The organism is Variovorax sp. ISS6 (genome assembly GCF_056523145.1).
In genome coordinates this window covers 283585-341255 of the sequence record NZ_JAWRZC010000002.1, presented here as the reverse complement: position 1 = coordinate 341255, position 57671 = coordinate 283585, and the positions used below count along the sequence as shown (strand labels likewise).

Annotated in this window: 40 protein-coding genes and 1 riboswitch (2 of these 41 only partly in view); of the genes, 18 read left to right on the top strand and 22 right to left on the bottom strand. The window is 69.8% G+C overall.

Annotated elements, in window-relative coordinates; genetic code table 11:
• The 8 genes from AC1HIL_RS33235 to AC1HIL_RS33200 form a co-directional block, all read left to right on the top strand.
• On the top strand, positions 1-27 hold the final stretch of the coding sequence (locus AC1HIL_RS33235) for a Bug family tripartite tricarboxylate transporter substrate binding protein (RefSeq protein WP_479669070.1). Its footprint begins 936 nt before the window's first position; 27 of the gene's 963 nt are visible here — the last part of the coding sequence; the start codon falls outside the window, past its left edge; it ends in the stop codon at positions 25-27.
• A gap of 21 nt (positions 28-48) precedes the next feature.
• Positions 49-1839 carry a CocE/NonD family hydrolase gene (locus AC1HIL_RS33230; RefSeq protein ID WP_479669071.1) on the top strand — a complete coding sequence of 597 codons (1791 nt, stop codon included), beginning with the start codon at positions 49-51 and terminating at the stop codon, positions 1837-1839.
• A gap of 31 nt (positions 1840-1870) precedes the next feature.
• Complete coding sequence (locus tag AC1HIL_RS33225) at positions 1871-2677, top strand: helix-turn-helix transcriptional regulator (protein ID WP_479669072.1); 807 nt, start codon at positions 1871-1873, stop codon at positions 2675-2677.
• 82 nt (positions 2678-2759) lie between these two features.
• Complete coding sequence (locus AC1HIL_RS33220) at positions 2760-3929, top strand: acyl-CoA dehydrogenase family protein (protein WP_057592642.1); 1170 nt, start codon at positions 2760-2762, stop codon at positions 3927-3929.
• An 11-nt stretch (positions 3930-3940) separates the two neighbouring features.
• Positions 3941-5272 carry an MFS transporter gene (locus AC1HIL_RS33215; protein ID WP_479669073.1) on the top strand — a complete coding sequence of 444 codons (1332 nt, stop codon included), beginning with the start codon at positions 3941-3943 and terminating at the stop codon, positions 5270-5272.
• A 21-nt stretch (positions 5273-5293) separates the two neighbouring features.
• Positions 5294-7024, top strand: coding sequence for an IlvD/Edd family dehydratase (locus tag AC1HIL_RS33210; RefSeq protein WP_479669075.1), 1731 nt, complete (start codon positions 5294-5296; stop codon positions 7022-7024).
• A 26-nt stretch (positions 7025-7050) separates the two neighbouring features.
• Positions 7051-10542 (top strand): indolepyruvate ferredoxin oxidoreductase family protein, encoded by a 3492-nt coding sequence (locus AC1HIL_RS33205; protein ID WP_479669076.1) that lies wholly within the window; start codon positions 7051-7053, stop codon positions 10540-10542.
• Between the two features lie 95 nt (positions 10543-10637).
• Positions 10638-10808: riboswitch (yybP-ykoY riboswitch) on the top strand.
• A 10-nt stretch (positions 10809-10818) separates the two neighbouring features.
• Positions 10819-11391, top strand: coding sequence for a TMEM165/GDT1 family protein (locus AC1HIL_RS33200; protein ID WP_479669077.1), 573 nt, complete (start codon positions 10819-10821; stop codon positions 11389-11391).
• An 18-nt stretch (positions 11392-11409) separates the two neighbouring features.
• Here AC1HIL_RS33200 and AC1HIL_RS33195 read toward each other — a convergent pair whose 3' ends face one another.
• Both AC1HIL_RS33195 and AC1HIL_RS33190 read right to left on the bottom strand, forming a co-directional pair.
• Complete coding sequence (locus tag AC1HIL_RS33195) at positions 11410-12399, bottom strand: tripartite tricarboxylate transporter substrate-binding protein (protein WP_093345906.1); 990 nt, start codon at positions 12397-12399, stop codon at positions 11410-11412.
• A 76-nt stretch (positions 12400-12475) separates the two neighbouring features.
• Complete coding sequence (locus AC1HIL_RS33190; RefSeq protein WP_479669078.1) at positions 12476-13969, bottom strand: alpha/beta hydrolase; 1494 nt, start codon at positions 13967-13969, stop codon at positions 12476-12478.
• Positions 13970-14166: 197 nt separating this feature from the next.
• Between AC1HIL_RS33190 and AC1HIL_RS33185 the strand changes: the two genes are divergently transcribed.
• The gene (locus tag AC1HIL_RS33185) at positions 14167-14970 is read left to right on the top strand and encodes an IclR family transcriptional regulator (RefSeq protein ID WP_479669079.1); all 804 of its coding nucleotides are present in this window, start codon (positions 14167-14169) and stop codon (positions 14968-14970) included.
• Positions 14971-14995: 25 nt separating this feature from the next.
• Here the strand turns inward: AC1HIL_RS33185 and AC1HIL_RS33180 are convergent, their stop codons facing one another.
• A complete protein-coding gene (locus AC1HIL_RS33180; protein ID WP_479672802.1) occupies positions 14996-15877 on the bottom strand; it encodes an AraC family transcriptional regulator in 882 nt (293 codons plus the stop codon).
• Positions 15878-16024: 147 nt separating this feature from the next.
• Between AC1HIL_RS33180 and AC1HIL_RS33175 the strand changes: the two genes are divergently transcribed.
• Together AC1HIL_RS33175 and AC1HIL_RS33170 are read left to right on the top strand one after the other, a co-directional pair.
• Positions 16025-16777, top strand: a complete 753-nt coding sequence (locus AC1HIL_RS33175; protein WP_479669081.1) for an SDR family NAD(P)-dependent oxidoreductase — start codon at positions 16025-16027, stop codon at positions 16775-16777.
• Between the two features lie 13 nt (positions 16778-16790).
• Positions 16791-17195, top strand: coding sequence for a VOC family protein (locus tag AC1HIL_RS33170; RefSeq protein ID WP_479669082.1), 405 nt, complete (start codon positions 16791-16793; stop codon positions 17193-17195).
• A gap of 5 nt (positions 17196-17200) precedes the next feature.
• Here AC1HIL_RS33170 and AC1HIL_RS33165 read toward each other — a convergent pair whose 3' ends face one another.
• The 3 genes from AC1HIL_RS33165 to AC1HIL_RS33155 all read right to left on the bottom strand — a co-directional run bounded on the left by AC1HIL_RS33165 (position 17201) and on the right by AC1HIL_RS33155 (position 19014).
• Entirely contained in the window at positions 17201-18133 is a 933-nt protein-coding gene (locus AC1HIL_RS33165; RefSeq protein WP_479669083.1) for an alpha/beta hydrolase, read from the bottom strand.
• 84 nt (positions 18134-18217) lie between these two features.
• Positions 18218-18601: a MerR family transcriptional regulator gene (locus AC1HIL_RS33160; RefSeq protein ID WP_479669084.1), complete on the bottom strand. Its 384-nt coding sequence runs from the start codon at positions 18599-18601 to the stop codon at positions 18218-18220.
• 35 nt (positions 18602-18636) lie between these two features.
• On the bottom strand, positions 18637-19014 hold the full coding sequence (locus AC1HIL_RS33155; protein WP_057592652.1) for a tautomerase family protein: 378 nt from the start codon (positions 19012-19014) through the stop codon (positions 18637-18639).
• 88 nt (positions 19015-19102) lie between these two features.
• Between AC1HIL_RS33155 and AC1HIL_RS33150 the strand changes: the two genes are divergently transcribed.
• Positions 19103-19960: a LysR family transcriptional regulator gene (locus tag AC1HIL_RS33150; protein WP_422099220.1), complete on the top strand. Its 858-nt coding sequence runs from the start codon at positions 19103-19105 to the stop codon at positions 19958-19960.
• Between the two features lies 1 nt (position 19961).
• Here AC1HIL_RS33150 and AC1HIL_RS33145 read toward each other — a convergent pair whose 3' ends face one another.
• The 7 genes from AC1HIL_RS33145 to AC1HIL_RS33115 form a co-directional block, all read right to left on the bottom strand.
• A complete protein-coding gene (locus AC1HIL_RS33145; RefSeq protein WP_261210569.1) occupies positions 19962-21845 on the bottom strand; it encodes a TRAP transporter large permease in 1884 nt (627 codons plus the stop codon).
• A complete protein-coding gene (locus AC1HIL_RS33140) occupies positions 21842-22855 on the bottom strand; it encodes a TRAP transporter substrate-binding protein (RefSeq protein WP_261210570.1) in 1014 nt (337 codons plus the stop codon). Before AC1HIL_RS33140 ends, AC1HIL_RS33145 begins: the two co-directional genes overlap by 4 nt.
• Before the next feature lie 69 nt (positions 22856-22924).
• Positions 22925-24514, bottom strand: a complete 1590-nt coding sequence (locus AC1HIL_RS33135) for an acyl-CoA synthetase (RefSeq protein ID WP_479669085.1) — start codon at positions 24512-24514, stop codon at positions 22925-22927.
• Entirely contained in the window at positions 24511-25683 is a 1173-nt protein-coding gene (locus AC1HIL_RS33130) for an acetyl-CoA acetyltransferase (RefSeq protein WP_057591867.1), read from the bottom strand. Before AC1HIL_RS33130 ends, AC1HIL_RS33135 begins: the two co-directional genes overlap by 4 nt.
• Before the next feature lie 14 nt (positions 25684-25697).
• A complete protein-coding gene (locus AC1HIL_RS33125; protein WP_057591868.1) occupies positions 25698-26516 on the bottom strand; it encodes an SDR family NAD(P)-dependent oxidoreductase in 819 nt (272 codons plus the stop codon).
• Between the two features lie 22 nt (positions 26517-26538).
• Positions 26539-26940, bottom strand: coding sequence for a PPC domain-containing DNA-binding protein (locus AC1HIL_RS33120; protein ID WP_057591869.1), 402 nt, complete (start codon positions 26938-26940; stop codon positions 26539-26541).
• Positions 26933-27403, bottom strand: a complete 471-nt coding sequence (locus AC1HIL_RS33115) for a PPC domain-containing DNA-binding protein (RefSeq protein WP_479669086.1) — start codon at positions 27401-27403, stop codon at positions 26933-26935. Before AC1HIL_RS33115 ends, AC1HIL_RS33120 begins: the two co-directional genes overlap by 8 nt.
• Positions 27404-27603: 200 nt before the next feature.
• On the opposite strand from AC1HIL_RS33115, the gene AC1HIL_RS33110 reads away from it, so the two are divergent.
• Together AC1HIL_RS33110 and AC1HIL_RS33105 are read left to right on the top strand one after the other, a co-directional pair.
• Entirely contained in the window at positions 27604-28485 is an 882-nt protein-coding gene (locus AC1HIL_RS33110; protein ID WP_479669087.1) for a LysR substrate-binding domain-containing protein, read from the top strand.
• A gap of 289 nt (positions 28486-28774) precedes the next feature.
• Positions 28775-32698, top strand: a complete 3924-nt coding sequence (locus AC1HIL_RS33105; protein ID WP_479669088.1) for an amidase family protein — start codon at positions 28775-28777, stop codon at positions 32696-32698.
• 17 nt (positions 32699-32715) lie between these two features.
• Here AC1HIL_RS33105 and AC1HIL_RS33100 read toward each other — a convergent pair whose 3' ends face one another.
• Together AC1HIL_RS33100 and AC1HIL_RS33095 are read right to left on the bottom strand one after the other, a co-directional pair.
• Entirely contained in the window at positions 32716-32898 is a 183-nt protein-coding gene (locus AC1HIL_RS33100; protein WP_057591873.1) for a hypothetical protein, read from the bottom strand.
• A gap of 322 nt (positions 32899-33220) precedes the next feature.
• Positions 33221-33973, bottom strand: coding sequence for an SDR family oxidoreductase (locus AC1HIL_RS33095; protein WP_479669089.1), 753 nt, complete (start codon positions 33971-33973; stop codon positions 33221-33223).
• 101 nt (positions 33974-34074) lie between these two features.
• Between AC1HIL_RS33095 and AC1HIL_RS33090 the strand changes: the two genes are divergently transcribed.
• Positions 34075-35001 (top strand): AraC family transcriptional regulator, encoded by a 927-nt coding sequence (locus AC1HIL_RS33090; RefSeq protein WP_479669090.1) that lies wholly within the window; start codon positions 34075-34077, stop codon positions 34999-35001.
• Positions 35002-35010: 9 nt separating this feature from the next.
• Here AC1HIL_RS33090 and AC1HIL_RS33085 read toward each other — a convergent pair whose 3' ends face one another.
• From AC1HIL_RS33085 to AC1HIL_RS33055, 7 genes are read right to left on the bottom strand one after another with little or no spacing between them, the layout of a single operon-like run.
• Positions 35011-36147 (bottom strand): PrpF domain-containing protein, encoded by a 1137-nt coding sequence (locus AC1HIL_RS33085; protein ID WP_479669091.1) that lies wholly within the window; start codon positions 36145-36147, stop codon positions 35011-35013.
• A 3-nt stretch (positions 36148-36150) separates the two neighbouring features.
• Entirely contained in the window at positions 36151-37149 is a 999-nt protein-coding gene (locus tag AC1HIL_RS33080) for a Bug family tripartite tricarboxylate transporter substrate binding protein (protein WP_422099208.1), read from the bottom strand.
• Between the two features lie 41 nt (positions 37150-37190).
• On the bottom strand, positions 37191-38372 hold the full coding sequence (locus AC1HIL_RS33075) for a PrpF domain-containing protein (RefSeq protein ID WP_479669092.1): 1182 nt from the start codon (positions 38370-38372) through the stop codon (positions 37191-37193).
• 4 nt (positions 38373-38376) lie between these two features.
• Positions 38377-39360: a Bug family tripartite tricarboxylate transporter substrate binding protein gene (locus AC1HIL_RS33070; RefSeq protein ID WP_057591879.1), complete on the bottom strand. Its 984-nt coding sequence runs from the start codon at positions 39358-39360 to the stop codon at positions 38377-38379.
• 19 nt (positions 39361-39379) lie between these two features.
• The gene (gene leuD, locus AC1HIL_RS33065; RefSeq protein ID WP_479669093.1) at positions 39380-40006 is read right to left on the bottom strand and encodes a 3-isopropylmalate dehydratase small subunit; all 627 of its coding nucleotides are present in this window, start codon (positions 40004-40006) and stop codon (positions 39380-39382) included.
• Between the two features lie 2 nt (positions 40007-40008).
• Positions 40009-41427: a 3-isopropylmalate dehydratase large subunit gene (gene leuC / locus AC1HIL_RS33060; protein WP_479669094.1), complete on the bottom strand. Its 1419-nt coding sequence runs from the start codon at positions 41425-41427 to the stop codon at positions 40009-40011.
• A gap of 5 nt (positions 41428-41432) precedes the next feature.
• Positions 41433-42296 carry an isocitrate lyase/PEP mutase family protein gene (locus AC1HIL_RS33055; RefSeq protein WP_261210584.1) on the bottom strand — a complete coding sequence of 288 codons (864 nt, stop codon included), beginning with the start codon at positions 42294-42296 and terminating at the stop codon, positions 41433-41435.
• A 135-nt stretch (positions 42297-42431) separates the two neighbouring features.
• Between AC1HIL_RS33055 and AC1HIL_RS33050 the strand changes: the two genes are divergently transcribed.
• The 3 genes from AC1HIL_RS33050 to AC1HIL_RS33040 form a co-directional block, all read left to right on the top strand.
• On the top strand, positions 42432-43235 hold the full coding sequence (locus tag AC1HIL_RS33050) for a GntR family transcriptional regulator (protein WP_296735709.1): 804 nt from the start codon (positions 42432-42434) through the stop codon (positions 43233-43235).
• Between the two features lie 453 nt (positions 43236-43688).
• Positions 43689-43850, top strand: coding sequence for a hypothetical protein (locus AC1HIL_RS33045; RefSeq protein ID WP_479669095.1), 162 nt, complete (start codon positions 43689-43691; stop codon positions 43848-43850).
• Positions 43851-43953: 103 nt separating this feature from the next.
• Positions 43954-57671: the beginning of an Ig-like domain-containing protein gene (locus AC1HIL_RS33040; protein ID WP_479669096.1), read on the top strand. 35011 nt of this gene lie beyond the right edge of the window; the window shows 13718 of its 48729 coding nt (coding positions 1-13718); it begins with the start codon at positions 43954-43956; the stop codon falls past the right edge of the window.

Here is a 57671-nt window from a genome sequence, read left to right as displayed (position 1 = left end):
CCGCCGCTGGGCATCCAGATCAGTTGAGTTTCAGAAGGAAAGATCACCATGAACCAAGCGAACCCGAACCGCGCCGACGGCGCGCTCTCCAACGACATGCCCGAGGCCGTCCATGCCGACGGCATGCGCATCCTCTGGGATGTGCCGATTCCGATGAGCGATGGCGTCGTGCTGCGCGCCGACGTCTTCCTCCCGCAGGAGTCCGGCCGTCATGCGGCGCTGATCTCCTACGGCGCCTATGGCAAGGGCGTGCCCATGCAGGTGGGCTACAAGAGCGCGTACGACCGCATGGTGCGCGACTTCCCCGACATCGCCGAAGGTTCGTCGAACAAGTACATGAACTGGGAGGTCGTCGATCCCGAGAAGTGGGTGCCGGACGGCTTCATCTGCATCCGCGTCGACAGCCGCGGCGCGGGCCGCTCGCCGGGCGTGCTCGACCCGACCTCGGAACAGGAGACGAAGGACATCTACGAATGCATCGAATGGGCGGCGGCACAGCCGTGGAGCAACGGCAAGATCGGGATGAACGGCATCTCCTACTACGCGAGCAACCAGTGGTACGTGGCCGCGCTGCGGCCTCCGCACCTCGCCGCCATCTGCGTGTGGGAAGGCTTCGTCGACCGCTATCGCGACGCGGCGCGGCACGGCGGCATCTACTCGCAGTTCGGCGAAGGCTGGTATGAGCGCCAGGTGCTGCGCATTCAGCACGGCTATGGCGAGCGCGGCGCGCGCAATCCGAACAACGGCGAGCTGGTCTGCGGCCCGCAAACGCTGTCGGACGAGGAACTGGCGGCCAACCGTGCGCCGAAGATGTCCAACGAGTCGTTGAACCGCCCGCTCGACGACGCGTTCTATTCCTCGCGCAAGCCCGACGTGAGCCGCATCGAGGTGCCCCTGCTGTCGGCCGCGAACTGGGGTGGCATGGGCGTGCATCCGCGCGGCAATTTCGAAGGCTATCTCGATGCGGGCTCGAGTCAGAAATGGCTGGAGGTGCATGGCAACAGCCACTTCAGCCCCTTCTATCGCGCCGAGGGCGTTGAGTTGCAGAAGCGCTTTCTCGCCCACTTCCTGCAGGGCAAGGACACGGGCTGGGACCGCCAGCCGCCGGTGCAACTGCAGATTCGCCGGCCGGGCGAGCACTTCACGATCCGCGACGAGCAGGAATGGCCGCTGGCCCGCACGCAGTGGACGAAGTACTACCTCGAGCCCGCCGGCCGCACCCTGGGCACCACGCCGGCCACCGGCGCCAGCATTGCCTACCAGGCGATGGGCGAAGGGCTCATGTTCAAGCTGCCGCCGGCCAGGGAGGAGATCGAGATCACCGGCCCGATCGCGGCGCGGCTCGTGGTGTCTTCCAGGACGGCGGATGCCGATCTCTTCCTGGCGCTGCGCCTTTACGCACCGGACGGCAAGGAGGTGTTGTTCGTCGGCTCCAACGATCCGCGCGTGCCGATCGCGCTGGGATGGCTGCGCGCCTCGCACCGCAAGCTCGATGCGGCGAAGTCGCTGCCCTACCGCCCATACCACACGCACGACGAACTGCAGCCGCTCGTACCGGGCGAGCCGGTCGTGCTCGACATCGAGATCCTGCCGACCTCCATCGTGATTCCGCCGGGCTACACGCTGGCCCTCAACGTTCGAGGCTGCGACTACGACCACGGACTCGGCGACGCCGGCTTCTCGGACCAGCCCTATCCGATGACGGGCGTCGGTCCGTTCCGCCACGCGAATCCGCAGGACCGGCCGCCCGAGGTCTTCGGCGGCGAGAACACGCTGCACTTCGACCAGGGCAACGAGCCCTTCATCCTGTTGCCCATCATTCCCGCCAAGGGTGCTTGAGCCCGCTGGATCGCAAGAGCGCGGACGCGACATGACGGATGCCGACGACGCCTTCGTTCCCGGGCGCTGCACCAGCGCCGACCGCGTCATGTGGATCACGAAGGACCGCCTCTTCTATGCCGGCCTTCTCGGCGCCCGAAGCCTGCACACGCAAGGGGCCCTCGTCGCGTACGTCGCGATCGATGGCCGACTGCGCGTGCGGCTCGACGGGGGCGAATGGCAAGCGACCGAAGTCGCGATCGTCCAGCCTTACGTGCCCTACGAGATCGCCTGCGAGGGCCGCAACGTGCTCATCGTGCTGATCGAGCCCGAGACGGTCGACGCGAGCCGGCTGCCGCCGCTCTTGCGCCTGTGCGGCGCGGTGCACGCACCCGACTTCGCGACGCATGTGCGCGAGGTCCATCGCCGGCTTGCTTCGCAAGACGGCGCGCTCGACCTGCACCCGTGCGATTTCGACCGGAGCTTCTTCGGCGCGGCGTTGCCCGCGCGCGCGCTCGACCAGCGCATCGCGAGCGTGCTGGAGCGCATCAAGGCCGATCCGACCGGTGCCGTCGCCTCCGACGAATGCGCTTCGCGCGTGAACCTGTCGATCTCGCGCTTCCGGCATCTGTTCAAGGAAGAGGTGGGTATTCCGTTTCGCAACGTGCGTGCGTGGAAGCGGGCCCGCAGCCTGCTGCACCATGTGCACACGGACGCCAGCCTGGTCGACGTCGCGCTCGACATCGGCTATCCCGATTCGACGCATTTCAGCCATTCGATCCGCCAGGTCTACGGGCTCAAGCCCCGGGACATCATCGCGGGATCGCGCAAGCTGCGCATCATTGCGCAGGCGCTCTAGCCATCGGCCTTCGACCTGGCGTCGAACACGCCAGCCGTTCGGCGCAAGACGGCCATCTCTCACCGCAAGAAGATGGGGCACGATGATCGAAACACGCCCACTCCCTCACTACTTCAGCGCCGAGCATGAAGTCTTCCGATCGACGCTGCGCGAATTCGTCGACCGGGAGATCGTCCCCTTCGCGAACGACTGGGACGAGGCCGAAACCTTTCCTCGCGAGCTCTATCGCAAGTTCGGTGCCTTGGGTGCCCTCGGCATCGGCTACGACGAAGCGCTCGGCGGCACGGCGGCCGACATCTTCCATTACCTCGTCGCGATCGAGGAGGTGGCGCGCGCGGGCTGCGGCGGCGTGCAGGCTTCGCTGCTGTCGCACACCATCGGCCTGCCACCCGTGGCCGCGCATGGCAGCGAAGCACTCAAGCGGCGCGTGGTGCCGCCGGTGCTCGCCGGCGACAAGATCGCCGCGCTGGCGGTCACCGAGCCCGGCGGCGGTTCCGACGTTGCATCGCTCAAATGCGCCGCGCGGCGCGAGGGCGAGCACTATGTGCTGAACGGCGAGAAGACCTTCATCACCTCCGGCATGCGCGCCGACTTCATCACCGTGGCCGTGCGCACCGATGCGGGCTCGAAGGGCGCCGCGGGCGTGTCGGCCCTGCTGGTCGATGCCGATTCGACCGGACTCACGCGCACGCCGCTCAAGAAGATGGGCTGGTGGTGCTCCGACACCGCGCATCTGCATTTCGACGACGTGCGCGTGCCGGTCGGCCATCTGCTGGGCACCGAGCACCAGGGCTTTAAGGTCTTCATGACCAACTTCAACAGCGAGCGGCTGTCGATGTCGGCCGCCGCCTGCGCCTTCGCGCAGGCCTGTCTCGACGAGGCCCTGGCCTGGGCGCGCGACCGCGTGACCTTCGGGCAACCGCTCGCGCAGCGGCAGGTCATTCGCCACAAGCTCGTGGACATGGCGCTGAAGATCGACGCCGCCCGCGCGCTCGTCTACGAGCTGGCTTGGCGGCTCGAGCACCGGCATGGCGATCCCGAGCAGCTCGTGGCGCGCGCCTGCATGGCGAAGATCCTTTCGACGCAGGCCATGCAGTTCTGCGCCGATCAGGCGGTGCAGATCCTCGGCGGCATGGGGTACATGCGCGGCACCCGCTCCGAACGCATCTATCGCGAAGCCAAGGTGATGATGATCGGCGGCGGCTCCGAGGAAATCCTCAAGGACCTGGCGGCCCGGCAGCTGGGCATCTGAAGCGCCCCGCCATGAATGACAGGATCGACCTCGGCGGCCTGCTGGACGCCTCGCCCGTGCGGCGCGGCCACGTGCTCACCGTGGCCACGCTGTTCCTCGTGCTGCTGATCGACGGCTACGACCTGGCGGTGACCGGCCAGATGCTGCCCGCCATCGCATCGACGCTCGGCGTGCCGACCGCCAGCCTGACCGGCGCCTTCGCGTTGCAGCCCATGGGGCAGGCGATCGGTGGCCTGCTGCTGTCGCCGCTGGCCGATCACTTCGGCCGCAAGCGCATGCTGATCGCACTGCTGGCACTGTTCTCGGTCGCCACCTTGCAGAGCGTGTTCGCCGGCTCGATCGCCACCTTCGGGGCAACGCGCTTCATCGCCGGCATGCTGGGCGGCGGCCTGCTGCCTGCCGCTGCCAGCCTGGTGGCCGACATCTCGTCCGTCAAGCGTCGCTCGACCATGGTGGGCATCGTCTATGCCGGCGTGGCCATCGGCGCCGTGGGCGCCAGCGGGCTCGTGGCCCTCGCGCTCGATCGCATCGGCTGGCAGGGCATGTACCTGATCGGCGCATTGGCGCCGCTGCTGATGATCGTGCCGATCGTGCTGTGGATGCCGGAGTCGCCGCTGCATCTGGCGCGCACCGGCGCACAGCCGACCGACATCTTCAAGGCGCTGCGCAAGCTGGGCATCGCCGTGGATGCCGGCACCAGGCTTCGCGGACCGCAGCGGCGAACCGGCGCGCGCATCTCGATCGTCGAGATCTTCGGCGACCGCCGCGCGCTCTTCACCGCGGTGCTCTGGTTCTCCTGCATCTGCGGGCAGATCGCCGTGAACCTGTTCGGCATCGGCGCGGCCTTCTTCCATGAATTCGGGGGCGTGCCGGTCGCCAGCTATGCGGCCTACGCATCGATGGCCGGGCTGGCATCCATCGCCGCCGGCCTGTCCACAGGCCTCGTGATCGACCGCTTCGGGCGCTATCCCGTGACCGCCGTGTATGCGCTGCTGGGCGCGCTGTCGCTGGCCGGGCTCGGCCTGTTCCCTTTCGGCAGCGGGGGCTTCATTGCCACGATCGTCAGCGCCGGCTTCTTCGTCGTCGGCACCTACCAGTCGCTCAACATCATCACGCCCATCGTCTATCCGGCCACGCTGCGCAGCGCCGCGGTCGGCTGGAAGGGGGCGGTCTCGCGCTTCGGCAGCAGTGCCGCGCCGCTGATCGCCGCGGCGCTGCTGGCGCAACAGATGGGCGTGAAGGTCGCCATGTGCGCCGCCGCGGCACCGTTGCTGGTCGTGGTGCTGCTGGCACCGGTGCTGGCCGTGCTGGAGCGCCGGATGCGATCTGCCCACTCCTTGTGATAGCGATAGGAAAACAAGCGTATGTCCGATGAAGAAAAGCGCAGGCTGCGGTCGCAGGCCTGGTTCGAAGGCCGGGGCGCGAGGAATTTCGCGAACCGGGGCTGGGTTCGCAGCCGCGGCGTGCCGATGGATCACTTCGACGGGCGGCCCGTGATCGGCATTTGCAACACCTGGTCCGAGCTCACGCCGTGCAACTCGCACTTCCGCGACCTGGCCCTGCATGTGCGCGAAGGCATCCTCGAAGCGGGCGGCGTACCGATGGAGTTCCCGGTCATCTCGCCCGGCGAGATGCTGACCCGGCCCACCGCCATGCTGTTGCGCAACCTCTGCAGCATGGACGTGGAGGAAACGCTGCGCGCCAATCCGCTCGACGGCGTGGTGCTGCTGATGGGTTGCGACAAGACGACGCCCGCGCTGCTGATGGGCGCCGCGAGCGTCAACCTGCCGACCATCGGCGTGTCCGGCGGGCCCATGCTCAACGGCAGCTTTCGCGGCAAGTCCTTCGGCGTCAAGGATGCATGGAACCTGGCGGCGGACCTGCGCGCCGGCCGTGCCGTCAACGAGGACTTCGAGGAGGCCGAGGGCTGCCTCACCCGCTCGGTGGGCGTGTGCAACGTGATGGGAACGGCATCGACGATGGCGTCGATGGTCGAGGCGCTCGGCGTGGGGCTGCCCGACAACGCATCGATTCCCGCCGTGGATGCCCGGCGCCGCGTGCTCGCGCGCATGGCGGGCCGCCGCATCGTCGACATGGTGCGCGAGGACCTCCGGCTCGACAAGGTGCTGACCCGCGAGGCCTTCGAGAACGCCATCGCGGTCAACGCGGCCATCGGCGGATCGACCAATGCCGTCATCCACCTGACGGCGGTGGCGCGGCGCATGGAAGTCCCGCTCGACATCGAGGACTGGCACCGGGTCGGACGCGATGTGCCCACGCTGCTCAACCTCCAGCCCTCGGGCCGCTATCTGATGCAGGACTTCCATGAAGCCGGCGGGCTGCCCGTGATCCTGCGCAACCTGTGCGAGTCGGGCCTGTTGCATGGCGATGCGCTGACCGTCACCGGCAGGACGCTGGCCGAGAACAACGTCGGCGCCGTCTGCTGGAACCCGGACGTGATCCACAGCGTGGCCAAGCCCTTCATGGCGACCTCGGGCGTGGCCATCCTGCGCGGCAACCTGTGTCCGAACGGTGCCGTCATCAAGCCTTCGGCCGCCGAGCCGCGCCTGCTCAAGCACAGGGGGCGCGCCGTGGTGTTCGAGAACCAGGACGACCTCGGCCGGCGTGTCGACGATCCCGATCTCGAGATCGATGCGGACTCGGTCATGGTCCTGCGCAACTGCGGCCCCAAGGGCTTTCCGGGCATGCCGGAACTGGGGATGCTGCCCATTCCCGCCAAGCTGCTGAAGCAGGGCGTGACGGACATGGTCCGCATTTCGGACGCGCGCATGAGCGGTACCTCGTTCGGGGCCGTGGTGCTGCATGTGTCGCCCGAGGCGGCCGTGGGCGGCGCCCTGGCCGTGGTGCGCGACGGCGACCTGATCGAGCTCGACGTCGAGGCCCGGCGGCTCGAGCTGCTCGTCTCCGAGCAGGAGTTGCAGCAGCGGCTGGCCGCGTGGACACCGCCCGCCGCCGCGGCCACCCGGGGCTACGTCAGGCTGTACGTCGACACCGTCAACCAGGCCCATGACGGCTGCGACCTGCAATTCCTGGCGGGCCGCAGCGGCAGCGACGTGCCGGCCGCCCAGCACTGAAACCCCACAGGAGACGGATCTTGAACATGGCATTGGTACGTGATGCCGCGGCGCTCGAAGACCGCTATGGCGTCGATGACGGCTGGGTCTACATGACCGGCATCCAGGCGCTGGTGCGCCTGCCGCTGCAGCAGCGCGCGCGCGATGCCGCGGCCGGATGGAACACGGGCGGCTACATCTCGGGCTATCGCGGTTCGCCGCTGGGCCGCTACGACATGGAGCTGTGGGCCGCCGAGAAGCAGCTGAAGGCGGCCAACGTGGTGTTCCGTTCCGGCTTGAACGAGGACCTGGCCGCGACCGCCATCTGGGGCTCGCAGTACGTGGGGACTTTTCCGGGCGCTCGCGTGGATGGCGTGTTCGGCATCTGGTACGGCAAGGGCCCGGGCGTGGATCGTTCGGGCGATGTGCTTCGGCACGCCAACCAGGCCGGCACCTCGCCCAAGGGCGGGGTGCTGTGCCTGGCGGGCGACGATCACGGTGCGAAGAGTTCCTCGGTCGCCAACTTCTCCGATCCGATCCTCATGGCGGTCGGCATGCCGGTGCTCTATCCCTCCAACACGCAGGAGCTGCTGGACTACGGCCTGCACGGCATCGCCATGAGCCGCTTCTCGGGCTGCTGGGTGGGCATGAAGGTCGTGACCGACGTCGTCGAGGGCGGGGGCTCGGTCTACGTGGGGACGGATGCTCCCCTCATCACCGTGCCCGAGGCACCGAGCCGGCCGGTGGACCCGTTCGGCGCGGGCTACAACATCCGGGGCTTCGACATGCCGCTGCCGCAAGAGGACCGGCTCTACAACCACAAGCATGCCGCGGTGCTCACCTATGCCCGGGCGAACCGGCTCAACCGCATCGTCGCGGACCCGGCCGGGGCGGGTGTCGGCGTCATCGCGGCGGGCAAGGCCTGGCAGGACGTGCTGCAGGCCCTGGGGCGCGAGGATGAAGCAGTTGGGGGCGGGCTCGCCGACCTGAAGCTGCTGAAGATCGGACTGGTCTGGCCGCTCGATCCGGAGATCGTGCGCGAGTTCGCACAAGGGTTGCACACCATCGTGGTGGTCGAAGAAAAGCGGCCCGTTCTCGAAGACCAGGTGCGCACCATTCTTTACGGCCGCGCGAATGCGCCGCGCCTGGTGGGCAAGCTGTTCGAAGGCGGGCTCTTCGAATCGGGACCCGCCGACGTCGCCTTTCCGAACGCCAGCGAGATCTCGCCGGTACGGGTGACCGAAGTGTTGGCGCGCGTGCTGGGCCGTGAGATGCCCGCGCCCTGCGCGAGCTCACCCGTGAAGCTGCCGGGGCCGAACCGCGTGCCCGGCTTCTGCTCGGGCTGCCCGCACAACCGCTCGACCAAGGTGCCCGAAGGCAGCCGCGCGCTGGCCGGCATCGGCTGCCACAGCATGGCGCTGCTGGTGAACCCACAGCAGACCACCACCTGGTCGCACATGGGCGCCGAAGGCGTGATGTGGCTCGGCCAGCAACCCTTCACCGCCGAGCGCCATGTGTTCGCCAACATCGGCGACGGCACGCTGGCGCACTCGGGCCATCTGGCGATTCGGCAGGCCGTCGCGGCGCAGGTGCCCATCACCTACAAGGTGCTCTACAACGGCTTCGTGTCGATGACGGGCGGACAGCCGGTCGAGGGAAACCTGAGCCCGCCGCAGATCCTCGCGGGCTTCGCGGCGGAGGGCATCCGCAAGATGGCGGTCGTGACGGATGAGCCGCAGCGCTATGCCGACGTGACCCTGCCCGAGGGTGTGGCTGTGCACCACCGTACCGCCCTCGACGCCGTGCAGCGCGAGTTCCGCGAATACCCCGGCGTTTCGGTGATCCTCTACGACCAGGCCTGTGCCGCGGAGAGACGCCGGCTGCGCAAGCGCGGCAAGGTGCCCGATCCCGACCGGCGCCTGTTCATCAACCCGGCCGTGTGCGAGGGCTGCGGCGATTGCGGCGTGGCCTCGAACTGCATGTCAATCGAGCCGCTGGAGACCGAGCTCGGCCGCAAGCGCCGCATCAACCAGGGGAGCTGCAACAAGGACTATTCGTGCGTGGAGGGCTTCTGCCCCAGCTTCGTCAGCGTCGAGGGCGCAAAGCCACGCCGTGCCGCGGCGCGCGTCGAGGCCCAGGCGGCATCGCCGCGCCCGTACACGCAGGCGCTGCCCGAGCCCGACATCGCACCGCTGCAACGCGCCTGCAGCGTGCTGATCTCCGGCATCGGCGGCACGGGCGTGGTGACCATCGGCCAGACCCTGGCCGTGGCCGCCCATCTGGAGGGCCGCTACAGCTCCAACCTCGATGTCACCGGGTTCTCGCAGAAGTACGGCGCCGTGACCTCGCATGTGCGGTTCGCGCCCGAGCCGGGGATGCTGCATGCCACGCGCATCGCCGAGGGCGAAGCCGATGCATTGATCGGTTGCGACCTCGTCGTCGCGGCCTCGGACGAATCGCTGACACGGCTGCCGGCCGGTCGCGGCCGCGCGGTGGTGAGCACCGGCCTCGTGCCGACCAGCGACTTCGCGCGCAATCCCGACTGGCAGCTCGACCCGAAGATGCTGATCGAGCGCATCGAGGCCGCGGCGGGCACGGCCGATCTCGTGCTGATCGATGGCGAGCGCATGGCCACCGCGCTGGTCGGCGATCCGATCGGCATCAACATGTTCATGCTGGGCCTGGCCTGGCAGCGCGGCTTCGTTCCCCTGGGACGAGCCGCGATCGAGCGGGCCATCGAGCTCAACGGCGTGGCCGTGGCCATGAACAAGGAAGCGTTCCTCTGGGGGCGACGCGTCGCCCACGACCGACCGGCGGTGGAGCGCCACCTGAAGGCCGAACAGCCGACGCAGGTCATCACCTTCATGCCGCGGCAGACCCGGGGACTCGACCAGACCGTCGCGCATCGCATCGAACACCTGCGCGCGCACAGCGGCGAACTGCATGTGCAGCGCTACAGGGCGTTGGTGGAGAAGGCGCGTCGGTTGGAAGCAGCGCTCCATGCGGGAGATGCCCTGGCCAGGGCCGTGGCGCACAACTACCACCGGCTGCTGGCGACCAAGGACGAGTGGGAGGTCGCCCGCCTGTTCACGCACCCCGACTTTCGATCGGCACTGGCGCAGGAGTTCGAGGGCCCGATCCGGCTGCGCTTCCACCTCGGGGTCTGGCCCTTCGCGCGGAAGGACGTCCACAGCGGCAAGCCCGTCAAGGGCGACGCGGGACCCTGGGTGCTGCTGGCGATGAAATGCATGGCGCGGATGCGCGGCCTCCGGGGAAGTTGGCTCGATCCGTTCCGCAACGCGGCGGAACGCACACTCGACCGCCGGCTGTTGGCGCAGTACGAAGACGACATGCGCGTGGCCCTGTCCGACTTGCGTGCCGAGACCTTGCCCATCGTGACGAAGCTGGCCTCGCTGCCCCAGTCGATCCGGGGATACGGCCATGTGCGCGAGGCGCAGGCCGAGAAGGCGGCTGCGACGCGGCAAGCGCTGTTGCGGGAACTGGCGCTGGCCGGCGAGCAACAGGCGCGTGCCGCATGACGCCTCGAAACCGTCGCGGTAATGCAACTCGCTCTCGACAAGGGGACATTCATCGAAAAGGCGCGGGCGATTCGCTGCCCACGACTAAGATCGCGCCCTCAGTCATTGGGGAGTAGCTGACCTGCGCAACGCAGGAGCCCGCGTCAACACACTTGGCCTTTCGGCCATGGCGCGAGCAGCTTCAGAGCCTGGCAAGACCTTTGACCACGTCACCTCGGTATGGGCCGGGAAGTGGCGTGGTCTTCGCGTCGCTGGCCCAGGAGTTCTCTTTTCATCATGGAAGCCTTACTCGTATCCACGGGCGTGGTCGCGCTCGGGGAAATGGGCGACAAGACCCAATTGCTCGCGATCATCCTGGCCGCGACCTTTCGCAAACCCTGGCAGATCGTCGCGGGCATCTTCACCGCCACCGTCGTCAACCATGCCGCAGCGGGCGCGCTCGGCGGCTGGGTGGGCCAGGCCATGGGGCCGAACATCCTGCGCTGGGTGATCGGCGCCTCGTTCCTGGCCATGGCCGCGTGGATGCTGATCCCCGACAAGATCGACGACGATGCCGCGAAGACGAAGAGCCGCTTCGGTGCCTTCGGCACCACGGTCGTCACCTTCTTCCTCGCGGAGATGGGCGACAAGACGCAGATCGCGACCGTGGCGCTGGCCGCGCGCTATCCCGACGTGGTGCAGGTCGTGATCGGCACCACGCTGGGCATGATGCTGGCCGATGCGCCCGCGGTCTTCCTCGGCGAGAAGATCGCCGCCAAGGTCTCGATGCGGCTGGTGCACGGCGTGGCCGCCGTCATCTTCGGCGTGCTGGGGCTGCTGACGCTGTTCAACGTCGGCAACCTGTTCTGAGCCCCGGCGGGCGGTCGCCTATTTCGCGGCGGCCGCCGTGCCCAGGCCCAGCTTGTCGATCACGGCCTTTTCGGTCTTCATGGTGCGCACCGCGTACTGCTTGTAGGCCGCGCTGTCCATGTAGAAGGTCTCCATGTCGAACTTGGCGAGCGACTCCTGGTAGTTGGGCATCTCCATCGCCTTCTTGAAGGCGTCGTGCAGGATCGCGACCACCTTCGGGTTCGCGCCCTTGGGCAGCACCAGACCGAAGGGCGAGGCCTGCACCATGTCGATGCCCGACTCCTTGAGCGTGGGCGCATTCGGATACTTCTTCGAGCGCTGCTCGCCCCAGGTCGACAGCAGCCGCAGCTTGCCCTGGTCGACATAGGGGCCCCAGCCCGGCGTGTCGGCCACCGACATCACGTGGCCGCCGAGCACCGCCTGCAGCGATTCGGAGTTGCCCTTGTAGGGCACGTGATTGAACTCCACGCCGGCCTGGATCGCGATCGCTTCCATCGTCAGGTGCAGCGTGGTGAGCGCGCCCGGCGTGCCGTAGCTCAGGCGGCCCGGGTTGGCCTTGGCATAGGCGAGGTACTCGCGCATCGACTTGATCGGCGAATCGGCGGGCACCACCAGGCCGAACGAATAGCCGGCGAGGCCGATCACGTAGCTCAGGTCGTTGGCCGGGTCCCAGTTGAGCTTGGTGGTGTAGGGCAGGCGGAACACCGGCAGCGGCACCTGCGCGAGCGTGTAGCCGTCGGGCGCGGTGGCCTGCATGGTTTGCGCTGGCAGCACGCCGCCCGCGCCGGGCTTGTTCTCGATGATCACCGGCTGGCCGAGGATCTTCGAGGCGTTCTCGGCCAGCACGCGGAAGGGCACGTCGGTCGAGCCGCCGGCGGTGAAGCCGATCAGCACGCGGATCGGCCGCACCGGAAAGGCATCGGACTGCGCGAAGGCGGGAGCGGCGGCGAGGCCGGCGGCCAGCAGCAGGGCGTGCAGCGCACGGCGGGTGAGGGTGGGTTGTTTCATGGCAGGACGTGCGAACGAAGAAAACGGGAAGGGCGGTGCGGCCGCCCCGCGAACGGGACGGGCCGCGCCGGCGCCGTCAGGGCGCGGGACAGCCGCCGCGGCTGGCCGAGGAGAACTTGCAGCCGTAGTCGGCGCGCGCCACGGTCGCGGCATCGAGCACCTCGTCGCCGGCCGGCTTCACGCCGTTCTGCTCCCAGTTCGTCATCGCGTCGAAGGCCTGGGTCTGTTCCTCGGTCGTGAAGTCGCAGTGGCTGATGCCGCGGATCGCGCGCTGCACGAGCCACTTCGAGGTGCCCAGCGCATCGGCGCGGCGCTTGTAGATCTGCTCCATGCTGAACGGCACGTAGACGTCGCCCAGCGTGTGGATGGTGACCACCGGCACGTCGATGCGTGCATTGGACTTGGGGAACCAGCGCAGGCCGTCGCGCCGCAGCCGGTTGGACTCGGGGTCGGCATGCAGCCGGTAGGCGCCCTGGTTGAAGGTGATCTCCTCGGCGTTCTGCGCCGGGTCGTTGTCGAGCTGGTAGACGATGCCGGTGGTGTCGTAGCCGTCGCGGTTGAGGATGCCGTTGATGGTGCCGTCGCGGCCGAAGGTGCCCCACACGGTGGCGTTCATGCTGCCCGCGAAGCCGGCGTCGAACATCGGGCGCTCGCCGCCCGTGAGGTTCTTGACGATGGCCTTGTACTTCTCGCCCTGCGCGGTCGTCGCGCTCGGGAAGCGCGTGAACAGCGCGTTGCGCACCACGGGCAGCAGGTCGTTCCAGTTGCTCACAGGCCAACCGGTGACGGGCAGGCCGGCCAGCTGCTGCGCCGCGATCTGCGAGGCGCCGAAGTAGTTGTAGAGCTCGATGTCGCCGAGCACGCCGCACATCGGCACCGCGCCGGCATAGCGCACCTTGTGGTTGGCCGTCTCCAGCGCCTCGGCGTCGACCGCGGCCGCGGCCACGTGGCCGCCGAGCGACTGGCCGACGATGTAGGTCTTGCGCGGTGCATCGAGCGTGCGGCCGTTCTGCGAGGCGATGCGCTGGAAGGCCAGCGCGAGCGCGTTGGTGTCCTCGACGCCGGCGCGCACGTCGTAGTAGTTCTTGGTGTAGCTCGACGCGGCCCAGGCGTAGCCCTGGGCGATCAGGTGCGCGCGGATGGTGGGATCGCTGACGCTCACCACCGGGCCCGTGCCGCCGTAGCCGTGCGCGTACATCACGAGCATGCCGTTCCAGTTCTTCGGCACTTCCACGCGGTAGCCGGCGCCCTCGAGCACGCCCCACCAGCGGTCGGTGTCGGGCGCGCCCGAGAGTGCGGCGAACGGCAGCTTGGTCTCGTCGACCGTGAACTGGCGGCTGTCCTGCGCGCGCGTTTCCTCGGGCTGGGGCGCCGCCGGGGGCGGCGGTGCCGGGGGATTGCCGGCGCCCGCACCGCCCGCACCGGCCTGTTGCGCGGCGATGGCGGCGGCCAGCGCCGCGGCGCTGGCGCCCGACGAATCGCCGCCACCGCCGCCGCATGCGGCCAGCGTCGCGGCGGCGATGAGCGAGAGAACGGTGGCGCGGCGGCCCGGATGGCGATGGAACTTCACGAGATGTCTCCTGCGTGTTGGATGGGTTCCGCGTGAATCCTTTAATTTCGTTCAGCGGAATTAGATTTATGGAATGTTCTTTCGAACGACGGCGAGTATCTTTCCGCTCGCGCTTCTCTCGTATAGGGAATTCCATGAACCGTTTCCAAGCGCTGAAAATATAATTCCGTCCAACGAAATTAAATTTACAAATCAACATGGGCCGCACCAAGCAGATCGACTTCGAGGAGGGCGCCGACAGTCCGCGCTTCGTGACCGCGCTGGCGCGCGGGCTGGACATCCTGGCCGCCTGGGGCCCCGACGAGAAATGGCTCACCAGCACCGAGATCGCACGCCGCACCGGCCTGCCCAAGCCCACCGTCGCGCGGCTTGCCTACACCCTCGTCGTGGCGGGCTACCTGCGCCACTCGCGCGAGACCGGCAAGTACGCGCATGGCGACGGCCTGGTCGCGCTCGGCATCACGATGGTGTCGAACCTCAAGCTGCGGCGCATCGCGCGGCCCTACATGCAGGACCTGGCCGACCGCTACGACGCCTCGGTGTCGCTCGGCATACGCAACGGGCTGTCGATGCTCTACGTGGAGAACTGCCGTTCGAGCGCGCCGCTGTCGCTGGGCCTGGACATCGGCTCACGGCTGCCCGTGGCGCGCTCGGCGATGGGTCATGCCTACCTCTGCGCGCTCGATGCGAAGGAGCGCGAGCGGCTGCTGGGCGAGATCCGCCTGGCCGACCGCGAGCGCTGGCCGCAGACGCAGCAGGCCATCGAGACCTCGCTCGCGCACTGGCGCGAACGCGGCTTCACGATGGTCGTGCGCGGCTGGGAGAGCGACATCAGCGGCGTGGGCGCGGCCATCCGGCAGGCCGACGGCAACGTCGTGACCTTCAACGTCGGCGGCTCGGCCAGCCGCTTCGGCCGCGAGCTGCTCGAGCAGGACATCGGCCCGCAGCTCGCGCGCATGGTCAAGGTGCTCGAGTCCTTCGTGCGCGCGGACGACCACTGACAAGGTGTGAGCCCGCGGTGCGCGCTCAGGCGTGCCCGGCCAGTATCCGTTCCGCGTCGCGCCCCGGCGGCAGCCCGAAGGCGCGCGCATATTCGCGGCTGAACTGCGTGGCGCTCTCGTAGCCGACCTCGAAGGCGGCCGAGCTCACGCTCTGGCCATGCGCCACCAGCAGCGTGCGCGCCTGCAAGAGGCGGATGCGCTTCTGGTACTGCACCGGGCTCAGCGAGGTCGCGGCCTTGAAATGCCGATGGAAAGCCGACGCGCTCATCGCGGCCTGCCGCGCCAGCGCCTCGACGCGCAGCGGCTGCGCGAAGTCGCGCCGGATCCGCTGGATCGCGCGGCTCACGCGCGAGAGGGCGCTGTCGGGCATGGCGATGCCGCGCAGCATCGCGCCCTGCGGCCCCTGCAGCACGCGATAGAGGATCTCGCGCTCGTAGACCGGCGCCAGCGCCGGGATGTCGGCGGGCCGCCGCATCAGCCGCAGCATGCGCACCCAGGCGTCCATCAGGTCCGGCGTGACGGCGGCCACCGAGAAGCCGGCCTCGGGCTTCTGCGCGAGCGCGATCGGCGGCAGGTCGGCGATCAGCGCCGCGATCACCGCCGGCTGCAGGCTCAGGGCCACCGCGAGATAGGGCTCGCCGCCCGGCGCGGGCCGTACCGTGCCGGCCGCGGGCAGCTCGATGGACATCACGAAATAGGTGGCCGGGCCGTAGTCCAGCGTGCGCTCGCCCACTGTCATCGACTTGCCGCCCTGCAGCACCAGGTTGACCATCGGGTCGTAGACCGCGTTGAGCTCGTGCTCGGGGATCTTCCCCTGCACCATGGCCACGCGCGGAATGCCGGTCTCCGTGAGGCGGTTGCGCGCATGGGCGGCCAGGTCGCGGAGTTCCACCAGTTGTTCTTCCATGGCCTGCATCAGATCGCACCGCCCCGTGCGCCGCAAGTGCCCGCGTGCCGGCGCGGCAGTTCTGGGCAGGCCCGGGGCAGGAATGGGCAGGCCGCGATGCGGGCCGCCACCTATCGTCGATGCATCACCGATTCAACGAAAGCACGCATGAACATCGTCATCATCACCGGCGCGAGCCGCGGCCTCGGCGCCAGCACGGCCCTGCAGGCCGCCAGGCGCGGCATGGGCGTGATCCTCACCTACAACAGCCACGCGGCCGGCGCCGAGGCGCTCTTGCGAACGATCGAAGCCGAGGGTGGCAAGGCCGCGGCGCTCGCGCTCGACGTGGGCAAGGTCGCGTCGTTCGCCGGCTTTCGCGACCGGGTTGCGGCAACGCTCGAAGCGACATGGCAGCGCAACAGCTTCGATGCGCTGGTCAACAACGCGGGCTACGGCCTCTTCAATCCCATCGCCTCGGTCAGCGAGGCCGAGTTCGACGGCCTGCTCGACGTGCATCTCAAGGGCCCGTTCTTCCTGACCCAGGCGCTGCTGCCGCTGATGGCCGACGGCGGCCACATCGTCAACCTCACCAGCGCGACCACGCGTGTCGCGACACCGGGCGTTGCGCCCTATGCGGCCTTCAAGGGCGGGCTGGAGGTGCTCACGCGCTACATGGCCAAGGAGTTCGGCGCGCGCGGCATCCGCGCCAATGCCGTGTCGCCGGGCGCCATCCGAACCGACATGACCAGCGAGGCGCTCGACCAGAGCCCCGAGTTCGAGACCCTGCTCGCCGCGCAGACCGCGCTCGGCCGCATCGGCGCGCCCGACGACGTCGGCCGCGTCATCGCGGGACTGCTGTCCGCCGACAATGCCTGGATCAACGCGCAGACCATCGAGGTGGCCGGCGGCTACAACATCTGATACGGCGCCGCCCATGCTCGACCACATCTTCCTGTCCGTCAGCGACCTGCAACGCTCCATCGACTTCTATGCCGCCGCGCTCGCGCCACTGGGCATCGCCCACCAGCACGACTACGCGGGCAAGGACGGCCCGCCCGGCCATCCCGACCTGAAGGGCTTCGGCGCCCGGGGGCGCGTGTTCTTCTGGCTGCGGCAGGGCCCGGTGAACGGCGAGGCGGTGCACGTGGGCTTCGTCGCCGCGAGCCATGCCGAAGTCGACGCGGCCCATTCCGCGGCCATGGCCGCCGGCGCCCGCGACAACGGCGCACCCGGGGCGCGCCTGCACTACGACCCGCGCTACTACGCGGCCAACGTGCTCGACCCCGACGGCCACAGCCTCGAGTTCGTCCACAAGAGCTGGCAGCATCCGCCGCGCTAAGGCCGCTATGCCGCGAACAGCGTGGGCCGCAGTGCCCGCGCGGCATCGGCCAGCGCCTCGCGCGTGGCGTCGAAGGGCCAGCGCATGAACTCGTGGATCATGCCGTCGTAGCGCTTCACGCTGACCGGCACGCCGGCCTCGCGCAGCCGCTCGCCATAGGCTTCGCCCTCGTCGCGCAGCGCATCGAACTCGGCCGTGACGATATGGGCCGGCGGCAGTCCGCGCAGGTCCCCGGCCACCAGGGGCGAGACCAGCGCATGGGTCTTCAGTGCCGCGTCGCCGAGGTAGTGATCCATGAACCAGTGCTGCATCTCGCGGCCGATGTTGCCGTACTGCCCCGCATACGCCTGGATCGAGGTGTTGATGCGGCGGAAATCGACATCGGGATAGATCAGCAGCTGGTGCGCGATCCGCGGTCCCGCGGCATCGCGCGCCTTCAGCGCGACCACCGCCGCGAGGTTGCCGCCGGCGCTGTCGCCCGCGACCGCGAGCCGATGCCCGTCGGCCCCGAGCTGCGCCGCATGCTCGGCCACCCAGGCGGCGGCCGCGAAGGCCGCGTCGACGCCGGCCGGGAACTTGTGCTCGGGCGCCAGCGGATAGGCCACCGAGACCACGACCGTCTGCGTCGCCACGGCGAGCGCGCGCGCGAGGCCGTCGTGCGTGTCGAGGTCGCCGAGCACGAAGCCGCCGCCGTGGAAGAACACGATGACCGGCAGCACCTGCTGCGGCGACGGGTGGTAGATGCGCACGTCGAGCGGCCCCACCGCGCTGTCGATGCGCCGGTCGGCGACCGAGGCCACCGGCGCGCCGGGCGGCAGCGCCGCGAGCATGCGGCGCATGCCCTGCCGGATCGCGTCGGGCGCGAGCGTGTGCATGTCGGAGAAGCGGGTGGCTGCGAGGCGATCCAGATGCGCCTGGGCCTGGGGATGAAGCGGCATGTCCTGTCTTCCGGTGGTGAAGGGGACAGCCAATCTACGACTTGAACTTCGGTTCAAGTCAAGCGCTTCTTCGAAGTTTTCTTGCTAACGCACCAGATCGCGGAAGTTGGCCTTGAACTTCGGGCATTCGACCAGCGAGGCATGCGTGCACACGGCCGCGTGCTTCAGGCTGTCGCGCATGGTCTGCAGCCGCTCGATCTCGTGGTCGAGCTCGGTGGCGCGCTTGGCCATGCTGCGACGCAGCTCGACGTCCTTGGGCGTGGACGCGAGGAAACGCCCGATCTGCGCGAGCGAGAAGCCGGCCGACTTCGCGCAGTGGATCAGCGCCAGCCGCGCGACCACCTCGGGCCGGTAGGCGCGCCGCAGGCCGGTGCGGCCCGCGGATTCGATCAGTCCGCGCCGTTCATAGAAGCGCAGCGCCGAAGGCGCCAGGCCTGCGCGCTGCGCGACCTCTGCAATATCGAGCATGGGATGTCTCCATCGTGGATCTCGTCGGCCGGGCCTCAGGCGAACTGCGCGAGGCCATGGCCCACCGACCAATTCTCCTTCGGCGAGTCGACGATGTTCACGAACAGGTCTTCGCCGCGCAGGCCGGGGCTTTCGGCCAGCAGCTCCGCGAGCCGCCGGAACAGCGCCTGCTTCTGCGCGGCGCTGCGGCTGTCGAACACCGTGATCCGGATGTAGACCACGTCGTCGCTGCGCGTCACGCCGTAGGCATTGCCGTGGCGGAAGTTCGCGGGCTCGTGCTCGCTGAGCGTCATGAAGCGGTTGTCCTCGGACACGCCGAGCGCGTCGCTGAGCGCGCGGCCGAGGCCGTCGAGGATCGCCGTTCGATAGGCCTCGGGCTTGCCGGCACGCAGGAAGACATGGCTGATGGGCATCGTGATTCCTTCAAGGGGGTGGTGATGTCGGACGATGCTAGTCATACGAAATTGCTATGGATATTTATATCAACGACAATTTCTTGAAATGATTGCACGCCCTCTCGATCTCGATGCCGTCCTGGCCTTCATCCGCATCGTCGAGCTCGGCAGCTTCACGCTCGCGGCCGAGGCGCTGCAGACCACGCAGGCCGGCATCAGCCTCAAGCTCAAGCGGCTCGAGGAGCGGCTCGGCTGCCGGCTGGTGGAGCGCACACCGCGGCACGTGGAGCTGTCGGCCAAGGGCGCGGCCTTTCTTGAGCACGCGCGCGAGCTGCTGGCGGTGCACGACCGCGCGCTCGGCGCCTTCGCGCAGGCGCGCCAGCGGCTCACCATCGGCATCAGCGACCACGTGGCGGGCCCCGAGCTGCCCGCGCTGATCGCGCGCATGAACGCGCAGGACCCGCAGCTGCTGATCGAGATCCGCATCGGCTCCTCGGGCGAGCTCCTGCAGAGCTTCGACCGGCGCGAACTCGACACCGTGATCGTGCGCCTGCATGCGGGCCGCAACGACGGCGAACTGCTGGCCGAAGAACGGTTCGGCTGGTTCGCGGCGCCGACCTGGCAGCACCGCGCGGGCGAGCCGTTGCCGCTGGCCACCATGGCCGAGCCCTGCGGCGTGCGCGCGCTGGCCGCGCGACTGCTCGACGAGGCGCGCATGCCCTGGACCGAGGTCTTCGTCGGCGGTGGCGTCGCCGCCGTCACGGCCGCGGTCATGGCCGGCCTCGGCGTGGCCGCGCTGGCGCCGCGCATGCTGCCCTTCGGCGCGGTCGACGTGGGCGCGCGGCTCGGGCTGCCCGAGTTGCCGCGCCTGCCGGTGCTGCTGCACACGCGCGTGGGGGAAGGGCGGCCGCGCGCGGCGCTCGAGGCGCTGTCGGTGGCCTTTCGCAGCGTGGTGCGAAGCTAGTTCAGAGGAAGCCGATCGACAGCCACGGAACTGCCGCCACCACGATCGTCCCGGCGAGCAGCGCCAGCATGTACCCCACGATCGGCCCGATCCCCGCATCGGGCTGCACGCGCCCGATCGCGCAGGCCGCGTAGTAGCCCACGCCCAGCGGCGGCGCGAACAGGCCCAGGCCCATCGACAGCACCACCACCATCGCGTAGTGCACCTCGTGGATGCCGAGCTGGCGCGCGATGGGAAACAGCAGCGGGCCGAACAGCACGATCGCCGGGATGCCCTCGAGCACCGAGCCCAGGATCACGAAGATCACCAGCGACACGGCCAGGAACATCCCGGCGCCGCCCGGCAGGTTTGCCATCAGCTCGGCGAGCCAGCGCGAGAAACCCGACTGCGTGAGGCCCCAGGCCATCGCGGTGGCGGTGCCGATGATCAGCAGGATCGCGCCCGACAGCGAGGCGGTGGCCACCAGCATCGGCCCGAGCCGGCGCCAGTCGAACTGCCGGTAGATCGCGATCCCGGCCACCACCGCGTAGACGATGCCGAGGGTCGAGACCTCGGTGGCGGTGGCCACGCCTTCCACCACGGCGGCGCGGATCACGAAGGGCAGGGCGAGCGCGGGCAGCGCGACCAGCGCGAGCCGCAGCACCTGCGACCAGGGCGAGCGCTCGACCCGGCTCAGGTCCTCGTGGCGGCTGCGGAAATGCACCACCACGCACAGCATCAGGCCGAGGATCACGGCTGGCAGCAGCCCGCCGGTGAACAGCGCCGCGATCGACACGCCGGTGACCGAGCCGATGGTGATCAGCACCAGGCTCGGCGGCACGGTCTCGGTCTGCGCGCCCGTGGCCGCCAGCAGCGCGACCAGTTCGCCGTCGCTGGCGCCGCGCTTCTGCATCTCGGGAAACAGCGCCGGCGCGACCGCCGCCATGTCGGCCGCCTTCGATCCCGAGATGCCAGACACCAGGTACATCGCACCCACCAGCACGTAAGAGAGCCCGCCCTTCACGTGGCCGAGCAGGCTCGCGAGGAAGGCCACCATCGCCTTGGCCATGCCGGTCATCTCGATCAAGAGGCCGAGGAAGACGAACAGCGGCACCGCGAGCAGGATCAGGTGCGACATGCCCTCGTCCATGCGCCCGACGATCACGGGCAGCGCGGTGTCGGTGGTCAGCGCGAGGTAGCCGAAGGTGCCGAGGCCGAAGGCGAAGGCGATCGGGATGCCGCCGAGCACGCAGGCCAGCACCACGCCAACGAAGAAGACCAGCAGGTTGAGCCGGCCCAGGTCCTCGAACACGGCACGCCCGAAGCCGAAGGCCGCGACCACGATCGCCACCACGCAGACGGCCTTGGTGGTGGTCTTCCAGTCGAAGTCGCGGAACAGCCGCAGCACCGCGAACAGCGCCATCAGCGCCACGCCCGCGGGCAGGGCGGCGGCGCGCCAGGCGTTCGAGATGTCGAGCGCGGGCGTGGTGATGAAGCGTTCCTCCGCGGCGTATTCCCAGGCCGGCCACGCGATCATCGCGAGGAAGGCGAGGGCCGCGCACAGCGCGAGCGCCTCGGCCAGCTGCCGGCGTTCGGGCGCGAGGCCCGACACCAGCGCCGTCATGCGCATGTGCTCGCCGCGCCGCAGCGCGACCACCGCGCCCAGCATCGCCAGCCAGATGAAGAGCATCGAGGCCAGCTCGTCCGACCAGATCAGCGGCTGGTGCAGCACGAAGCGCGCGACCACGCCCGCGAGCAGCACCGCCACGTCGGCCAGCACCAGCGCGCCGGCCGCGACGCTCACCGCGGCGCCGAGCGCCTGCTCGATGCGCGCCGCGAGCGGGTTCGACCCCGCCGCATCGAAAGCCAGCGCGGCCCCGTGGCCATGCCCCAGCGCGGCGCTCATGCCAGCTTGCCCACGCTGCGCTCGAGCAGCGCCCAGGCCTCGTCGCCGTACTTGGCCTTCCACTCGGCATAGAAGCCGGCCTTGCGCAGCTGGTCGCGGAAGGCGGCCGGGTCGGGCTGGTTGATCTGCATGCCCTTGGCGGCCAGTTCCTTCTGCAGCCCGGTATTGAGCTCGGCCACGTCGGCGCGCTCCTTCATCGCGGCGGCGTTGACGTGCCGCGCCACGATGGCCTGCAGCTCGGGCGGCAGGCGATCCCAGGCGCGCTTGTTGGCGAGGAACCAGAAGCCGTCCCACATGTGGTTGCTCATCGAACAGTACTTCTGCACCTCGTAGAGCTTGGCGGTCGAGATGATCGCGAGCGGGTTCTCCTGGCCGTCGACGATCTTCGTCTGCAGCGCCGAATACACCTCGGCGAAGTTGATCGAGGTCGGCGCGGCCTCGAGCGCCTTGAACATCGAGGTCCACAGCGGCGAGACCGGCACGCGCACCTTGAAGCCCTTCAGGTCGGCCGGCGCCGCGATGGGCTTGCTCGAGGACGTGATCTGGCGGAAGCCGTTGTCCCAGATGCGGTCCATCGCGAGGATGTTGGCCTTGGCGATCTGCTGGCGGATGTGGGCGCCGAGCTCGCCGTCCATCGCCTTCCAGACGCTGGCGTAGTCGGGGAACGCGAAGCCCACGCCGCTGATGGAGGCCGCGGGCACCAGGGTGGCGAGGATCAGGCCCGACAGCGTGAAGAACTCGACCCCGCCCGAGCGCAGCTGGCTCAGCATGTCGGTGTCCGAGCCGAGCTGGTTGTTCGGAAAGATCTGGATGTCGACCTGGCCCTGGGTCTCGGCACGGATCGCGTCGGCCATCTCCTTGGCCCGGATGTTCATCGGGTGCGTGACCGGCAGGTTGTTCGCGTACTTGTAGCTGTAGGGCTTCTTCTGCGCGAAGGCGTGGCGCAGCGGCAGGGCCAGCGTGGATGCGGCGGCGGCGGTGCGCAGCACGGTGCGGCGTTGGATGTTCATGGCGCTTGTCTCCTGTGATGTGGGTTTTCTGGGGATCTGTCGAACGCTGTGGGGGAAGGGGACGGGACTTCAGGCGATGGCGGCCTCCGCGATCTCGCCGCGCTCGGCCAGCAGCCGGCGGATGTCGTTCTTCGCGACCTTGCCGTAGCCCGACTTGGGCAGCGCGGGCCAGAACAGCACGTGGCGTGGCCAGCGGTACTTGGCGCAGCGGCCGTCGAGATGGCGCAGGATCGCCTCGGCGTCGATGTCGTCGCGCTCGCACACCAGCACGGCCACGCCGACCTCGCCCCACTTGGCGTCGGGCCAGCCGAGCACCGCGGCCTCGCGCACCGCCGGATGGGTCAGCAGGATCTCCTCGACCTCGCGCGGATAGACGTTCGAACCGCCCGAGATGTACATGTCGGACTCGCGGCCCGTGATGTAGAGCAGCCCGCGCTCGTCCATGCGCCCGAGGTCGCCGGTGTGGAACCAGCCGCCGCGCAGCGCCTTGGCCGTGGCCTCGGGGTTGTCGAAGTAGCCCGCGAACACGGCGGGGCCGCGGCAGCAGATCTCGCCGACGGCACCGGCCGGCAGGCGCTGCATCTGCGCATCGAGGATCGCGACCTCCATGCCGGTGCGCGGCCGGCCGCAGGAGCCGAGGTTCGCATCGGGATCGGCATCGTCGGCCGAATGCATCGAGGGCGGCAGCACCGTGATGCAGCCCGTGACCTCGCCGAGGCCGAAGTACTGCACCAGCACCGGCCCGAGCTTGTGCAGCGCGCGCTTCTGGTCGGCGCGGTACATGGGCGCGCCGGCATAGACCAGGTAGCGCAGCGAGCCGTGGTCGAAGGCATCGACCGACGGGTCTTCCACCAGCATCTTGACGATGGTGGGCACGGTGAAGAGGTTGCTGACCCGGTGCCGCTCGACCAGCGCCCAGATGGCGGGCGGATCGAGCCGGTCCGAGGCCGGCAGTACGGTCGCGGCGCCGCGCGCGACATTGAGCAGCGCATGGATGCCCGCGCCGTGCGACAGCGGCGCGACGGCGATCGAGCAGTCGCGCTCGGTGGTGCCGGGGATCAGGTCGGCGAGGTGGTTCGTGACGACGAAGGCCAGTTGCCCATGGGTCAGCACCGCGGCCTTGGGCTTGCCGGTGGTGCCCGAGGTGTAGAAGTACCACAGCGGCGTGTCGGCATCGACCGCTGCCGTGGCATTGGCCGCGCCAGCGTGCGCCGCGAGCAATGCCTCGTAGCCCTGCGTTCCCTGCGAAGGCTTGCCGATCGTCACCACATGGCGCAGGTGCGCCGAGGCCGCGCGCACCGCCTCCACGTGCGCGCCGAAGCAGTCCTCGGCGAGCATCACCGCGGCCCGGCTCGCGCTGCCGAGGTAGGCCACCTCGGGGGGCGTGAGCCGCGCATTCACCGGCACCCAGACCGCGCCCAGGCGGAACGCGGCCCAGCAGCTCTCGAACAGCGCGATGTTGTTGCGCGACTGCACGAGCAGCTTGTCGCCAGGCTGCATGCCGAGCGCGCGCAGCGCATCGACCAGCGCGTCGACGCGTGCGTCGATCTCGCGCCAGGTCCAGGTCCGGTCCTCGAGGATCAGTCCCGGCCGGTCGGGAAAGAGTGCCGCGGTCTGCGACAGCAGCATCGAGAGATTCGCCGCCTGTGCCGCGCTCACACCGCCTCCAGCACGCTGAGGTAGTTGGCGACCGCCGCGCCGCCCATGTTGAAGACGGCGCCGGGCCGGCCCGTGGCCACCTGCATGTCGCCCGCCAGGCCCGTGAGCTGCATCGCGGCCATCACGTGCTGCGACACGCCGGTCGCGCCGATCGGATGGCCGCGCGACTTGAGGCCGCCCGAGGGATTGACCGGAAGCCGGCCGTCCTTGCGCGTCACGCCGTCGAGGATCGCGCGCGCACCCTGGCCGTGCGGCGCCAGGCCCATGGCCTCGTACTCGAGCAGTTCGGCGACGGTGAAGCAGTCGTGCGTCTCGACGAAGCCGAGGTCGTCCAGCGCGAGTCCGGCCGCCTCGAGCCCGCGGCTCCATGCAAGCGCCGCGCCCTCGAAGCGCGTGGGATCGCGGCGCGACAGCGGCAGGTATTCGTTGACCTGCGTGCGCGAGCGCCAGCGCACGGCCGGCACGCGGGCCGATGCCGTCGGCGCGGCCGAGATCACCAGCGCCGCGGCGCCGTCGGAGACCAGCGAGCAATCGGAGCGCTTCAACGGACCCGCGACCACCGGATTGCGCTCCGACACCTGGCGACAGAAATCGAAGCCCAGGTCGCGCCGCATGTGGGCGAAGGGGTTGTGCATGCCGTTGGCGTGGTTCTTGGCCGCGATGGCCGCGAGCGCATCGCCCTGGTCGCCGAAGCGCTCGAAGTAGCTGCCCGCGATGCGGCCGAACACCCCCGCGAAGCCCGCGGGCGTGTCGCCTTCCTCCTTCACGTAGGAGCAGCGCAGCAGCGTCTGCGCGACCACCGGGGCGGGCACGGCGTTCATGATCTCGAAGCCCACCACCAGCGCGTGGCGCACGCGGCCGCTCTGTACCGCGTCGAGCGCGGCCCAGATCGCGGCCGAGCCGGTGGCGCAGGCGTTCTCCATGCGCACGGCCGGTACATGGCGCAACGCCGGCACCGCGAGCGCGACCAGCGAGGCGCTGAAGTCCTGCGGCATGAAGCCGCCGTTGAAGTGGCCGACGAAGACACCGTCGATGTCGGCGGCCTCGAGCCCGGCCGTGTGCAGCGCGGGATTCACCGCATCGCGGATCAGCTGTTCGCTGTCGACCGCGTCGAGCTTGCCGAAGACCGTGTGGCCCCAGCCGGCGATGAAGGCGTTGTCGTGGTTCATGGCGTGCGGCTCCTTCAGGCGTGCGCGGCTTCGGCGGCGCGCTCGGACGGCAGCCCGCGGCGCAGGGTCGGCAGGCCGACGCCCGCGGCGTCGAAGCCGCCATCGACCGCGATCACCTGGCCGTTGATGAAGCTGGCGGCGTCGCTGCACAGGAAGCCCACCGTGTTCGCCATCTCCTCCACGCTGCCGTAGCGACCGAGCGGGATCGCGTCGTAGTAGTCGGAGCGGATCGCCACGCTGTGGACCAGCTTGGCCATCTCGGTCTCGACCGGGCCCGGCGCGATCACGTTCACGCGCACGCCGGCATTGCCGAGCTCGACCGCGTACTGCTTGGTCAGGTGGATCAGCGCCGCCTTGCTGGTGCCGTAGGCCACGCGCAGCGTGCTCGCGCGCAGGCCGGAGATCGAGGCCACGTTCACCACCGCGCCGCCACCGGCCTGCACCATCAGTGCGCCGAAGGCCTGGGTGCAGAGGAACGCGCCATCGAGGTTGGTGCCGAGCACCGTGCGCCAGTCGGCGAAGCTGGTCTCGGCCACGCGCTTGAACACCGCCACGCCCGCGTTGTTGACCAGCGCATCGACGCGGCCGAAGCGCGCGACCACGGCATGCGCGGCCGCATCGACCTGCGCGGGATCGGACACGTCGCAGTTCACGGTCAGCACGCGATCGGGCTGGGCGAGCGTGCGGCCCGTCGCTTCCAGCGTGGCGCGGTCGTTGTCGAGCAGCGCGACCTGGTGGCCGTGCGCGAGGAACCATTGGCCGATCGCGAGGCCGATGCCGCGCGCGCCGCCGGTGACGACGGCGACGCGCCGGGAGGAGGAGGTGTCTGTCATGGGAGTCCTGCAGTTGTCGAAATCAGTTGTCGTCGTCGGCGGGCAGCCACTCTTCGAGCGTGACCTCGAAGGTGACGCACACGGTGTTGGCGCCGGCCACGAAGGGCCCGCCGTAGACCCGGCCCTCGGTGTCGGCGACCACGCCGGTGAGGGCCGAGCGCAGGCTGCCGTCGGGCTGCCGGCGCACTTCGCCGGCCAGGCTCACGACCTCGATGGCCGGGCCGCGGATCACCTGGCAGGCGCCGTCGGGGCGCTCGAGGCAGGCGTCGATCAGGCTGCCGAGCGCGCCGCGCACGAAGGCATGGCGAAAGCCCTGGGCCACGCAGAGCTTCTCGACGCCCTGCATCAGGTCTTCGTTGGGTCCGATGCGTGCGTAGGCCACGCGGCCCATGCGGCCGCGTTCGATCCGGTGGACTTCAGACATGACCGGCCCTCGCCTCGGGGCGCATCAGCGGCATGCGCGTTTCCTCGTCGTAGGCCACGCGCAGCTCGAAGCTGTCGAGCGCGGTCACGAGCACCGTGACCGGCACGCGGCCGACCACGCTGCGGTCGCAGAGGATGTGGCCGCCGCGCACCGCGCCGTCCGCCTCGCAGAAGGCGCCATGGCAATGGACCAGCGGCGCGTTCGACGCCGAGCGGCCCAGCGTGGCATTGCCGAAGATCAGCCGCGCGCCGCGCAGCGGCACCGGCGCGCCGTAGGTGGCGAGCACGCGGCCCGAGGGGTCGGGCAGGGCCATGCAGAAGCTCAGGCTCTCGAGGTCGCCGCCGAGCAGCGTCATCGAGGCGCTGTGCACCGCCTCGCGCGCCAGGGCCTCGACCAGGCCCTCGTGCAGGGTGCGGCCCACGGGCAGCGAAAGCCGGAAGTGCCGACCATGGTCGGCACGCATGTGGTTGATCCTCACGGGGCCGCTGGGCCCAGGGTGGACCACGGTCCTTGCTCGTGGCAGGGCCGTCGTCGACTGCTTGTTCACTTTGTCTCCTGACTGCGCGGCAGGGGGTAGGGCCGGCGCATGGCCGCGGAGTCTAGGAGCGCTGATCCATAGCAACAAATCTACAATTCAGATCGATTAATACAGGATTCAGATCGATGAAACTCCGCCACCTGCGCTGCCTGGTCGCCGTCGCCGAGGAACTGCACTTCGGCCGCGCCGCCGAGCGCCTCAATCTCTCGCAACCGCCGGTGAGCCTCGCGATCAAGGAGCTGGAGGAGGAACTGGGCGTCGCGCTGTTCGAGCGCAGCTCGCGCCGCATCGCGATCACGCGCGCGGGCGAGGAGGCCCTGCGCGACGCGCGCGCCGTGCTCGGCGGCATGGAGAGCCTGCGCCGCCATGCGAAGGACGCGGCGGCCGGCCTCAAGGGCTCGATCGCGGTCGGCTTCATCAGCCTGCCGGCCTACACCTTCCTGCCGCAGGTGCTGCGCGACTTCAACGAGAACCATCCCAACGCGAGCATCGCGCTGCGCGAGGGCATCACCGAGCAGATCCTGGCCGACGTGCAGTCGGGCCGGCTCGACATCGGCCTGATCCTGCAGCCGGCCGAGATGCCGCCGACGCTGGACTCGCGACTGGTGCAGAAGGACACGCTGATCCTCGCGCTGCCCGAGACGCATGCGCTCGCGCGGCCCGGCAGCGTGGCGCTCGAGCGCTTCGCGAGCGAACGCTTCCTGGGCTTCGAGCGCCACATCGGGCCGCAGATGTTCGACGCCATCGTCGCCACCTGCATGCGGCGCGGCTTCAGCCCGCGCATGTTTCCGGCGCGCCAGATGAACACCATCGTGAGCCTGGTCTCGGGCGGCGTGGGCGTCGCGCTGGTGCCGGCCTGCGTGAAGGCGCTGCATCGCGAGGGCGTGGTGTTCCGTCCGCTCAAGGGCGAGAAGACGCATGTCGACACGCTGGTGGTCTGGCGCAAGTCGGACGAGTCGCCGCTGCTCAAGGCCTTTCTCGCGCTGCTGCCGAGGCTGCGCGACTGACGCGCCGACTTTCTCGAAAGAATAAGGACGAGCGGCTGTTTCGCTCGGACGCTCGAGCCCTTATTCTTTTTCGCCAGCAGGCATTGCTCACGCAGTGAGCCCGCTTCGGGTGCGGAACAGGGAGGGAACGCACCCGCGCGTCCATGCGCCATCCATCACAAATACACGGTCCCGTCGAGGACCCGTGTGGACGCGAGTTGCCGATGCCCTTCGCGACGGTGCCGACCTGGCCTGCCGAACATCGGGCCAGGTCGGTGGACTTCATGGAATGCAGCACAGGACAACCCACATGACACCCGGTCTTCATACGGCGCCTCGGCGCCCGCGTCTTCGTCTCGCGCTCTGCGGGCTGATCGTGCTCGCACAGCTCGCGCCACCCGCGATCGCGCAGGGCACCGTCGACCCCGCGGCTGCACCGCCAGCGCAGCTCGAGCAGGGCCGCGTCTGGTCGGTGCGCGTGCCCTATGCGTCGCGCGAGGACATCCAGCGCCTGTCGCGCTGGATCGATCACATGCGGGTCGACAAGGTCGGCAACACCATCGCGACGGAACTCGACACGCGCGGTGTCGAACGGCTGCGCGGCATGGGCTACGCGGTCGAGATCGACGTGGAAGGCTCCGAGCGGATTCTCGGCTTCCAGCGCCAGCGGCAGCGGCAGCAACTGTTGAAGCTCGGCAAGCCCGGCGATCCGCCGTTCGGCGGCAATGCCGCCTGCTACCGCACGGTCGAGCAGGCCAACCTCGACATCGACGCGCTGGCCGCGCGCTATCCGAAGCTGGTCCGTGTCGCGCCCGTGGGACAGACCTGGGTGCAGACGCAGCTGCTGTCGTTTCGCAACGTGCTGATCAAGTACCTGCCACAGAGCGTCGTCAGCCTGATCGACTTCGACCTGCTGCCCGACAGCAAGGGCAATCCGTTGCGCGCCGTCGTCATCGGCAACCAGGATCGCATCCAGGAGAGGACCGTGCCGCGCATGGTGACCACCTCGTCGATCCATGCACGCGAGTACACGCCGGCCGAGATCTCCACGCGCTTCACCGAATGGCTCGTGAAGAACCATGGCATCGATCCCACGGCCACCTGGCTGCTCGACCACAACGAGTTCCACTTCATCCTGCATGCGAATCCCGATGGCCGCAAGCTCGCGGAGCAGGCCGTGCCGCAGGGTTTCGGCTCGGGATGGCGCAAGAACGTCAATCTCGCGGACGGCTATTGCAAGGCACCCGACGATCCGCTCATGTCCCAGTTCATGGGCCCCATCGAATCGGGCGTGGACCTGAACCGCAATTTCCCGTTCGGCTGGAACAGCACCAAGGGCGCGGGATCCAGCGGCGATGCCTGCGATGCGACCTTCCGCGGCACCTCCGCCGCGTCGGAGCCCGAGACCGCCGCCATCGTCAGGTACGTCGCGGGCACGCGCCAGCAGGACGGCAACTTCACGGGCGGCCTGCTGCGCGACCGAAGGACGGCCGCGGCCAACGACTTCGCGACCGGCGCGCCCGGCGACTACGAGGGCCTGTACATCGACATCCACAGCTTCTCGCAGCTGGTGCTGTGGCCATGGGGCATTCGGCGCGAGTCGCTGCGCGGCGACTCCAAGACGGCGAACGACGACGGCATGGCGGCCTTCGCCCAGCGCCTCGCCTGGTACAACGGCTACGCCGCCACGCAGATCATCGACTACGACACCGACGGCACGACCACCGACACCTTCTATGGCGAGCTCGGCGCGCCTTCGTTCACGATCGAGCTCGGCACCTCGTTCTACGAGCCCTGCGAGGAGTTCGAGAAGAACACCTTCCCGAAGAACGTGGCCTCGCTGCGCTATGCGGCCCGCACGCTGAAGGCGCCCTACCAGCTTCCGCTGGGGCCGGACGCCGCCGACATCCAGCTGTCGGCGGCAACGGTCCGTCAGGGCGAGTCGGTCACGCTGACCGCGACGATCGACGACGACCGGTACCTCTACGAACAGGGCGACAGCAGGCTGCCGGTCACCCGGCACGACCCGCAGCCCATCCAGGCCGCCAACGCCTACATCAACACGCTGCCCTGGGACGGCGCGGCCCGGGCGATCCCGCTGCGCGCCACCGCCGACACGGCCTTCGGCGCGGGGCCCAGGGTCAAGGTGTCGGGCGTGATCGACACCTCGGCCTTCATGCCGGGCAAGCACCTGCTCTACGTGCAGGGCATCAACCAGAAGGGCAGGGCCGGGCCGCCCGACGCGATCTTCCTCGAGGTGCGGCCAAGGATGCGCCGCAACCCTGCCCGCCCGGGCAGCCCGCGGCCTGAGGGCCGGCGTTCCGTTCCAGACACAGGGAGTCCTCATGCCGATCCAACCCGCGATCCTTGCGCGGCGCGCGTGCGCGCTGCTTCTTCCTTGCCTCTTGCTCAGCGCCTGCGGCGGTGGCGATGGAGGCAGCACCCGCATCCTGCCGGCAGTCATCGGGCCCGGCACCGGAACCATCGCGCCGGTGATCCCGCCGGGCACCGATGCGAACTGCAAGCCCTGAGGTCGCGGCCACATGCCACGGCCCTCGCCTCGTTTCCCCACGATCCACAAGGAGTGAAAGTGAAGAATGATGTTCGTCCGCGCCGCGTCGTGTCGGCCGCGAGGATCGGTTGCGTGCTGCTCTGCGGCCTCGTGCTCTGGGCATGCGGCGGTGGCGATGGCGCCAGGGTCGCGCCGTTCGCCGCGGCGCCGCCTGCAACGACCGACGGCACCGGCGTCGAACCCGCGGTGCCCATCGCTCCGGTCGGCCCCGCCGTGGTCCCGCCCTCGCTCGAAGGCATCGAGTACGCCGACATCGCGGGCCTCGCGGAGAAGGCGGCGCAGGGCGCCACTTCGCGCGACATGGTGGCCTACCTGCTGAAGCGCGTCGACATGCTCGACAAGCGCGGGCCCACCCTCAACGCCGTCATCGAACTCAATCCCGATGCGCTGGCCATCGCCGACCAGCGCGACGCGGAGCGCGCGAGCGGCAAGTCGCGCGGCCCGCTGCACGGCATCCCGCTGTTCCTCAAGGACAACATCGACACCGGCGACCGGATGCAGACCACGGCGGGATCGTTGGCCATGGTGGGACAGCCCGCGGCCAGCGATGCCTTCGTCGCCAGCCGGCTGCGCGATGCCGGCGCGATCATCCTTGGCAAGACGAACCTCAGCGAATGGGCGGGTTATCGCGACGGGGCCTTGTTCCCTGGCTGGAGCGGACGGGGCGGGCAGACGTCGAATCCGCATGTGCTCGACCAGAGTCCCTGCGGGTCGAGCACGGGCTCGGCCGTGGTGGTGGCCGCGGGCTTCGCGCCCCTCGCGGTCGGCACCGAAACCGAGGGTTCGATCCTGTGCCCGGCCGGAATGAACGGCATCGTCGGGATCCGGCCCACGCTCGGCCTGGTCAGCAGGGACGGCATCGTTCCGCTCGCGAGCACGCAGGACACGGCGGGGCCCATGGCACGCACGGTGCGCGACGCGGCGATCCTGCTGTCGGCGATGGCGGCCAGCGATCCGAAGGACGGGGCCACCGCCGATGCGCGCACCCACGCAGTGGACTACACGCAGTTCCTGCGGCCCGATGGGCTCGCGGGCAGGCGCGTCGGCTATCCCTCGGTCTTCCTCTCGGGCTACGGCGAGATCCTCTTTCCGGAGCTCCCGAAGGTCATCGACGCCATGCGAAGCGCCGGCGCCATCATGGTGGCGGTGGACCTGCCCGACGAATCCGGGCCCGAGGAAACGACACTGCTGTCGTACTACTTCGGCCGGGAACTCAATACCTACCTCGCCACCCGGCGCGGCATTCCCGTCAAGACCATCGAGGAACTCCAGGCCTTCAACAAGACCGCGCCCCTCGATCCCGAGGGCAAGCCCTATCCGCAGCGATCGATCGACGAGGCTGTCCAGTTGCTGAAGGCCGACGAGGCCGTCTACGAACGCAAGGCGCGGGAGCAGAAGGCGCGCGTCGCGGCCGAGATCGACCGCGTGCTGCAGGCCAACAACGTGGACGCCATCCTCACGCCGGCGCCCAGCGGTGCGATGGCCGGCTACCCCGGCATCTCGGTGCCCACCGGAATGAGCAGCCGCGGCACGCCGACCTGGATCTACCTCATCGGCACGCGCTGGAGCGAACCGAAGCTGCTGTCGATCGCCTACGGCTTCGAGCAGGCCACGAAGGCACGGCGCAATCCGCAGTTCCTGAAGACCCCGCCGCCGAATTGAGCGCGGGCCGGACCGTCTCAGTCCGCTGCCAGCAGCAGTTCCAGCGCGGTGACGACCGCCGCGGCGAACAGGCAGAGCCCGCTGCCGATGCGCAGTGCCTTGACGTCGCGTTGCTCGCATCCATCGCGTTTCGCCGCCCAGGCGGCATAGCCGATGCCCGCCGCGAGCACCAGCCCCATCCAGCCGCCGGCGCCGATCACCGGGCACCTCGCCGATGCGCGCAAGCCCGCGACGGCCGCAGGCGATAGCCGAGCCGCACGAGGCCGGGCGTGACCGCGATGCAGCGAAAGAGGAAGGGGCGTGGCATCGGCTGCGCGTGCAGCGTTCGATGCAGGGTCCGCAGGACCCGAAGGAGTTCGGCCATGGCAACACCTCGACAAGGTTGCAGGGCCGTCCCTCGGTGTGCGTCAGCGCCGAAGTCGTCCTCGGCGAGTCTCGATGCACGATGCATGGAGCGCGCCGAGGATAGCAGCCGCTTGCGCGATGCCTCGCGAATCGGCCTGTGCGCCGAACGGGTATGGCTCAGCGCGCCTCGGCCGCCCATGCGACGGCATCGGCGCCGGCCGGGATGCGCATCGGCGCCGCGGGATCGGTGGCCGCGCGCCACACGGCCTCGGCGACGTCGAGCGCATGGGTGGTCGGGGCGGACGTGTCCTGGAATTCCGCGAAGACTTTCCGCGCGAGCTCCGCATAGTCCTCGTGATCGAAGCCCGCCATGTTCGGCCGCGCGTTGTCGCCGAAGCGCGTCTCGGGCGAGCGGCCCGGCAGCACCAGCCGCAGCCGCACGCCCAGCGGCTCGAGCTCGATCGCCATCGACTCGGTGAAGGCATCGACGGCCATCTTGCTCGCGCGGTAGGCCGCGATCAGCGGCAGCGCCTTCAGCGTCACGCTCGAGGTGACGTTGACCACCACGCCCGCGCGGCGCTGCCTGAACTGGGGCAGCACCGCCTGCATCAGCGCGAGGGTGCCGAAGGTGTTGGTCTCGAAGAGCTGGCGCACGGTGGCCAGCGGCGTGAGCTCGGCCGGCGAGGCCGCGCCGAAGCCCGCGTTGTTGACGAGCACGTCGATGGGGCCGGCTTCTTCCACGGCGCGCTCGATGCTTCGTTGATCGGTGACGTCGAGCGCGAGCACGCGCAGGCGCGGCGATGCGGGCAGCAGGTCGGTGCGCGGGGTGCGCATGGTCGCGACGACCTGCCAGTCGCGCTCGAGGAAGTAGCGCGCGGTTTCGAGGCCGAAGCCCGAGGAGCAGCCGGTGATGAGAACGGTCCGGGTCATGGAGATCCTTGAGAAGGGGAGTGATCGATGCCTGACGATAGGTCGCCGGGTCCGGACTTGCTACGATCCCGAGTCCGAGTCTCATCAGGAATCGTCCGAACATGGTGGATCCCCTGGCCGAAGTGGTCATGCTGCTGCGGCCGAGCGCGCGCTTCTCCAAGCGCGTGTTCGGCGCCAGTCCCTGGCGCATCGAGCGCTCCGATGCGGGCGAACCCTTCTACTGCGTGATCCTCGAGGGCGGCTGCCACCTCGCGGTCGACCGGGGCGAAGCGCTCGAGCTGCAATCGGGCGACTTCGTGCTGGTGCCCGCCGCCCGGCACATCGCGCTCTCCAGCCTCGAGCCGCCACCGCCGGGCGTGCAAACCGCGCCGCCGGTGCCGCTGGGCAACGGCGAATTCAGGGTCGGCGATGCACGGGGTGCGATCGACCTGCGCATGCTCGCGGGCCACTGCAGCTTCGATTCGCCCGATGCCTCGCTGCTGGTGTCGCTGCTGCCGCAGTTCGTGCATGTGCGCGGCGAGGAGCGGCTCGCGATGCTGGTGCAGTTCGTGCGCGAGGAGTCGCACGAGCAGCGGCCCGCGCGCGAGCCCGTGCTGGCGCGGCTGCTGGAACTGCTGCTGATCGAGGCGCTGCGCTCCACCAGCGGAACCAACGCCTCGTCGGGACTGGCGCGCGGCCTCGCCGAGCCACGCCTCGCTGCCGCGATCCGCGCGATGCACCAGCGTCCGGCGCACGACTGGACGGTGGCCGAACTCGCGCACGAAGCCGCGCTCTCGCGCTCGACCTTCTTCGAGCGCTTCGGCCGCACGGTCGGCGTGGCGCCGATGGAATACCTGCTGGCCTGGCGCATGGCGCTCGCGAAGGACCTGCTGCGGCGCAACGCGGGCAGCGTGGCCGAGATCGCACAGCGCGTGGGCTACAACGCCGCGAACACCTTCAGCAGCGCGTTCGCGCGGCACGTCGGGCTGCCGCCGACGCGGTATGCGCGCGAGCACGCGGGCCTCGCGCAGCTGCCGGACGGCGCCTGAGCACGGCGTTCACGCCGTTTCGGCCGGCACGTAGACCACGCCCTCCATCAAGCGCCGCGCCGTGCGCTGAAGGCCCAGCGCCGTGAACCGCGGCTGCGCCGCACCGCGCTGCGCGACGACCTTGACCGCCATCACGCCCAGCGGATGGCCGATGCGCAGCACCTCGCCACGCAGTCGGTCGCCCGCGGCCGCATGGACCAGCGTGCCCGGAACGCGCGAGGCCGCCGCGGTGCAGATCGACCCCGTGCCCGCCATGCTGTCGTGGCACTTGCCGAGGAACACGAGGCGCGCGCGCAGGTCGCTGTCCTCGCACCCGGCCGGCGCCACGATCACGGCCAGCGGCAGGCCCGGCAGATGCACGTCGCGCCAATGCGCGTAGAGCCCGATGCGCTCGCCGGCCCTGGCCTGGATCTCGCCGATGGTCTCGATGAGCGCGCGGTCGCCGCCGATCGCGGGCGGCATCTCGTCGCCGTGGAGCCCGAGCGACTCGGCCGCGATGAAGACGCAGGGCGTGGCCGCATCGACGATCGAGACCCGCACCTCGCGTCCGTCCTCCAGCGCGATCGCATCGACCGGCTGGCCTGTCGGCAACAGGCGGCCCGTCTTGGCACCGAGCGTGTCGGTGTAGTCCATGAGGATCTCGGCCCCGGTACCCGGCACGCCCGCGATGGCGCAGTCGCCCGTCACGCGGGCCTTGCTGTTGCGCACCTGCACGCGCGCGACCAGCACGGTGCCCGTGTTCGTGTTGTGGATGCGCACCACGGTCAGCGGCTCGACCGCCTCGACCAGCCCCTCGTCGACCGCGAACGGCCCCACGGCCGAGGAGATGTTGCCGCAGTTGGCGTCGTAGCCGATCAGGTCGCGCTCCACGTCGCACTGCGCGAAGGTGTAGTCGACATCGGCATCGGGCCGCGTCGACGGACCGATCAGCGCCACCTTCGACGTGACCAGCCGCGAGCCGCCCATGCCGTCGATCTGCAGCGGGTCGGGCGTGCCCATGGCGCGCTTGAGGAAGGCGTCGCGCGCCGGGCCCGGCGGCGGCACGTGGCGCAGGTGGAAGAACAGCGCCTTGCTGGTGCCGCCGCGCATCAGCACGCAGGGCACGCCATGCTGTTCGCCGAAGGTGCTCGAATCGTCATGCACCATGGCTCACTCCGGCGTGACGCCCGCGGCGCGCGCGGCCTCGCCCCACTTGCGGTTCTCGGCCACCAGGAAGGCCTTGAGCTGCTCGGGCGATCCGCCCTCGAGTTCGCTGCCCGAGGTCTCGGCCGAGCGGATCACGTCGGGGCGGCGCTGCGCCTGGAGCAGCGCCTTGTTGAGTTTCTCGACCACGGCGGGCGGCGTGGCGGCCGGGGCCAGCACGGCGGTCCACGACGCGACCTCGAAGCCCGGATAGCCCTGCTCGGCGATGGTGGGAACCTGCGGCAGCTCCTTGTAGCGGCCCTTGCTCGACACGCCCAGCACCTTGAGCTTGCCCTGGCGCACCTGCGGCAGCACCAGCCCGCCCGCGTCCATCATCACGTCGATCTGGCTGCCGATGAGGTCGGTGAGCGCGGCCGACGAGCCCTTGTAGGGCACGTGCACGATGTCGGCGCCGGCCGCCTTCTTGAGCATCTCCATCGCGAGGTTGGCCGTGATGCCGCGCCCGCCCGAGCCGTAGTTGAGCTTGCCCGGATGGGCCTTGGCATAGGCCACGAGGTCGGCCAGCGTGTTGAACGGCGACGCGGCGGGCACCACCACGTAGAGCCGGCCCACGCCGTTGAGCATGACGGGCGCGAAGTCCTTGACCGGGTCGTAGCCGGGCTTGGCATAGATCGAGGGATTGATGGCCAGCTGGCCCGAGGTGCCCAGCAGCAGCGTGTAGCCGTCGGGTGCCGCGTTGCGCACGTCCTGCGCGCCAAGGATGCCGTTGGCCCCGGCCTTGTTGTCGACGAACACCGGCTTGCCGAGGATGTCCGCGAGCGCGATCGACAGGGCGCGCGCGCCGGTGTCCACGGTCTGTCCGGGTGGATAGCCGACGACGATGCGGATCGGCCGCGAGGGATAGGTGTCGCCCTGCGCCCATGCGAACGAGGGAGCAAGCGAGGCGGCGGTGGCCGCGGCCGCGCACTGCCCGAGGAAGCGGCGGCGGGAGGAATCGGTATGCATGAAGTCTCCTTTGGAATGTTGTTGGGGGAATCGACGAGGGCTCAGGCCGGGTCCAGCACCGACCGCGGCACCCAGGCCGTGCCGTCCATCAGGCGGCGTGCCGTGCGCGCGAAGCCCAGCGCCTCGAAGGCCAATGGCCGCGAAGCCTCGCAGCGCCCCTGCACGTCGACGCGCATCGCGCCGAGCGGATGGCCGATGTGCAGGCTGTCGGGCACGACGCGTGCGTCGATGCCGCGCGCCGCCGCATACACCACCGAGCCCTCGACGCTCGCGCAGGCGGCGGTGCAGATCGCGCCCGTGCCCGCCATGCTCTCGTGGCAACGGCCGTAGAACACCAGCCGCGCGCACAGGTCGACCTGCGCGGCCGTCACGGCGCGGCCCTGCGCATCGGCATAGGCGGTGGGCGGCGCGACGATCACGACCAGCGGCAGCGCGGGCGACACGCTGTCGGCCTCGCGCCAGTGGTCGCACAGGCCGAGCAGGGCGGCCGCGCGCGCACGCAGGGCCTTCAAGGTCGACAGCAGCGCGGCATCGGCATCGATCGCGTTCGGCAGCTCGGTGCCCGAGAGACCCAGGGCATCGGCCGCGACGAAGACGCAGGGATTGCCGACGTCGCAGAGGCTGACCTCGAAGCGCCGCCCATCGTCGAGCGCGATCTCGTCGCGCGCGCGGCCCGTGGGCATGCCGCGGCCGGTCTTGGCGCCGATGGTGGCGCGGTAGTCCATGAAGATCCGCGCGCCGGTGCCGGGCACGCCGGGAATCGCGAAGTCGCCGCGCACGCGCGCATGGCCGTCGGCCACGGGCACATGCGCCACCAGCAGCTTGCCGGTGTTCGTGTTGTGGATGCGCACGCGCGCCACCGGGCCTTCGGCGGGCACCAGCCCCGCATCGATCGCGAACGGCCCCACGCCCGCCGAGATGTTGCCGCAGTTGCTCGTGAAGACCACGCGGCCCTCGCCCGGCGGCACGATGCCGTAGGTGTAGTCCACGTCGGCCTCGGGATGCGTGGGTGGCCCGACGATCGCGAGCTTGGCCGTGACCAGCCGCGAGCCGCCGAGGCCGTCGATCTGCAGCAGGTCGTGCGCGCCGAGCAGCGCCATCAGCAGGCGGTCGCGCCGCGCGCCCGCGGGCGGCAGGTCGGCGGCGTTGAAGTAGAGGCCCTTGCTGGTGCCGCCGCGCAGCACGGTGCACGCCACGCCGACCTGTTCGCCCATGACTTGCATCGCCTCAGTCCTCGAGCGGGAAGCGCTTGACCAGCGCAGCGAGGCGCGCATCGTCCTCGCGGATCATGGTCTCGAAGTCGGCCGGGCTCGTGAAGGCCGGCTCCGCCCCCGCGACCGCCAGCGCCTCGCGCACATGGGCGTCCTTGCCGGCTTCGCGCGTGGCATCGGCGATGGCGCGCGCGATCGCGCTCGGCGTTCCCTTGGGCGCGAACACGCCGTACCAGGTCACCGAATAGGAGTCGGGCCAGCCGGCCTCGAGGCTGGTCGGCACCTCGGGCAGCGCCTGCGCGCGCCGTTCGCCGTTGGTCACGAGGATGCGCACGCGCCCGGCCTTGTGCAGCGGCATCGCGGCCGTGATGCCGGTGAAGGCCATCGTGAGATTGCCCGAGACCAGGTCGCCCACGATCGGCGAGGTGCCCTTGTAGTTGACGACCGCGAGGTCGCGCAGCTGGTAGTCGGCCGCGAACTTCTGCGCCCGCACCTTGGAGCTGTTCTCGCCGCTGCCCGCGTTGCAGGGCCTGGTGCGGCAATGGGCGATGAGCTCGGGCAGGGTCTTGAAGGGCAGGGTGGCCGTCATCACCAGCGCGGTCGGCGAGGTCGCCACCGCGGTCACGGGCGTGAGCCGGGTCACGGGGTCGATCGCTTTGAGGCTGCGCTGGTACTTCATCAGCAGCAGCGAAGGCACCTGAAACAGCAGCGTGTAGCCGTCGGGCGCGGCCTCGATCACGCGCCGGGTGCCGATCAGGCCGTCGGCGCCGCCGAGGTTCTCGACCAGCACCGGCTGCTTCCACAGCACCGACAGCCGGCTCGCGACGGCGCGCGCGGTGGCGTCGGTGCCGCCGCCGGGGTTGTAGGGCACGACCAGCGTGACCGGGCGTTGCGGCGCCCAGGCGGTCTGGGCCTGGGCCGAGGCGGCGCCGAGGCCGCAGGCCGCGCAGAGCGCGGGCAGCCAGCGGCGCGACAGCGAGCGAAGGGATGTGTCGAACATGAGAGGCGGTCTCCGGTGGTCAGGATTGCGGCACGGCAGCCGCCGGCCAGGCCCAGGGGCGGGCCGCGCGGTCGCGCGCCTGCCAGGCATCGACGGCGCCGCGCAGCTTGAGCGTGCGGCCGATGTCGTCCAGCCCTTCGAGCAGGGCTTCGCGGCGCAGCGGATCGACCTCGAAGGGCAGTTCGGCGCCGTCGGGCAGCGTGATGCATTGCGTGCGCAGGTCGACCTGCCACGGCCCCTCGGCGGTGCAGGCCGCATGGGCGCGCGCCAGCTCGGAGGGCGCGAGGCGGATCGGCAGCACGCCGTTCTGGAAGCAGTTGGCATGGAAGATGTCGCCGAAGCTCTCGGCGATCACGCAGCGGATGCCGCGCGCCAGCAGCGCCCACACGGCGCCCTCGCGCGACGATCCGCAGCCGAAGTTGCGGCCGGCCACCAGGATGGGGGCCTCGCGCCAGCGCGGCTGGTTGAGCACGAAGTCGGGGTCTTCGCTGCCGTCGGCGCGAAAGCGCAGGGCCTCGAAGGCCCACGGGCCGAGCGCGCCGCGCGCGAGGCTGGTGAGGCGCTCGATGCGCACGATCAGGTCGGTGTCGACGTTGTCGATGGAAAGCGGCGCCGCGGCGCCGCGCAGGAGGGTGAAGGGCTGCATGCTCAGAGGCTCCGTGGATCGGCGATGACGCCGGCCAGCGCGGCCGCGACGGCGCTGGCCGGGCTGGCGAGGTGGGTGCGCGCGCCCGGTCCCTGGCGGCCGACGAAGTTGCGGTTCGAGGTCGAGACCACGCGCTCACCCGGTGCCGCCTGCTCGCCATTGGCGGCCACGCACATGCTGCAGCCCGGCTCGCGCCATTCGAAACCGGCTTCGCGGAACAGCCGATCCAGGCCTTCGCGTTCGGCCGCGCGCTTGACGTTCTCCGAGCCCGGCACCACCCAGGCCCGCACATGCGAGGCCACGCGACGGCCGCGCAGCAGGGCCGCGGCCTCGCGCAGGTCCGAGAGCCGGGAGTTGGTGCACGAGCCGATGAACACGCGGTCCACGCGCTGGCCCTGCAGCGGCGCGCCGGCCGCGAGCCCCATGTAGTCGAGCGCGCCCTGCCAGGCCTGGCGCTGCGAGGCGTCGGTGGCATCGGCGGGATCGGGGATGCGCGCGTCGATGGCGATCGCATGCTCCGGGCTCGTGCCCCAGGTCAGCGTGGGCGCCACGGCGCTCGCGTCGATCCGCGCTTCGCGCGCGTAGACCGCGCCGGGGTCGCTCGGGAGGCTGCGCCAATACGCAACCGCTTCGTCGAAGCGTGCCTCGGGTGGCGCGAAGTCGCGGCCGCGCAGATAGGCCTCGGTCTTCGCGTCGGGCGCCACCATGCCGATGCGCGCGCCCAGTTCGATCGAGAGATTGCACAGCGTCATGCGCTGCTCGATCTCCATCGCGCGCACGGCTTCGCCGGCGTACTCCACCGCGAAGCCGGTGCCCGCGCTGGCGCCGAGCCTGGCGATCATCGCGAGCGCGAGATCCTTGGCGCCCACGCCCGCGCCCGGCAGCCCGTCGAAGTAAACGCGCAGGGTGCGCGGCCGGCGCAGCACCAGCGTCTGGCTCGCGAGCGCATGCGTGACCTCGGACGAACCCACGCCGAAGGCGATCGCACCGAGGGCGCCATTGGTGCAGGTGTGGCTGTCGCCGCAGATCAGCGTCATGCCGGGCTGCACGATGCCGAGTTCCGGCCCCATCACATGCACGATGCCCTGGCCGGGCTGGCCCAGGTCGAACAGGCGGATGCCCGCGCCGCGCGTCAGCAGCTTGAGGCCCTGGTACAGATGTACGCCGCCCGCGAAGCTCTGGCCGGTGCGGCCCGGCGCGCTCGAGACGGCATGGTCGGGCGTGGCGAAGGCCAGCTCGGGATTGCGCACCGGCAGGCCGCGCTCGGCCAGCTCGCGCAGGCCGGCGGTGCCCGAGAGGTCGTGCAGCAGGTGGCGGTCGATGTGCAGCAGGTCCCAGCCGTCGGGCAGGGGCTGGACCACGTGCGCGTCCCAGACCTTGTCGAACAGCGTGCGCGGCGCGGTGGCGGAGGGTGTCGTCATGGCCGTCATTCCGCCGCCTGGAAACGCGTGCGCAGCGCATCCCACTCCGCGGCGCCCAGGCGCCGGAAGCGCTCGGCCACGCCGGGCGCATGCGCCGAGCTCGGCGGCTGGCCCGTGCTGCGCAGGGCCGACAGCGCCTGTTCGCAGGCCGAGGCCGCGGCGCCGATCAGCAGGCTCGGCAGGATCGCGAGGCGATAGCCCATCTGCTGCGCCGTCGCGAGGTCGAGGTCGGGCGTCTTGCCACCGCGCACGATGTTGAGCAGGCACGGGCCCTCGACCCGCCGCGGGATCGCGGCCAGTTCCTCCATCGACTGCGCGGCCTCGACGAACACCATGTCGGCACCGGCGGCCAGCGCCTCGCGCGCGCGTTCCACCGCCTCGTCGAGCCCGAGCATCGCGCGCGCATCGGTGCGCGCGATCACCAGGAAGGCCGGGTCGTGCCGGGCGGCGAGGGCGGCGCGGATCTTGGCGACGAACTGGTCGCGCGGAATCACCTCCTTGCCGTCGAGGTGGCCGCAGCGCTTGGGCGCCACCTGGTCCTCGATGTGAAGCCCGGCCACCCCGCGCATCTCGTACTCGCGCACGGTGCGCGTCACGTTGAGCTCGTTGCCGTAGCCGGTGTCGGCATCGGCGATGACCGGCACGCCGACCGAGCGCGCCAGCACGCCCGCGGCCTCGGCCATCTCGTTCATCGACAGCAGGCCGTAGTCGGGAAAGCCGCGCGCGGCCGAGGCGCCGGCGCCGGTCATGTAGACGCAGGCGAAGCCGGCCGCCTCGACCATCTTCGCGGTCATGCCGTCATAGGCGCCGGGGGCGACGACGAGTTCGGGACGGGAGAGCAGCTGGCGCAGGTCGTGGGCGGTGGTCATGGAACAGGGCATCGAAGTGATTTGGTGATGACATCATAATACTATAACCTTTCGACGTTGTTAGGGTATGCCTGAATGGGCGGGCACAATCGGCCGAACGCGCGGGCGGCCCGCGCGGCCGAAGCACTGCTCTCCATGGACACACCGAACCCTTCCCAACTGCGCCGCGAACCCGGCACCGCGCTGCACCGGCAGCTCTTCATGGTGCTGCGCGACCAGATCGCCCGGGGCGCCTACGGCGTGGGCGAACTCATCCCGGCCGAGGACGCGCTGTGCGCCCAGTTCGACGTCTCGCGAATCACCGTGCGGCGCGCCGTGTCGGACCTGGAGCACCTGGGGCTGGTCGAGAAGCGGCCGGGCCGCGGCACCTTCGTGCGCGCCGTGCCGCGCGCGCAGCGCCCGCAGCCCTCGTTCGGCCTGATCGAATCGCTGGGCCGGCAGGCGCGCGAGACCGAAGTGACCGTGCTCAAGGTCGAGACCGCGCCGGCGCCGGCGACGGTGGCGCAGCAGTTGCAGCTGGAGGCGGGCGCGGTCGCCGTTCACGCCGTGCGGCTGCGTTCGGCGCACGGTACGCCGATGATGGTCACCGATGCTTGGGTGCCGCAGGAGGTGGGGCGCAACGTGACCGCCACCGAGTTGCAGAAGCGCGCCCTGTTCGAGATCCTGATGGCCGAGGGCATCAAGTTCGGTCGCGTGATCCAGGAGGTGACCGCCGTCGCGGCCGACCCCGTGCTCGCCGGCCTCCTGCGCGTGGACCTCGGCGCGCCGCTGGTGCGCCTGGTGCGGCTGCTGCACGACCGGCGCAAGCGGCCGGTGCAGCACATCACCATCCATTTCACGGGCGAGCGCAGCCGTGTGCTGATGGAAGTGCCGGCGGAGGCGGTGAACACGATGGGGGCGGGGCAGATCGTGCATGACCTGGAGTTGCCGCCGGGCTGAGGTGCCCCGGTCCAGGACGGCGCGCGCGAGGCCTTTGGACCTCAAAGGAATGCGCAAGTACGCGCGCCCCGATCTCATCGCCATCGCGCCGCCGGCGACCCACTCTGGAATTCCGTGGGGGCATCCGACACTTCGCTCATTCTTGTGTAACGGTGCCCTGGCGCCCGTCGCCGAAATCACGCCGACACTGGAGTCACTTTCCATTACTCGGCATCGTCAGCCTCCGCTCAGCGAGGCCTTGGCCGGAGCGCGGCACCTCCACCGGGTGCTTCTGTCATCTTCGGCAACAGCATGCAACCGCACAAAAACTGGCAGGTTGGCCGCCTAGCCCGACCAGTCACGGTCTGCACTGCCTAGTGCAGAAATGCGGTTTCGTCTATCGCCGGACGGCGCGCTTTCACACTTAACAAATTGTTAAGAACTGTCTTTCCAAGCCTCGCCACGCCCTCTTAAATGCGCCTCTTCGACCGGCTGGCGCGGGCCTTCGTCCGCGCGCATCGCTTCAAACCTGGTGTAGGTGTTTGGAATGACAAGTCCGATTCGTGCTCTTCGCATGCCATCGCCGCGGCGCCCGCGGCGTGCCTGGTCCAGGAACACGACGCGACGCCGGCCTGAACCGCCGCCGGTGGCCATCCGCCGCGCGGCATCCGCCTTCCCCGCCCCGGCACCGCACCCCGCGTGCGCGCGCCGCGCCACTCCCTCCAGCCCGATCTGAACCATGGCCAGAAAGACTCCCCGTCCCGGCAAGCGCTCCGTGCGCCCCGCGCCGCCGGCACCGTCCGATTCGCGCTTCGGCCTGCGGGCCATGGCGCTCGAGGCGCGCTACATGTTCGATGCCGCGGCGGTCGCCACCGGCGCGGAGGTGCTGGCGCAGCAGGCCGCCACCCAGCAGGCCGAGGCGGCGCTCGCCGACGCGGCGCGGCAGGCCGATCACGCGCCGCCGCCCGCGGCCGTGCCGCCGGGCCATGAGGCCCCCGCGGGCGAGGCGCCCGCCGTGGGCTCGGCCGCGCCCACCGAGCCGGCCGGCGGCCGCACCGCCGAGCTGCATGCCGACGCCGGTCCCGCGCACGCGGGCGGTGCGCCCTGGGGCGACGCGGGGCACGGCGCCAGCCTGGCCGATGCGCTGGCGGGCATGCAGGCGCCGCAGGAGCGCGGCGGCGCGCAGATCGTGTTCATCGATGGCGGCGTGGAGAACGCCGCCACGCTGCTCGCGGGCATCGATCCCTCGGCCGAGGTCGTGTTCCTCGACCGCAACAGCGACGGCCTGGCGCAGATCGAGCAGGCGCTGCGGGGGCGCACCGACATCGGCGCGATCCACATCCTCTCGCACGGCGACCCGGGCGAGATCCGGCTGGGCAACGCGGTCTACGACAACGCGGCGCTCTCGGAGCGCGCGGCCGATCTCGCGGCCATCGGCGCGGCGCTGGGCGAGGACGGCGACATCCTGCTCTACGGCTGCGAGACCGCCGAGGGGGTGGTCGGCCAGCAGTTCGCCAACAGCCTGGCCCGCCTCACCGGCGCCGACGTGGCGGCCTCCGACGACGTGACCGGCGCGGCGCGCCTGGGCGGCGACTGGAACCTCGAATACCGCGTCGGCCAGGTCGACACCGCGGTGGCGGTGGACGAACGCACGCAGGCCTTGTTCGACGGCACGCTCGACGCGGTGGCCAACACCGGCGCGGGCGCGGTGCTCGGCGTCTACGGCCGCGACATCGTGAGCATCGACGTCGCCACCGGCCGCGCCACCGTCATCACCTCGGTGCCCACCTCGGTCGGCGGCGTGCAGGTCGGCGGCACGGTCAACGCGCTGTCGCTCAACGCGGCGGCCGGGCTCATCTACTACTTCGACGGCGCCTCCACCAGTTCGCGCGCGCTGTTCGCCTACGACTACATCAACAACACCCACATCCTGATCGACTCCGACATCACGGATGCCGGCAGCGTGGTGGTGGCCGGCTCGCAGGGCGTGAGCGGCGGCGGCGCGGCCTTCGCCAACGGCACCATGTACCTGGGGGTGGAGAACGTGACCGGCGCCAACAGCGCCGACCGCATCTACCGGCTCAACTTCTCGACCGACGGCCGCACGATCACCGGCACCTCGGTGCTGGTCAGCGCGGTCTCGGGCGGCGCCGACTGGGGCGACCTCGCGATCGACACCGCCAACAACGCGCTGATCAGCGTGGGCAACAACGACAGCAACAACGGCAACGGCCGTTCGTTCGTGCGCTACGACCTCACGAGCGGCGCGCAGCTCACCAACGTGAGCTATTCCGCCAGCTCGATCCAGCTCGCGACCGCCTCCAACGGCAACCTCTATGCGCTGGGCGGCACCTCGATCCAGAACATCAACCCGCTGACCGGTGCGGTGATCTCCACGCTGAGCGTGACCACCGACGGCTCGACCGCCATCGGCGGCTCGGTGGCCGACGGCGCGGGCGCGGTACCGGCCACCGGTGTGATCGGCGACCGCATCTTCGACGACAACAACGGCGACGGCGCCTTCGGCAGCGGCGACAGCGGCATCGGCAACGTCACGGTGCAGCTGGTGGACGACGTCAACGGGAACGGCGTGGCCGACAGCGGCGAGCGCGTGCTGGCCACCGACACCACCGATGCCGGCGGCAACTACCGCTTCACCGGCGTGCTGCCCGGCGCCTACGTGGTGCGCGTGACCGACACCAACAACGTGCTGGGCGGCAGCGCGCCGCTCAACGGCGCGGCGGCGCGCGCGGTCTCGCTGGCCACCATCGGCGCGAGCGACCTGACGCTGGACTTCGCCTATGCGAAGAACCCGCCGATCATCGACCTGAACTCCAACATCCCGACCACCGACGTGGCGGTCAACGGCGGCTTCACCGGCGGCGGCACGGGCTGGACCTCGAGCGGCTCGACCACCTTCAGCAACGACCGCGCGCAGTGGACCTCGGACGTCACCAACGGCGCGCTCACGCAGTCGGGCTACACCGGCCTGCAGTTCGGCCCCGGCATCAACGGCGCGGCGCAGGTGGTGTTCGGCTTCAGCTGGAACAACAACGGCCTGCTGGGCATCGGCGACTCCAACGTCTCGGGCGTCTTCACCATCAGCGTGGGCGGCGTGGTCTACGCCACCATCACCACCGGCCGGTCGGGCTCGAACATCGCGACCGTCGAGTACTTCAACGGCGCCTCGGGCCCCAACAGCACCATCGCGGTCAGCACGCAGGGCACCTTCAGCTTCACCGACGTCACCATCAACCTGCCGAGCTCGGTGGCCAACAACGGCGCGTTGACCTTCAACTACGCGCCGGGCGGCGCGCTGCTGGTGGCGGCCGACGACGTGGCGATCGACAACGTGCGCGTGCTGACCTACACCGACGCCACGCCGGGGCGCGACTGGAGCGGCACCTTCACCGAGGACGGCACGGCGGTGTCGATCGCGAACCCGGCCGTCACCATCGTCGACAGCGACTCGGCCAACATGCTGTCGGCGCAGATCGTGCTGACCAACGGCCAGGCCGGCGACCTGATGCGCATCGGCGGCACCGCGCTCGCGAACGGCTCCACCGGCACCGTCAACGGCGTGACCTACACGGTGAGCGTGGCGGGCGGCGTCACCACCATCAACCTCAGCGGCTCGGCCACCAAGGCGGTCTATGCCAGCCTGATCCAGTCGATCACCTTCGAGAACACCAGCCAGAACCCCAGCGGCTCGCCGGTGCGCGACATCACGGTGACCGTGAGCGACGGCGCGTTCAACTCGAACACGGCCCACACGCTGATCACGGTGGTGCCGGTCAACGACGCGCCGGTGCTCGCCACCGGCTCGACCGTGAGCTACACCGAGAACGGCGCGGGCACCGCGGTCAACGGCGCGATCACCGTCGCCGACGTGGACAACACCACGCTGGCCAGTGCCACCGTGGCGATCAGCGGCAACTTCGTGGCCGGCCAGGACGTGCTGGCCTTCACCAACGTGCCCGCCACCATGGGCAACATCGCGGCCAGCTACAACGCCGCCACCGGCGTGCTCACGCTGAGCTCGGCCGGCAACACGGCCACGCTGGCCCAGTGGCAGGCCGCGCTGCGCGCGGTGCAGTACTCGAACAGCAGCGACAACCCCTCGACCGCGGCGCGCACGGTGAGCTTCACCGTCAACGACAGCGCGGCCAACTCGAACACCGTGGCCTCGACGGTCAACGTGATCGCGGTCAACGACGCGCCCACGCTCGCCACCGGTTCGACGCTCAACTACACCGAGAACGGCGCGGCCGCCGCGATCAACGGCGCCATCGTCGTCGCCGACCTCGACAACACCACGCTGGCGAGCGCCACCGTGGCGATCAGCGGCAACTTCGTGGCCGGCCAGGACGTGCTGGCCTTCACCAACGTGCCCGCCACCATGGGCAACATCACGGCCAGCTACAACGCCGCCACCGGCGTGCTCACGCTGAACTCGGCCGGCAACACGGCCACCGTGGCCCAGTGGCAGGCCGCGCTGCGCGCGGTTCAATATTCCAACACCTCGGAGGACCCCTCGTCGCTGGTGCGCACCGTGAGCTACACGGTCAACGACGCGGCCGCCAACTCCAACACCGTGAGCTCGACGATCAACGTCGCGCCGGTCAACGATGCGCCGGTCAACACCCTGCCGGCCGGCTTCACCACCAACGAGGACACCACCGTCGGCCTGACCGGCCTGCAGGTCAGCGACGTGGACGCGGGCAGCGGCAATGTGCGCGTCACCTTGAGCGTCCCCACCGGCTCGCTCACCGCGACCACCGGCAGCGGCGTCACGGTCACCGGCAGCGGCACCGGCACGCTGGTGCTCGAGGGCTCGCTGACGAGCATCAACGCCTACCTCGCGAGTGCCTCGCGGCCCAGCTACGTGCCGGCCGCCAACGCCAATGGCAGCGTGACGCTGACGATGACCACGAGCGACCTGGGCAACACCGGCTCCGGAGGCGCGCTCACCGACATCGACACCGCCACCATCACGATCAACTCGGTGGCCGACGCGCCTTCGGGCACCGACCGCACGGTCACGTTCAACGAGGACGGCACCTATACCTTCTCTGCCGCCGACTTCCCGATCACCGACGCCAACGACAGCCCGCCCAACACGCTGCAGTCGGTGATCATCACCACGCTGCCGCCGGCTTCGCAGGGCGTGCTGCGGCTCAATGGCGTGGCGGTCACGGCGGGGCAGAGCATTCCGGTGGGCAGCCTGGGTCTGCTGACCTTCACGCCGGCCGCCAACATCAACGGCAACGGCCTGGGCAGCTTCACCTTCCAGGTCGTCGACAACGGCAGCACCGCCAACGGCGGGGTGAACACCGACCCGACACCGAATACCTTCAGCTTCAACATCACGGCCGTCAACGACGCGCCCGTGGGCAGCCCCGACACCAACACCATCGCCGAGGACACGAGCGCCACCGGCAATGTGCTGACCAACGACAGCGACGTGGATGGCGACACGCTGAGCGTGACGCAGTTCGTGGTCAACGGCAGCACCTACACGGCGGGGCAGACCGCCACCATCAACGGTGTCGGCACGCTGGTGATCAACGCCAACGGCAGCTACACCTTCACGCCCGCGGCCAACTACAACGGTTCGCCGCCGGTGGTGACCTACACCGTGAGCGACGGCACGGCCACGGCGACTTCGACACTGACCCTGACGGTCACGGCGGTCAACGACGCACCCGTCAACACGCTGCCCGCGAACTTCACGACCAACGAAGACACCACGGTCGGGCTGACCGGACTGCAGGTCAGCGATGTGGATGCCGGCACGGGCAATGTGCGTGTGACCTTGAGCGTACCCACCGGCTCGCTGACCGCGACCACCGGCAGCGGCGTCACGGTCACCGGCAGCGGCACCGGCACGCTGGTGCTCGAAGGCTCGCTCGCGAGCATCAACGCCTATCTGGCGAGCGCCTCGCGTCCGAACTACGTGCCGGTTGCCAACGCCAATGGCAGCGTGACGCTGACCATGACCACGAGCGACCTGGGCAACACCGGCTCGGGCGGCGCGCTCACCGACATCGACACCGCCACTATCACGATCAATTCGGTGGCCGATGCGCCCTCGGGCGCCGACCGCACGGTCACGATCAACGAGGACGGAACCTACACCTTCTCGGTCGCCGACTTCCCGATCACCGACGCCAACGACAGCCCGCCCAACACCTTGCAGTCGGTGATCATCACCACGCTGCCGCCGGCTTCGCAGGGCGTGCTGCGGCTCAATGGCGTGGCGGTCACGGCAGGGCAGAGCATTCCGGTGGGCAGCCTGGGTCTGCTGACCTTCACGCCGGCCGCCAACATCAACGGCAACGGCCTGGGCAGCTTCACCTTCCAGGTGGTCGACAACGGCAGCACCGCCAACGGCGGCGTGAACACCGACCCCACGCCGAATACTTTCAATTTCAACATCACGGCGGTCAACGACGCGCCCGTCGGCAGCCCCGACACCAACGCCATCGCCGAGGACACGAGCGCCACCGGCAATGTGCTGACCAACGACAGCGACGTGGATGGCGACACGCTCAGCGTGACGCAGTTCGTGGTCAACGGCACGACCTATACGGCGGGGCAGACGGCCAACATCGCGGGCGTCGGCACGCTGACCATCGCGGCCAACGGTGCCTATACCTTCACGCCGGTCGCCAACTACAACGGTTCGCCGCCGGTCGTGACCTACACCGTGAGCGACGGCACGGCCACCGCGACTTCGACACTCACCCTGACGGTCACGGCCGTCAACGATGCGCCGGTCAACACGCTGCCCGCGAACTTCACGACCAACGAAGACACGACGGTCGGGCTGACCGGACTGCAGATCAGCGATGTGGATGCCGGCACGGGCAATGTGCGCGTCACCTTGAGCGTGCCCACCGGTTCGCTGACAGCGACGACCGGCAGCGGCGTCACGGTCACCGGCAGCGGATCGGGCACGCTGGTGCTCGAAGGCTCGCAGGCCGCCATCAACGCCTACCTCGCGAGCGCTGCGCGGCCGAACTACGTGCCGGTGGCCAATGCCAACGGCACGGTCACCCTGACGATGACCACGAGCGACCTGGGCAACACCGGCTCGGGCGGTGCGCTCACCGACATCGACACCGCGACCATCACGATCAACTCGGTGGCCGATGCGCCCTCGGGCGCCGACCGCACGGTCACGATCAACGAGGACGGAACCTACACCTTCTCGGTCGCCGACTTCCCGATCACCGACGCCAACGACAGCCCGCCCAACACCTTGCAGTCGGTGATCATCACCACGCTGCCGCCGGCTTCGCAGGGCGTGCTGCGGCTCAATGGCGTGGCGGTCACGGCAGGGCAGAGCATTCCGGTGGGCAGCCTCGGCCTGCTGACCTTCACGCCGACGGCCAACATCAACGGCAACGGGCTCGGCAGCTTCACCTTCCAGGTGGTCGACAGCGGCAGCACCGCCAACGGCGGCGTGAACACCGACCCGACGCCGAATACCTTCAACTTCAACATCACGGCGGTCAACGACACGCCGGTCGCGAGCAACGACACGCTCGCCGCCACCGAGGACACGCCGCTGACCATTCCGGCGGCCACGCTGCTGGGCAACGACACCGATGCCGATGGCGACACGCTGACCATCACCAGTGTGCAGGGCGCGGTCAACGGCACGGTGAGCCTGGTCGGCGGCAATGTCGTGTTCACGCCCGCTGCCAACTTCAACGGCGCCGCGAGCTTCACCTACACAGTGAGCGACGGCAACGGCGGCACCTCGACCGCCACCGTGACGGTCAATGTCGCGGCGGTCAACGACGCGCCGGTGGCCACGAACGACGTGGCGAGCACGCCGATCAACACGCCGCTGGCCAACATCCCGGTGCTCGCGAACGACACCGACGTCGACGGCGATGCGCTCACGGTCACCAGTGCCGCGCTCACGAACCCGGCGCAGGGCACGGTCACGGTCAATCCGAACGGCACGCTGAACTTCACGCCCGCCAACAACGTGACGGGCACGGTGGTCATCAACTACACCGTGAGCGACGGCAACGGCGGCACCGCCAGCGCGACGCTCACGGTCAACGTCGGCTCGAACACGCCGCCGAACAGCGCCAACGCCGTGGTCGCGGGCACCGAGGACACCACGGTCACGCTGGCCCAGTCGAACTTCTTCTTCAGCGACGCCGACGCCGGCCAGAGCCTCGCGGCGGTGCGCATCGACACGCTGCCGGCCAACGGCAGCCTGCGGCTCAACGGCGTGCCGGTGACCGCGGGCCAGGTGATCAGCGTCGCCGACATCGCGAGCGGTGCGCTGAGCTTCGTGCCGGCCGCCAACGGCAACGGCGCCACCTACGCGAGCTTCGACTTCTCGGTGCAGGACAGCGCGGGCGCCTTCGACACCACGCCGAACACCATCACCTTCAACATCGCCGCGGTCAACGACGCGCCGCAGGCGAATGCCGACAGCAACACCATCGCCGAGGACACGACCGCCACCGGCAACGTGCTGACCAACGACAGCGACGTGGACGGCGACACGCTGAGCGTGACCCAGTTCGTGGTCAACGGCACCACCTACACGGCCGGCCAGACCGCCACCATCGCGGGCGTGGGCACCTTGACCATCGCGGCCAACGGCGCCTACACCTTCTCGCCGGCCGCCAACTACAACGGCCCGGTGCCGGTGGCGACCTACACCGTGAGCGACGGCAGCGCGAGCGCCACCGCGACCCTGACGCTGAACGTGACGCCGGTCGACGATCCCTTCACCGACGCCGACGAGAACGTCAGCGTGAACGAGGACACCACGCTGACCGGCTCGGTGCTGAGCGGCACCACCAGCGTCGACGGCCCGGTGACCGTGACCGGCTTCAGCATCGCCGGCGATGCCACCGCCTACAGCGCGGGCCAGACCGCCAACATCGCGGGCGTGGGCACGCTGACGATCAACGCCAACGGCAGCTATACCTTCACGCCGGCGCCCAACTACAACGGCCCGGTGCCTGTGGTCACCTACACGATGACCGATGGCTCGAGCGGCGACACCTCGACGCTCACTATCACGGTGAATTCGGTGGACGATCCGTTCACCGATGCCGACGAGACGGTCAGCACCAACGAGGACACGGTGCTGACCGGTTCGGTCCTCACCGGAACCTCGAGCGTCGACGGGCCGGTCACGGTCACGCGCTTCAGCATCGCGGGCATCGCCGGCAGCTTCACCGCCGGCCAGACCGCCAACATCGCCGGTGTCGGCACGCTGGTGATCAACGCCAATGGTGCTTACACCTTCACGCCGGCCGCGAACTACAACGGTCCGGTGCCCGTCGTCACCTACACGATGACCGATGGGTCGAGCGGCGATACCTCGACGCTCACGATCACCGTCACGCCGGTCGATGACCCGTTCACCGACGCCGACGAAACCGTCAGCACCGACGAAGACACGACGCTGACTGGTTCCGTGCTCACGGGCACGACCAGCGTCGACGGCCCGGTCACGGTCACCGGCTTCAGCGTCGCGGGCATTGCCGGCAGCTTCACGGCAGGGCAGACCGCGAACATCGCGGGTATCGGCACGCTGGTGATCAATGCCAATGGTGCTTACACCTTCACGCCGGCCGCCAACTACAACGGCCCGGTGCCCGTCGTCACCTACACGATGACCGACGGCTCGAGCGGCGACACGTCGACGCTCACGATTTCGGTGACGCCGGTCGATGACCCGTTCACCGACGACAACGAAACTGTCAGCACCAACGAGGACACGACGCTGACCGGTTCCGTGCTCACGGGTACGACCAGCGTCGACGGCCCCGTCACAGTCACCGGCTTCAGCATCGCTGGCATCGCGGGCAGCTTCACGGCCGGCCAGACCGCGAACATCGCGGGTATCGGCACGCTGGTCATCAACGCCAACGGCTCGTACACCTTCACGCCGGCCGCGAACTACAACGGCCCGGTGCCCGTCGTCACCTACACGATGACCGACGGCTCGAGCGGCGACACCTCGACGCTCACCATCTCGGTCACCCCGGTCGACGACCCGTTCACCGACGACAACGAAACCGTCAGCACCAACGAGGACACGACGCTGACCGGTTCCGTGCTCACGGGCACGACCAGCGTCGACGGCCCCGTCACGGTCACGGGCTTCAGTGTCGCAGGCATCGCCAGCAGCTTCGCGGCGGGGCAGACGGCGAACATCACGGGCGTCGGCACGCTGGTGATCAACGCCAACGGCAGCTACACCTTCACCCCGGCCGCCAACTACAACGGCCCGGTGCCCGTCGTCACCTACACGATGACCGACGGCTCGAGCGGCGACACGTCGACGCTCACGATCACGGTCGATCCCGTGGACGATCCGTTCACCGACGCCGACGAGAACGTCAGCGTGAACGAGGACACGACGCTGACCGGCTCGGTGCTGACCGGCACCACCAGCGTCGACGGCCCGGTCACGGTCACGAGCTTCACGCTCGCGGGCGACGCGACGACCTACCTCGCGGGCCAGACCGCGAACATCGCCGGCGTCGGCACGCTGACGATCAACGCCAACGGCAGCTACACCTTCACGCCCGCGCCCAACTACAACGGCCCGGTGCCGGTGGTCAGCTACAGCATGACCGACGGGTCGAGCGGCGACACCTCGACGCTCACGATCACGGTCAATCCGGTGGACGATCCGTTCACCGACGCCGACGAAACCGTCAGCACCAACGAAGACACGACGCTGACCGGTTCCGTGCTCACGGGCACCTCCAGCGTCGATGGGCCGGTCACGGTCACCGGCTTCAGCGTCGCGGGCATCGCGGGCGGCTTCACGGCCGGGCAGACCGCGAACATCGCGGGTGTCGGCACGCTGGTGATCAACGCCAACGGCTCGTACACCTTCACCCCGGCCGCCAACTACAACGGCCCGGTGCCCGTCGTCACCTACACGATGACCGACGGCTCGAGTGGCGACACCTCGACGCTCACCATCTCGGTCACGCCCGTGGACGATCCGTTCACCGATGCCGACGAGAACGTCAGCACCAACGAAGACACGGTGCTCACAGGCTCGGTGCTCACGGGCACCAGCAGCGTCGATGGTCCGGTCACGGTCACCGGCTTCAGCATCGACGGCATCGCGGGCAGCTTCACGGCGGGCCAGACCGCGAACATCGCGGGTGTCGGCACGCTGGTCATCAACGCCAACGGCTCGTACACCTTCACGCCGGCCGCGAACTACAACGGCCCGGTGCCCGTCGTCACCTATACGATGACCGACGGTTCGAGCGGCGATACCTCGACGCTCACCATCTCTGTCACCCCTGTCGACGACCCCTTCACCGACGACAACGAAACCGTCAGCACCAACGAGGACACGACGCTGACCGGTTCCGTGCTCACGGGCACGACCAGCGTCGACGGCCCCGTCACGGTCACGGGCTTCAGCATCGCGGGCGTCACCGGCAGCTTCGCCGCGGGCCAGACCGCGACCCTCGCCGGCATCGGCACGCTGGTGATCAACGCCAACGGCAGCTACACCTTCACGCCGGCCGCCAACTACAACGGCCCGGTGCCGCTGGTCACCTACACGATGACCGACGGCTCGAGCGGCGACACCTCGACGCTGGCGATCACCGTCACGGCCGTGAACGATGCGCCGGTCGCCACCGACGACAGCAACACCACGGCCGAGGACGTGCCCGCCACGGGCAACGTGCTGGCCAACGACACCGACCTCGACGGCGACACGCTGACGGTCACCCAGTTCAGCTTCGGCGGCACCACCTATGCCGCGGGCCAGCTCGCCAGCATCGACGGCGTGGGCACGCTGACCATCGCGGCCGACGGCAGCTACACCTTCACGCCCGCGCCGAACTACAACGGCGCGGTGCCCGCCGCCACCTACACCGTGAGCGACGGCACGACCAGCGCGAGCGGCTCGCTCTCGCTCGCGCTCACCGCGGTCAACGACGCGCCTGTCAACACGCTGCCCGCCAGCTGGAGCACCGGCGAGGACACGCCGCTGCCGCTCACGGGCCTGCAGATCTCCGACGTCGATGCCGGCAACGACGCGATGCGCGTGACGCTCTCGGTGCCCGCGGGCACGCTCGTGGGCAACTCGGCCGGCGGCGTGACGGTGACCGGCAGCGGCACCGGAATGCTGGTGCTCGAGGGCTCGCTCGCCAGCATCAATGCCTACCTGGCCGGCGCCTCGCGGCCCACCTACCAGCCCGTGCCCGACGCCAGCGGCAACGTGGTGCTGACCATGACCACCAGCGACCTCGGCAGCACCGGCGCCGGCGGTCCGCGCACCGACACCGACACGGCCACCATCGCCATCGGCTCGATCAACGACGCGCCCTCGGGCAGCGACCGCACCGTGACGCTGGCCGAGGACGGCAGCTACACCTTCTCGGCGGCCGACTTCCCGATCACCGACGCGGCCGACACTCCCGCCAATGCGCTGCAGGCGGTCGTCATCACCACGCTGCCGCCGGCCGCCGAAGGCGTGCTCACGCTCGACGGCGTGGCCGTCACGGCCGGGCAGCGCATTCCCGTGGGCAGCCTGGGCCTGCTCAGGTTCACGCCCGCGGCCAACGTCAACGGCACGGGCATCGGCAGCTTCGGCTTCCAGGTGGCGGACGACGGCGGCACGGCCGGCGGCGGCCAGGACACCGACCCGACGCCGAACACCTTCAGCTTCAACGTCACCGCGGTCAACGACGCGCCGACCGCGGGCAACGACGTGGCCAGCACGCCGATCAACACGCCGCTGTCGAACATCCCGGTGCTCGCGAACGACGCCGACGTGGACGGCGACCCGCTCACGGTCACCAGCGCGACGGTGAACCCGGCGCTGGGCAGCGTGAGCATCAACGCCGACGGCACGCTGAACTTCACGCCCGCGAACAACGTGAGCGGCGCGGTGGCGATCAGCTACACCATCAGCGACGGCAAGGGCGGCACCGCCACGGCCACGCTGACGGTCAACGTCGGTGCCAACACGCCGCCGGTCAGTGCCGACGCCACCGTCTCGGGCACCGAGGACACGCCGCTGGTGCTCACGCGCGCCAACTTCGCGTTCACCGACAGCGACGCCGGCCAGACCCTGGCCAACGTGCGCATCGACACGCTGCCGGCCAACGGCACGCTGCTGCTCAACGGCAGCGCCGTGAGCGCGGGCCAGGTGATCACGGTCGCCGACATCGAGGCCGGGCGCTTGAGCTTCGTGCCGAGCGCCGACGGCAACGGCACGGGCTATGCGAGCTTCACGTTCTCGGTGCAGGACTCGGCCGGCGCCTACGACGCCGCGCCGAACACCCTGACGGTGAACATCGCGCCGGTCAACGATGCGCCGGTGGCCAACCCCGACACCGCCACCTTCGACGAGGACACGACCGCCACCGGCAACCTGCTGGGCAACGACTTCGATGCCGACAACGACACGCTGACGGTCACGCAGTTCAGCTTCGGCGGCACCAGCTACGCGCCGGGCCAGACCGCCACGCTGGCGGGCGTGGGCAGCCTGACGGTGGCGGCCAACGGCAGCTACAGCTTCGTGCCGGCGCCCAACTACAACGGCCCGGTGCCGGTGGTGGGCTACACGGTGAGCGACGGCAGCGCGAGCGCGAACTCGACCCTCACGCTGCAGATCACGCCGGTCGACGATGCCTTCACGGACGCCAGCGAGAACGTCTCGACCGGCGAGGACACGCCGCTGTCGGGCTCGGTGCTCACGGGCACCACCAGCGTCGACGGGCCGGTCACGGTCACCGGCTTCAGCATCGCGGGCATCGCCGGCAGCTTCACGCCCGGCCAGACCGCGGCCATCCCGGGCGTCGGCTCGCTGTTCATCGATGCCGACGGCAGCTACACCTTCACGCCGGCCGCCAACTTCAACGGGCCCGTGCCCGTGGTGACCTACACGATGACCGACGGCTCGAGCAGCGACAGCTCGACGCTGACCATCACCGTCACCGCGGTCAACGACGCACCCGTGGCCGGCAACGACACGGTCTCGGCCACCGAGGACACGCCGCTGACCATTCCCGCGGCCACGCTGCTGGGCAACGACACCGACGTCGACGGCGACACGCTGACCATCACCAGCGTGCAGGGCGCGGTCAACGGCACGGTGAGTCTGGTCGGCGGCAACGTGGTGTTCACGCCCAACGCCAACTACAACGGCCCGGCCAGCTTCAGCTACACGGTCAGCGACGGCAATGGCGGCAGCTCGACCGCCACCGTGACCGTCAACGTCGCCGCGGTCAACGACGCGCCGGTGGCCACTGCCGACACCGCCACCCTCGACGAGGACAGCAGCGCCGGCGGCAACGTGCTGGCCAACGACAGCGACGTCGACGGCGACACGCTGCGGGTGACGCAGTTCAGCATCGGCGGCGTGAGCTACGGCGCCGGCCAGACCGCGGTGATCGCGGGTGTCGGCACGCTGCGGATCGACGC

Coding starts and splice junctions, on each gene's coding strand:
- AC1HIL_RS33230 (WP_479669071.1), top strand. CDS start 49: ATGAACCAAGCGAACCCGAACCGCGCCGACGGCGCGCTCTCCAACGAC.
- AC1HIL_RS33225 (WP_479669072.1), top strand. CDS start 1,871: ATGACGGATGCCGACGACGCCTTCGTTCCCGGGCGCTGCACCAGCGCC.
- AC1HIL_RS33220 (WP_057592642.1), top strand. CDS start 2,760: ATGATCGAAACACGCCCACTCCCTCACTACTTCAGCGCCGAGCATGAA.
- AC1HIL_RS33215 (WP_479669073.1), top strand. CDS start 3,941: ATGAATGACAGGATCGACCTCGGCGGCCTGCTGGACGCCTCGCCCGTG.
- AC1HIL_RS33210 (WP_479669075.1), top strand. CDS start 5,294: ATGTCCGATGAAGAAAAGCGCAGGCTGCGGTCGCAGGCCTGGTTCGAA.
- AC1HIL_RS33205 (WP_479669076.1), top strand. CDS start 7,051: ATGGCATTGGTACGTGATGCCGCGGCGCTCGAAGACCGCTATGGCGTC.
- AC1HIL_RS33200 (WP_479669077.1), top strand. CDS start 10,819: ATGGAAGCCTTACTCGTATCCACGGGCGTGGTCGCGCTCGGGGAAATG.
- AC1HIL_RS33195 (WP_093345906.1), bottom strand. CDS start 12,399: ATGAAACAACCCACCCTCACCCGCCGTGCGCTGCACGCCCTGCTGCTG.
- AC1HIL_RS33185 (WP_479669079.1), top strand. CDS start 14,167: ATGGGCCGCACCAAGCAGATCGACTTCGAGGAGGGCGCCGACAGTCCG.
- AC1HIL_RS33180 (WP_479672802.1), bottom strand. CDS start 15,877: ATGGAAGAACAACTGGTGGAACTCCGCGACCTGGCCGCCCATGCGCGC.
- AC1HIL_RS33175 (WP_479669081.1), top strand. CDS start 16,025: ATGAACATCGTCATCATCACCGGCGCGAGCCGCGGCCTCGGCGCCAGC.
- AC1HIL_RS33170 (WP_479669082.1), top strand. CDS start 16,791: ATGCTCGACCACATCTTCCTGTCCGTCAGCGACCTGCAACGCTCCATC.
- AC1HIL_RS33165 (WP_479669083.1), bottom strand. CDS start 18,133: ATGCCGCTTCATCCCCAGGCCCAGGCGCATCTGGATCGCCTCGCAGCC.
- AC1HIL_RS33160 (WP_479669084.1), bottom strand. CDS start 18,601: ATGCTCGATATTGCAGAGGTCGCGCAGCGCGCAGGCCTGGCGCCTTCG.
- AC1HIL_RS33155 (WP_057592652.1), bottom strand. CDS start 19,014: ATGCCCATCAGCCATGTCTTCCTGCGTGCCGGCAAGCCCGAGGCCTAT.
- AC1HIL_RS33150 (WP_422099220.1), top strand. CDS start 19,103: ATGATTGCACGCCCTCTCGATCTCGATGCCGTCCTGGCCTTCATCCGC.
- AC1HIL_RS33145 (WP_261210569.1), bottom strand. CDS start 21,845: ATGAGCGCCGCGCTGGGGCATGGCCACGGGGCCGCGCTGGCTTTCGAT.
- AC1HIL_RS33140 (WP_261210570.1), bottom strand. CDS start 22,855: ATGAACATCCAACGCCGCACCGTGCTGCGCACCGCCGCCGCCGCATCC.
- AC1HIL_RS33130 (WP_057591867.1), bottom strand. CDS start 25,683: ATGAACCACGACAACGCCTTCATCGCCGGCTGGGGCCACACGGTCTTC.
- AC1HIL_RS33125 (WP_057591868.1), bottom strand. CDS start 26,516: ATGACAGACACCTCCTCCTCCCGGCGCGTCGCCGTCGTCACCGGCGGC.
- AC1HIL_RS33120 (WP_057591869.1), bottom strand. CDS start 26,940: ATGTCTGAAGTCCACCGGATCGAACGCGGCCGCATGGGCCGCGTGGCC.
- AC1HIL_RS33115 (WP_479669086.1), bottom strand. CDS start 27,403: ATGCGTGCCGACCATGGTCGGCACTTCCGGCTTTCGCTGCCCGTGGGC.
- AC1HIL_RS33110 (WP_479669087.1), top strand. CDS start 27,604: ATGAAACTCCGCCACCTGCGCTGCCTGGTCGCCGTCGCCGAGGAACTG.
- AC1HIL_RS33105 (WP_479669088.1), top strand. CDS start 28,775: ATGACACCCGGTCTTCATACGGCGCCTCGGCGCCCGCGTCTTCGTCTC.
- AC1HIL_RS33095 (WP_479669089.1), bottom strand. CDS start 33,973: ATGACCCGGACCGTTCTCATCACCGGCTGCTCCTCGGGCTTCGGCCTC.
- AC1HIL_RS33090 (WP_479669090.1), top strand. CDS start 34,075: ATGGTGGATCCCCTGGCCGAAGTGGTCATGCTGCTGCGGCCGAGCGCG.
- AC1HIL_RS33085 (WP_479669091.1), bottom strand. CDS start 36,147: ATGGTGCATGACGATTCGAGCACCTTCGGCGAACAGCATGGCGTGCCC.
- AC1HIL_RS33080 (WP_422099208.1), bottom strand. CDS start 37,149: ATGCATACCGATTCCTCCCGCCGCCGCTTCCTCGGGCAGTGCGCGGCC.
- AC1HIL_RS33075 (WP_479669092.1), bottom strand. CDS start 38,372: ATGCAAGTCATGGGCGAACAGGTCGGCGTGGCGTGCACCGTGCTGCGC.
- AC1HIL_RS33070 (WP_057591879.1), bottom strand. CDS start 39,360: ATGTTCGACACATCCCTTCGCTCGCTGTCGCGCCGCTGGCTGCCCGCG.
- leuD (WP_479669093.1), bottom strand. CDS start 40,006: ATGCAGCCCTTCACCCTCCTGCGCGGCGCCGCGGCGCCGCTTTCCATC.
- leuC (WP_479669094.1), bottom strand. CDS start 41,427: ATGACGACACCCTCCGCCACCGCGCCGCGCACGCTGTTCGACAAGGTC.
- AC1HIL_RS33055 (WP_261210584.1), bottom strand. CDS start 42,296: ATGACCACCGCCCACGACCTGCGCCAGCTGCTCTCCCGTCCCGAACTC.
- AC1HIL_RS33050 (WP_296735709.1), top strand. CDS start 42,432: ATGGACACACCGAACCCTTCCCAACTGCGCCGCGAACCCGGCACCGCG.
- AC1HIL_RS33045 (WP_479669095.1), top strand. CDS start 43,689: ATGCGCCTCTTCGACCGGCTGGCGCGGGCCTTCGTCCGCGCGCATCGC.